The organism is Vibrio cincinnatiensis, from assembly GCF_022113815.1.
GTDB lineage: Bacteria > Pseudomonadota > Gammaproteobacteria > Enterobacterales > Vibrionaceae > Vibrio > Vibrio cincinnatiensis_A.
Genome location: NZ_SGOM01000016.1, coordinates 1 through 46,731 on the forward strand (window position 1 = coordinate 1; position 46,731 = coordinate 46,731).

The 46,731-nt window shown below is 44.2% G+C and carries 46 protein-coding genes, 4 tRNA genes and 1 pseudogene; 25 read left to right on the forward strand and 26 right to left on the reverse strand.

Features of this window, described 5'->3' with window-relative positions; all coding sequences use genetic code 11:
• Positions 1 to 123: 123 nt before the first annotated feature.
• The 9 genes from EXA13_RS15185 to lolB form a co-directional block, all read right to left on the reverse strand.
• Positions 124 to 200: transfer RNA gene (locus tag EXA13_RS15185), tRNA-Met, on the reverse strand.
• Between the two features lie 79 nt (positions 201 to 279).
• Positions 280 to 354 (reverse strand) — tRNA-Gln (locus EXA13_RS15190).
• A 38-nt stretch (positions 355 to 392) separates the two neighbouring features.
• Positions 393 to 477, reverse strand: a tRNA-Leu gene (locus EXA13_RS15195).
• A gap of 38 nt (positions 478 to 515) precedes the next feature.
• Positions 516 to 592: transfer RNA gene (locus EXA13_RS15200), tRNA-Met, on the reverse strand.
• A 291-nt stretch (positions 593 to 883) separates the two neighbouring features.
• On the reverse strand, positions 884 to 1,975 hold the full coding sequence (gene ychF / locus EXA13_RS15205) for a redox-regulated ATPase YchF (protein ID WP_238133910.1): 1,092 nt from the start codon (positions 1,973 to 1,975) through the stop codon (positions 884 to 886).
• Between the two features lie 11 nt (positions 1,976 to 1,986).
• Complete coding sequence (gene pth / locus EXA13_RS15210) at positions 1,987 to 2,577, reverse strand: aminoacyl-tRNA hydrolase (RefSeq protein WP_238133911.1); 591 nt, start codon at positions 2,575 to 2,577, stop codon at positions 1,987 to 1,989.
• A 148-nt stretch (positions 2,578 to 2,725) separates the two neighbouring features.
• On the reverse strand, positions 2,726 to 3,670 hold the full coding sequence (locus tag EXA13_RS15215; RefSeq protein WP_238133912.1) for a ribose-phosphate pyrophosphokinase: 945 nt from the start codon (positions 3,668 to 3,670) through the stop codon (positions 2,726 to 2,728).
• 29 nt (positions 3,671 to 3,699) lie between these two features.
• Positions 3,700 to 4,587 carry a 4-(cytidine 5'-diphospho)-2-C-methyl-D-erythritol kinase gene (gene ispE, locus EXA13_RS15220; RefSeq protein WP_430794496.1) on the reverse strand — a complete coding sequence of 296 codons (888 nt, stop codon included), beginning with the start codon at positions 4,585 to 4,587 and terminating at the stop codon, positions 3,700 to 3,702.
• Positions 4,569 to 5,180, reverse strand: coding sequence for a lipoprotein insertase outer membrane protein LolB (gene lolB / locus EXA13_RS15225; protein ID WP_238133913.1), 612 nt, complete (start codon positions 5,178 to 5,180; stop codon positions 4,569 to 4,571). The genes ispE and lolB overlap by 19 nt, the downstream gene beginning before the upstream one ends.
• Before the next feature lie 291 nt (positions 5,181 to 5,471).
• Between lolB and hemA the strand changes: the two genes are divergently transcribed.
• From hemA to ybaK, 7 genes are all read left to right on the forward strand, one after another.
• Positions 5,472 to 6,731 carry a glutamyl-tRNA reductase gene (hemA, locus tag EXA13_RS15230; RefSeq protein ID WP_238133914.1) on the forward strand — a complete coding sequence of 420 codons (1,260 nt, stop codon included), beginning with the start codon at positions 5,472 to 5,474 and terminating at the stop codon, positions 6,729 to 6,731.
• A 38-nt stretch (positions 6,732 to 6,769) separates the two neighbouring features.
• Positions 6,770 to 7,858, forward strand: coding sequence for a peptide chain release factor 1 (gene prfA / locus EXA13_RS15235; RefSeq protein WP_238133915.1), 1,089 nt, complete (start codon positions 6,770 to 6,772; stop codon positions 7,856 to 7,858).
• Positions 7,859 to 7,861: 3 nt separating this feature from the next.
• Positions 7,862 to 8,704 carry a peptide chain release factor N(5)-glutamine methyltransferase gene (gene prmC / locus EXA13_RS15240; protein ID WP_238133916.1) on the forward strand — a complete coding sequence of 281 codons (843 nt, stop codon included), beginning with the start codon at positions 7,862 to 7,864 and terminating at the stop codon, positions 8,702 to 8,704.
• A 15-nt stretch (positions 8,705 to 8,719) separates the two neighbouring features.
• Positions 8,720 to 9,103 (forward strand): SirB2 family protein, encoded by a 384-nt coding sequence (locus tag EXA13_RS15245; RefSeq protein WP_238133917.1) that lies wholly within the window; start codon positions 8,720 to 8,722, stop codon positions 9,101 to 9,103.
• 22 nt (positions 9,104 to 9,125) lie between these two features.
• The gene (locus EXA13_RS15250; RefSeq protein WP_238133918.1) at positions 9,126 to 9,935 is read left to right on the forward strand and encodes a SirB1 family protein; all 810 of its coding nucleotides are present in this window, start codon (positions 9,126 to 9,128) and stop codon (positions 9,933 to 9,935) included.
• 22 nt (positions 9,936 to 9,957) lie between these two features.
• On the forward strand, positions 9,958 to 10,809 hold the full coding sequence (kdsA, locus tag EXA13_RS15255; RefSeq protein WP_238133919.1) for a 3-deoxy-8-phosphooctulonate synthase: 852 nt from the start codon (positions 9,958 to 9,960) through the stop codon (positions 10,807 to 10,809).
• A 76-nt stretch (positions 10,810 to 10,885) separates the two neighbouring features.
• On the forward strand, positions 10,886 to 11,365 hold the full coding sequence (gene ybaK, locus EXA13_RS15260) for a Cys-tRNA(Pro) deacylase (RefSeq protein WP_238133920.1): 480 nt from the start codon (positions 10,886 to 10,888) through the stop codon (positions 11,363 to 11,365).
• A 43-nt stretch (positions 11,366 to 11,408) separates the two neighbouring features.
• Here the strand turns inward: ybaK and EXA13_RS15265 are convergent, their stop codons facing one another.
• Entirely contained in the window at positions 11,409 to 12,656 is a 1,248-nt protein-coding gene (locus tag EXA13_RS15265) for a uracil-xanthine permease family protein (RefSeq protein ID WP_238133921.1), read from the reverse strand.
• A 212-nt stretch (positions 12,657 to 12,868) separates the two neighbouring features.
• Between EXA13_RS15265 and EXA13_RS15270 the strand changes: the two genes are divergently transcribed.
• Together EXA13_RS15270 and EXA13_RS15275 are read left to right on the forward strand one after the other, a co-directional pair.
• Positions 12,869 to 14,017 carry a DUF2066 domain-containing protein gene (locus tag EXA13_RS15270; protein WP_238133922.1) on the forward strand — a complete coding sequence of 383 codons (1,149 nt, stop codon included), beginning with the start codon at positions 12,869 to 12,871 and terminating at the stop codon, positions 14,015 to 14,017.
• A 34-nt stretch (positions 14,018 to 14,051) separates the two neighbouring features.
• Positions 14,052 to 15,452 carry a metal-dependent hydrolase family protein gene (locus EXA13_RS15275; RefSeq protein ID WP_238133923.1) on the forward strand — a complete coding sequence of 467 codons (1,401 nt, stop codon included), beginning with the start codon at positions 14,052 to 14,054 and terminating at the stop codon, positions 15,450 to 15,452.
• A 64-nt stretch (positions 15,453 to 15,516) separates the two neighbouring features.
• Here EXA13_RS15275 and EXA13_RS15280 read toward each other — a convergent pair whose 3' ends face one another.
• Genes EXA13_RS15280 through EXA13_RS15295 form a run of 4 tightly spaced genes read right to left on the reverse strand, consistent with a single transcriptional unit; the run spans position 15,517 to position 18,394 of the window.
• Positions 15,517 to 15,948, reverse strand: coding sequence for a DUF2069 domain-containing protein (locus EXA13_RS15280; RefSeq protein ID WP_238133924.1), 432 nt, complete (start codon positions 15,946 to 15,948; stop codon positions 15,517 to 15,519).
• Positions 15,948 to 16,517, reverse strand: a complete 570-nt coding sequence (wrbA, locus tag EXA13_RS15285) for an NAD(P)H:quinone oxidoreductase (RefSeq protein ID WP_238133925.1) — start codon at positions 16,515 to 16,517, stop codon at positions 15,948 to 15,950. The genes EXA13_RS15280 and wrbA overlap by 1 nt, the downstream gene beginning before the upstream one ends.
• Entirely contained in the window at positions 16,514 to 16,864 is a 351-nt protein-coding gene (arsC, locus tag EXA13_RS15290; protein ID WP_238133926.1) for an arsenate reductase (glutaredoxin), read from the reverse strand. Before arsC ends, wrbA begins: the two co-directional genes overlap by 4 nt.
• Positions 16,865 to 16,921: 57 nt before the next feature.
• Positions 16,922 to 18,394, reverse strand: a complete 1,473-nt coding sequence (locus EXA13_RS15295; protein WP_430794497.1) for a beta-barrel assembly-enhancing protease — start codon at positions 18,392 to 18,394, stop codon at positions 16,922 to 16,924.
• Positions 18,395 to 18,636: 242 nt separating this feature from the next.
• On the opposite strand from EXA13_RS15295, the gene EXA13_RS15300 reads away from it, so the two are divergent.
• The 3 genes from EXA13_RS15300 to EXA13_RS15310 all read left to right on the forward strand — a co-directional run bounded on the left by EXA13_RS15300 (position 18,637) and on the right by EXA13_RS15310 (position 21,928).
• A complete protein-coding gene (locus EXA13_RS15300; RefSeq protein WP_238133927.1) occupies positions 18,637 to 18,873 on the forward strand; it encodes a sulfurtransferase TusA family protein in 237 nt (78 codons plus the stop codon).
• Positions 18,866 to 19,936 carry an AI-2E family transporter gene (locus tag EXA13_RS15305; protein WP_238133928.1) on the forward strand — a complete coding sequence of 357 codons (1,071 nt, stop codon included), beginning with the start codon at positions 18,866 to 18,868 and terminating at the stop codon, positions 19,934 to 19,936. The genes EXA13_RS15300 and EXA13_RS15305 overlap by 8 nt, the downstream gene beginning before the upstream one ends.
• 120 nt (positions 19,937 to 20,056) lie before the next feature.
• Positions 20,057 to 21,928 (forward strand): methyl-accepting chemotaxis protein, encoded by a 1,872-nt coding sequence (locus tag EXA13_RS15310; protein ID WP_238133929.1) that lies wholly within the window; start codon positions 20,057 to 20,059, stop codon positions 21,926 to 21,928.
• A gap of 134 nt (positions 21,929 to 22,062) precedes the next feature.
• Here the strand turns inward: EXA13_RS15310 and bcp are convergent, their stop codons facing one another.
• On the reverse strand, positions 22,063 to 22,533 hold the full coding sequence (bcp, locus tag EXA13_RS15315; protein ID WP_238133930.1) for a thioredoxin-dependent thiol peroxidase: 471 nt from the start codon (positions 22,531 to 22,533) through the stop codon (positions 22,063 to 22,065).
• 16 nt (positions 22,534 to 22,549) lie between these two features.
• Positions 22,550 to 23,092, reverse strand: coding sequence for a glycine cleavage system protein R (locus EXA13_RS15320; protein ID WP_238133931.1), 543 nt, complete (start codon positions 23,090 to 23,092; stop codon positions 22,550 to 22,552).
• A gap of 335 nt (positions 23,093 to 23,427) precedes the next feature.
• On the opposite strand from EXA13_RS15320, the gene dapA reads away from it, so the two are divergent.
• Positions 23,428 to 24,306, forward strand: a complete 879-nt coding sequence (dapA, locus tag EXA13_RS15325; protein ID WP_238133932.1) for a 4-hydroxy-tetrahydrodipicolinate synthase — start codon at positions 23,428 to 23,430, stop codon at positions 24,304 to 24,306.
• A gap of 52 nt (positions 24,307 to 24,358) precedes the next feature.
• Complete coding sequence (gene bamC / locus EXA13_RS15330; RefSeq protein ID WP_238133933.1) at positions 24,359 to 25,381, forward strand: outer membrane protein assembly factor BamC; 1,023 nt, start codon at positions 24,359 to 24,361, stop codon at positions 25,379 to 25,381.
• A gap of 46 nt (positions 25,382 to 25,427) precedes the next feature.
• Here the strand turns inward: bamC and EXA13_RS15335 are convergent, their stop codons facing one another.
• From EXA13_RS15335 to EXA13_RS15350, 4 genes are read right to left on the reverse strand one after another with little or no spacing between them, the layout of a single operon-like run.
• Positions 25,428 to 25,661 carry a DUF2897 family protein gene (locus tag EXA13_RS15335; RefSeq protein WP_238133934.1) on the reverse strand — a complete coding sequence of 78 codons (234 nt, stop codon included), beginning with the start codon at positions 25,659 to 25,661 and terminating at the stop codon, positions 25,428 to 25,430.
• 1 nt (position 25,662) lies between these two features.
• Positions 25,663 to 26,343: a M15 family metallopeptidase gene (locus tag EXA13_RS15340; RefSeq protein ID WP_238133951.1), complete on the reverse strand. Its 681-nt coding sequence runs from the start codon at positions 26,341 to 26,343 to the stop codon at positions 25,663 to 25,665.
• Positions 26,343 to 27,479 carry a succinyl-diaminopimelate desuccinylase gene (gene dapE / locus EXA13_RS15345; RefSeq protein ID WP_238133935.1) on the reverse strand — a complete coding sequence of 379 codons (1,137 nt, stop codon included), beginning with the start codon at positions 27,477 to 27,479 and terminating at the stop codon, positions 26,343 to 26,345. Before dapE ends, EXA13_RS15340 begins: the two co-directional genes overlap by 1 nt.
• 17 nt (positions 27,480 to 27,496) lie before the next feature.
• Complete coding sequence (locus EXA13_RS15350; protein WP_238133936.1) at positions 27,497 to 27,844, reverse strand: ArsC family reductase; 348 nt, start codon at positions 27,842 to 27,844, stop codon at positions 27,497 to 27,499.
• Positions 27,845 to 28,111: 267 nt separating this feature from the next.
• On the opposite strand from EXA13_RS15350, the gene EXA13_RS15355 reads away from it, so the two are divergent.
• From EXA13_RS15355 to galM, 5 genes are all read left to right on the forward strand, one after another.
• The gene (locus EXA13_RS15355; RefSeq protein ID WP_238133937.1) at positions 28,112 to 28,399 is read left to right on the forward strand and encodes a winged helix-turn-helix domain-containing protein; all 288 of its coding nucleotides are present in this window, start codon (positions 28,112 to 28,114) and stop codon (positions 28,397 to 28,399) included.
• A 355-nt stretch (positions 28,400 to 28,754) separates the two neighbouring features.
• Positions 28,755 to 29,774, forward strand: a complete 1,020-nt coding sequence (gene galE, locus EXA13_RS15360) for a UDP-glucose 4-epimerase GalE (protein WP_238133938.1) — start codon at positions 28,755 to 28,757, stop codon at positions 29,772 to 29,774.
• 81 nt (positions 29,775 to 29,855) lie between these two features.
• Positions 29,856 to 30,908: a UDP-glucose--hexose-1-phosphate uridylyltransferase gene (locus tag EXA13_RS15365; RefSeq protein WP_238133939.1), complete on the forward strand. Its 1,053-nt coding sequence runs from the start codon at positions 29,856 to 29,858 to the stop codon at positions 30,906 to 30,908.
• Positions 30,909 to 31,095: 187 nt separating this feature from the next.
• A complete protein-coding gene (gene galK / locus EXA13_RS15370; protein ID WP_238133940.1) occupies positions 31,096 to 32,256 on the forward strand; it encodes a galactokinase in 1,161 nt (386 codons plus the stop codon).
• 12 nt (positions 32,257 to 32,268) lie between these two features.
• Positions 32,269 to 33,330, forward strand: a complete 1,062-nt coding sequence (gene galM / locus EXA13_RS15375; protein ID WP_238133941.1) for a galactose-1-epimerase — start codon at positions 32,269 to 32,271, stop codon at positions 33,328 to 33,330.
• A gap of 75 nt (positions 33,331 to 33,405) precedes the next feature.
• Here the strand turns inward: galM and EXA13_RS15380 are convergent, their stop codons facing one another.
• Positions 33,406 to 34,431, reverse strand: coding sequence for a LacI family DNA-binding transcriptional regulator (locus tag EXA13_RS15380; protein ID WP_238133942.1), 1,026 nt, complete (start codon positions 34,429 to 34,431; stop codon positions 33,406 to 33,408).
• A 212-nt stretch (positions 34,432 to 34,643) separates the two neighbouring features.
• Between EXA13_RS15380 and EXA13_RS15385 the strand changes: the two genes are divergently transcribed.
• Both EXA13_RS15385 and EXA13_RS15390 read left to right on the forward strand, forming a co-directional pair.
• Complete coding sequence (locus EXA13_RS15385) at positions 34,644 to 35,714, forward strand: cellulase family glycosylhydrolase (protein WP_238104487.1); 1,071 nt, start codon at positions 34,644 to 34,646, stop codon at positions 35,712 to 35,714.
• 70 nt (positions 35,715 to 35,784) lie between these two features.
• A complete protein-coding gene (locus tag EXA13_RS15390) occupies positions 35,785 to 37,173 on the forward strand; it encodes an MFS transporter (RefSeq protein WP_238133943.1) in 1,389 nt (462 codons plus the stop codon).
• A gap of 91 nt (positions 37,174 to 37,264) precedes the next feature.
• Here the strand turns inward: EXA13_RS15390 and EXA13_RS15395 are convergent, their stop codons facing one another.
• The 5 genes from EXA13_RS15395 to EXA13_RS15415 form a co-directional block, all read right to left on the reverse strand.
• Positions 37,265 to 38,263, reverse strand: a complete 999-nt coding sequence (locus EXA13_RS15395; RefSeq protein WP_238104492.1) for a substrate-binding domain-containing protein — start codon at positions 38,261 to 38,263, stop codon at positions 37,265 to 37,267.
• A gap of 73 nt (positions 38,264 to 38,336) precedes the next feature.
• Entirely contained in the window at positions 38,337 to 39,053 is a 717-nt protein-coding gene (locus tag EXA13_RS15400; RefSeq protein ID WP_238104494.1) for an exonuclease domain-containing protein, read from the reverse strand.
• Between the two features lie 4 nt (positions 39,054 to 39,057).
• Positions 39,058 to 40,920, reverse strand: coding sequence for a DUF294 nucleotidyltransferase-like domain-containing protein (locus tag EXA13_RS15405; RefSeq protein WP_238133944.1), 1,863 nt, complete (start codon positions 40,918 to 40,920; stop codon positions 39,058 to 39,060).
• A gap of 69 nt (positions 40,921 to 40,989) precedes the next feature.
• Positions 40,990 to 42,621: a sodium/sugar symporter gene (locus EXA13_RS15410; RefSeq protein WP_238104498.1), complete on the reverse strand. Its 1,632-nt coding sequence runs from the start codon at positions 42,619 to 42,621 to the stop codon at positions 40,990 to 40,992.
• A 434-nt stretch (positions 42,622 to 43,055) separates the two neighbouring features.
• Positions 43,056 to 43,397 carry a DUF2956 domain-containing protein gene (locus EXA13_RS15415; RefSeq protein WP_238133945.1) on the reverse strand — a complete coding sequence of 114 codons (342 nt, stop codon included), beginning with the start codon at positions 43,395 to 43,397 and terminating at the stop codon, positions 43,056 to 43,058.
• A 188-nt stretch (positions 43,398 to 43,585) separates the two neighbouring features.
• Between EXA13_RS15415 and EXA13_RS15420 the strand changes: the two genes are divergently transcribed.
• The 4 genes and pseudogenes from EXA13_RS15420 to EXA13_RS15435 form a co-directional block, all read left to right on the forward strand.
• Positions 43,586 to 44,086 carry a DUF2919 domain-containing protein gene (locus tag EXA13_RS15420; RefSeq protein WP_238133946.1) on the forward strand — a complete coding sequence of 167 codons (501 nt, stop codon included), beginning with the start codon at positions 43,586 to 43,588 and terminating at the stop codon, positions 44,084 to 44,086.
• Positions 44,087 to 44,151: 65 nt separating this feature from the next.
• The gene (locus EXA13_RS15425; RefSeq protein WP_238133947.1) at positions 44,152 to 45,054 is read left to right on the forward strand and encodes a Dyp-type peroxidase; all 903 of its coding nucleotides are present in this window, start codon (positions 44,152 to 44,154) and stop codon (positions 45,052 to 45,054) included.
• A gap of 121 nt (positions 45,055 to 45,175) precedes the next feature.
• Positions 45,176 to 46,312, forward strand: coding sequence for a flagellin (locus EXA13_RS15430; RefSeq protein ID WP_238133948.1), 1,137 nt, complete (start codon positions 45,176 to 45,178; stop codon positions 46,310 to 46,312).
• A 237-nt stretch (positions 46,313 to 46,549) separates the two neighbouring features.
• Positions 46,550 to 46,731: pseudogene (locus EXA13_RS15435) on the forward strand (flagellin); the annotation flags it as partial.

The window sequence follows — 46,731 nt, forward strand, 5'->3', positions numbered from 1 at the left end:
AAGGAGAGACTTGAACTCTCACACCTTGCGGCGCCAGAACCTAAATCTGGTGCGTCTACCAATTTCGCCACTTCCGCGTCTCGGTATCAAACGTCATTTATCAAATAAATAACGTTAAATAAATGGTGGCTACGACGGGATTTGAACCTGTGACCCCATCATTATGAGTGATGTGCTCTAACCAGCTGAGCTACGTAGCCATCTTTTCAGAGCGAGAAACTATAATACAATCTCGCTTTGAGTTCCAATAGTTTTTACACATTGAAACTTAAGGAATAATGGCAGGTCTACCTGGATTCGAACCAGGGAATGGCGGCATCAAAAGCCGCTGCCTTACCGCTTGGCGATAGACCTACAGCAGTCATACTTTAACAAAAAGTTTGACCTAATTATGGTGCGGAAGGAGAGACTTGAACTCTCACACCTTGCGGCGCCAGAACCTAAATCTGGTGCGTCTACCAATTTCGCCACTTCCGCATTTTTCCTAAAAACTCTAAAAAAGAGCGCTTAGGAAATGGTGGCTACGACGGGATTTGAACCTGTGACCCCATCATTATGAGTGATGTGCTCTAACCAGCTGAGCTACGTAGCCAAGACAATAGTGTTTTATTTGCTATTGTTATTCCCAGTGATGAATTGCCTTATCGCTGAGAACGGTGCGCATTATGCGGATATGGCCTCAGAGCGTCAATAGTTTTTTTGAATAAATTCTCTGAAATCAGCCGTTCGAGTTTTTTTTAAACAAAGAGCGCCGTTTCTGATCAAAAACGGGTGTTAAAGCGACAACTTTATTACTTTTAACTCGATACTATTTTTCAATCTTTGCGCAATATATAAACGATAAAAGCCAACACAAGGTTGGCTTTGTTATTCGGAGATAAGTTTAGACGTTAAAACGGAAGTGGATCACATCGCCATCTTTGACAATATAATCTTTTCCTTCTAGACGCCATTTACCCGCTTCTTTAGCGCCACTTTCTCCATTGTATTGGATAAAGTCATCGTAACCGACCACTTCAGCGCGAATGAAGCCACGTTCAAAGTCGGTATGGATTTTACCCGCCGCTTGCGGAGCGGTTGCACCAACAGGAATCGTCCAAGCACGAACTTCTTTGACACCTGCGGTAAAGTAAGTTTGTAAGTCCAGCAGTTCGTAACCAGAGCGAATGACTCGGTTTAATCCAGGTTCTTCAATACCTAAATCGGCTAAGAATTCATCACGTTCTGCATCTTCTAATTCAGACAATTCTGATTCAATTGCTGCACAGACAGCCACGACGGAGGCTTGTTCTTTTGCTGCGTGCTCACGAACCGCGTCGAGATAAGGGTTGTTTTCAAATCCCTCTTCATTGACGTTAGCAATATACATGGTGGGCTTAAGGGTTAGGAAGTTTAGGTAACCCACTGCCGCGAGTTCTTCTTTTGTCAGTGGTACTGAACGAGCTGAACCCCCTTCAGTCAGAACCGGTAATAGTTTTTCTAACACGGTCAGTTCGAACTTCGCGTCTTTATCTCCGCCTTTAGCACGTTTCGCTTGACGCTGAATTGCACGTTCGCAACTGTCTAGGTCGGCGAGAGCTAGCTCTAAGTTGATGACTTCAATGTCTTCAAGTGGTGATACTTTACCGGCTACGTGTACGATATTTTCATTCTCGAAACAACGTACGACATGGCCAATGGCATCGGTTTCTCTGATGTTGGCTAAGAATTTATTTCCTAAGCCTTCGCCTTTGGAAGCTCCAGCCACAAGGCCTGCAATATCCACAAATTCCATTGTCGTTGGTAGAACGCGTTGTGGATTAACAATTTTTGAAAGCGCATCAAGGCGCAGATCAGGAACCGGAACCACACCTGTGTTTGGTTCGATAGTACAAAACGGAAAGTTTGCCGCTTCAATACCTGCTTTTGTTAGTGCATTAAAAAGAGTGGATTTACCAACGTTAGGTAAACCGACAATGCCACATTTAAAACCCATGCTTTGTAACCTTATTCAGCTTTGAACGTGTGTAAGCGATTTTGCGCTTTTGTTAGGCCATCTTTGAGTAAAATATCTAGGCTGCGAACCGATTCATCGACCGCAGCTAGTATGCACTCTTGCTCTTTGCTGGGAGCTTTGCCTAGCACATAGCCTGCTACTTTATCTTTATGTCCCGGATGACCGATGCCAATTCGAAGACGGTAAAATTCTTTATTGTTGCCTAGTTTACTGATGGTGTCTTTTAAGCCATTGTGACCCCCATGTCCACCACCTTGCTTAAACTTGGCAATACCTGGAGGAAGATCAAGTTCATCATGCGCGATCATGATCTGCTCTGGATTGATTTGATAAAACTTCGCCATAGCGGCAACGGCTTTACCGGATAAGTTCATAAAAGTGGTGGGGATCAGTAAACGTAGATCTTCACCATTAACCATGATTCGACCCGTTAAACCAAAAAACTTTGGCTCATTTTTTAGTACGCAGTGGTGGACTCGAGCCAGCTCTTCTACCACCCATGCTCCGGCATTGTGCCGAGTATTTGCGTACTCTGGTCCCGGGTTGGCCAGTCCGACAAGTAATTTAATTGGTTGACTCAAGGCTAGGATCCCTTCGGAAACGAAAAAGCGCGGTATGATAGCATAGAAAAGCGCAATAGGGCGAGATAGCTCCCTATGTGGTCAGTGATGAAATAAAACGCCCCATCATTGATGAGGCGTTTTCACAGTAGTGAGTGTTATCGGACTGTTAGTTAAACATTGCCGAGATAGACTCTTCGTTGCTGATGCGACGAATCGCTTCCGCTAACATGCTAGAAAGCGTCAACTGAGAAACTTTTCCTGTTGCGGCCATTTCTTTTGATAAAGTGATGGAGTCAGTCACAATGACTTGATCAAGAACGGAGTTTTTGATGTTCTTAGCGGCATTACCAGAGAATACAGCATGCGTTGCATAAGCAAATACTCGCTTAGCTCCTCTTTCTTTAAGTGCTTCAGCCGCTTTACATAAAGTCCCACCAGTGTCGATCATGTCGTCGACAATCACACAGTCACGACCTTCTACATCACCGATTAAATTCATCACCTCAGACACGTTGGCACGAGGACGGCGCTTATCAACGATAGCAATATCAATGTCACCCAGTGCTTTTGCTGTTGCGCGAGCGCGAACGACGCCACCCAAATCTGGAGAAACGACAACAGGATCTTCTAAGCTACGCGCTTTCATATCTTCTAGTAGTACCGGGGTACCGAAAATATTGTCAACAGGGACATCGAAGAAGCCTTGTATTTGTTCTGCGTGTAGGTCAATGGTTAACACTCGGTCAACCCCAACGTTAGAAAGGAAATCTGCAACAACTTTTGCAGTAATCGGTACACGAGCAGAGCGCACTCGGCGATCTTGGCGGGCATAACCAAAATAAGGAATAACGGCAGTAATACGGCCTGCTGAAGCGCGGCGCATTGCGTCAATCATTACCACCAATTCCATTAGGTTGTCATTGGTTGGCGCACAGGTAGATTGAATAATAAATACATCGCTACCACGAACATTTTCGTTGATCTGCACTGCCACTTCTCCATCAGAGAAACGTGAAACAGTAGCATCACCAAGGGAGATGTATAGACGATCAGCAATACGTTGGGCTAGTTCAGGTGTGGCGTTACCAGCAAATAGCTTCATATCAGGCACGGTGGAAACCTCAGGGTTGCGTCCAGTTTTTAATTAGGTTGGGTGTGGGCTGATTGGTAGTCAGCCAGTGTCTCTTTTAGCGGTGATGTATTGCGCCCTTGGGCCACAAACGCTGAGACGTCGTCAGGGAGTCTGGCAAGGACAGCTTCTGCATCTTTCTTGCTCACAAACTCAGCAAAAACGCAAGACCCCGTCCCGGTCAATCTTGACGGCGCGTATTGTAGCAGCCATGAAAGTTGCTTATCAACCTCTGGGTAAAGCATTCGGACAATTTTTTCGCAATCGTTTTCGTATTCGGTGGCGAGAAGTGTCGTAAAATCACGCTTTGGCGTGTTTCTTGGCAAATTGGGATGAGTAAAAATATCTTTAGTGGCAATACTGACATTTGGACGGATGATCAAAAACCACTTCTCATCGAGCGCAACCGGATGCAGTTGTTCACCAATACCTTGAGCAAAGGCTGCGTTTCCATGAATGAATACTGGAACGTCAGCTCCTAGTGCCAATCCAATCTTGGCTAATTGTTCATCAGTTAAATTGGTTTTCCATAATGCGTTTAGAGCGACCAATACGGTTGCAGCGTTTGATGACCCACCACCAATACCTCCGCCCATCGGTAATCGTTTGGTGAGATGAATATGAGCGCCCTGTAAGCACCCAGTTTGTTTCTGGAGAGCTTTTGCTGCTTTCCAAATGAGGTTGTCTTGCTCAGCAACGCCAGGCAACTCTGGGGTGAGATGAATTATTCCATCGGAAGTGGGGGTAATGGTGAGCTCATCACCGTAGTCGATAAATTGAAACAGAGTTTGTAATTCGTGGTAACCATCGGGTCGTTGTCCGGTGATATAGAGAAAAAGATTCAGTTTAGCCGGAGAGGGCCAAGTTGTGGAGTGCGGGTTCATGGGGTTAACGTCCATTGCGAAATCACTAAATTGATGGAGGTCGTCTCTTGCGATAGCGTGAGTTTATCCGGTAAAGGTAGGCTCATTTGTTGCCATGGGTATTCACGATAATGTTGATAATTTACTCGCCAAGTCCGATGTTCAGCCGTTTTATCTAGCCAAGCCAGTGTATTATGGCGATTGAGTTCAAATTGATCGGCTTGGGACGGTAGCCCTAATATCCAATCTTGTAATAATTCAATGGGAATATCTAAGCCCGTCAACTGCTGAACCAATTGCTGAGCACTGGCTGCTCGATAGCGGCGATCATGAGTTTGAACCTCAGCTCCGTGTTCATTGATCGATAAGTTCAAGACGGTTTGTCCAAGAAAGGTGGTGAGCCTTAATTGGGTCCCTGTGAGGCTTTTTTGCCACTGAAAATTGAGTGACTGGCGCTGATCGGGTGAACGATAACCTAATTTACCCACCAACTGGAACTGTCTGATTTGCTCTAGCTGAGCCAGATGCGTTTGCCATTGGACATCACCGATCGGCTGCGAAATGGTGCTACAGCCAGTTAAGACAGCAATGAAAAAAAACAGCAGGAAAATACGTGGCTTAGTAGTCATGGTGTGCTCGTTATTTATCCATTCAATAGAGGTTAACTCGCCCGATTTTTAGCAACACTCTCGTTGGTTCTGCGAACGTTTATTCTCATCACAGCCATTCCATTATGTACATAGCGGCTTTTATTCGGATTGTTATCTGTCACTTTACGTGTTTTGAGTCTGAAAGTCGCGTTTACTATATCACTGATATCACGAACTCGGGAAAACAAATCCTGCTGGCTCTTTCAATAACTAGGTGCATCAAGTAAAATTCGTCGCTTAATCCATTTCTTACCTGAGAATCCTCGATAGATGTCCTTGCTTGCTATTGGTATCAATCACAATACGGCTTCGGTTGAGTTACGAGAAAAAGTGGCCTTTGGACCGGATAAGTTGTCTGAAGCGTTACGTGATCTCTCAAACCACCCTTATGTAAACGGGAGTGTGATCCTGTCTACTTGCAACCGTACCGAGCTTTACTGTGATGTAAAAGCGGCAAGTAAGAATAAATTAGTTGAATGGTTATCGCAGTTTCATCAGGTACACCCTGAAGAATTAAAACCCAGCTTATATATTCATGAAGAGCAAGCGGCGATTCGCCATTTAATGCGAGTGTCGTGTGGATTGGATTCACTGGTCTTGGGTGAGCCTCAGATACTGGGGCAGGTTAAGCAAGCTTATGCGGACTCTAAAGAGAGCCGCATGGTCGATTCAGCGTTAGAAAAGCTATTCCAAAAAGCGTTTTCCGTTGCGAAGCGTGTTCGTACTGAAACAGAAATTGGTGGGAGTGCCGTTTCTGTAGCCTATGCCGCGTGCACTTTAGCTAAACACATTTTTGAATCGCTTGCCGAGGCGACGGTGTTACTGGTTGGTGCTGGAGAGACAATTGAGCTGGTGGCAAAGCATTTGGCCAGTCATCGCTGTAAACGAATGATTGTTGCTAACCGAACCCTTGAGAGAGCAAAGGTGTTAGCGCAGGATTTTAATGCCGAAGTCATTACTCTTAATGAGATTCCTGACTACTTGGTCCATGCGGATATTGTCATCAGTTCAACAGCAAGCCCATTGCCCATTATCGGGAAAGGGATGGTAGAAAGCGCTCTTAAAGTTCGTCGTCACCAACCGATTTTGTTGATTGATATTGCGGTTCCTCGTGATATTGAACCTCAAGTTGGAGATTTGGATGATGCATATCTCTATTCAGTCGATGATTTGCAGTCGATCGTGGATAGCAATATACAGCAGCGGAAAATCGAGGCGATTCAAGCTGAAGTGATTGTGAGCGAAGAAAGCGCGGACTTTATGAGCTGGTTACGCTCCTTACAGGCCGTCGATAGCATTCGAGATTATCGCAAGGCTGCAAATGAGATTCGCGAAGATCTACTCGGCAAGAGTTTACAAGCGCTGGCGGCAGGGGGGGATCCTGAGAAGCTGCTGATCGAACTCAGTAATAAATTGACTAATAAACTCATTCACACTCCGACTCGGGCGTTGCAAATGGCCGCCGAGCAGGGGGAGCCAGCGAAACTGGCTATTATCAGACAAAGTTTGGGTCTTGATGACCCGCAATAATTCGTCATTCCTTACCTATTTTTATTAAAGAAGACACTATGAAAGCATCGATTTTAGTTAAGCTTGAATCTCTGGTGGAGCGCTATGAAGAAGTGCAACACTTATTGGGTGATCCAACCGTAATCGGTGATCAAGACAAGTTCCGTGCACTCTCTAAAGAGTATTCACAACTTGAAGAAATCACCCAATGTTTCCAAGCTTATCAGCAAGCTCAAGAAGACTTAGTCGCCGCCGAAGAGATGGCCAATGAAGACGATGCTGAAATGCGTGAAATGGCGCAAGAAGAAATTAAAGCAGCCAAAGCGGCGATTGAACGCTTAAGTGAGGATCTGCAAGTTCTTCTATTACCTAAAGATCCGAATGATGATCGGAACTGTTTCTTAGAAATTCGAGCTGGTGCTGGTGGTGATGAAGCCGGGATTTTTGCCGGCGATCTATTCCGTATGTATAGCCGATTTGCCGAGAAGAAAGGATGGCGAATTGAAGTGATGTCGGCCAGTGAAGCGGAGCATGGTGGTTATAAAGAGATGATTGCCAAAGTCAGTGGCGATGGTGCCTATGGTATTTTGAAATTTGAATCAGGCGGTCATCGCGTGCAACGGGTTCCGGCGACAGAATCTCAGGGGCGAGTACATACTTCAGCATGTACGGTTGCCGTGATGGCGGAAATTCCTGAAGCTGAAATTCCAGAAATTCGTTCAGTTGATCTTAAAATTGATACTTTCCGTTCATCGGGCGCGGGCGGTCAGCACGTTAACACGACCGATTCTGCCATTCGTATTACCCACTTACCAACCGGAATTGTGGTGGAATGTCAGGATGAACGTTCTCAGCATAAGAATAAAGCCAAAGCGATGTCTGTTTTGGCGGCTCGTATTGCTAAAGCAGAAGAAGAAAAGCGAGCGGCGGAAATTTCGGATACCCGACGTAACCTTTTAGGTTCAGGGGATCGCAGTGACCGCATTCGTACCTATAATTATCCACAAGGGCGAGTTTCAGATCATCGTATTAACTTAACCGTTTATCGATTAAGTGAAGTGATGGAAGGCGATCTACAAGCCTTGGTTGATCCGGTTATACAAGAGCATCAGGCCGATTTATTAGCGGCCTTGGCAGAGCAAAATTAACGGATGTCGATGAGTATTGAGGCGTTAGTCGCCTTAGCAAAAACACGCTTAGCCGAGAGCGGCAGCGACTCGCCGTCGCTTGATGCCACCGTATTACTTTGCCATGTGTTGCAAAAACCACGCTCTTATTTATTAACTTGGCCCGAAAAAATGCTCACACCTGAGCAGCGAGCCGAGTTTGATGCACTATTAACCCGACGCCTTAGCGGTGAGCCAGTGGCTTATATCATTGGTGAGCGAGAGTTTTGGTCATTGCCGCTCAAAGTGGCACCGTCTACGCTAATACCTCGCCCTGATACTGAACGTTTAGTGGAATTGGCTCTAGAAAAAGCAGAACAAATACCGGGTGACATCCTTGATCTTGGGACGGGAACCGGTGCCATAGCATTAGCATTGGCGTCTGAATTACCTTCTCGTCAAGTTATGGGGATCGATCTACGCCATGAAGCACACCAGTTGGCGATAGAAAATAGCCAACGTTTGCAGATTACCAATGTCACATTTTTGCAAGGTAGTTGGTTCTCCCCACTGGCAGACGGTATAAAGTTTGCTTTGATTGTCTCAAACCCACCCTATATTGAAGAACATGATCCCCATTTAATTCAGGGCGATGTTCGGTTTGAACCGAAAAGTGCATTAGTTGCTGCGGACAATGGGCTGGCTGATATCAAATATATCGCTAAAACTGCGAGAGAGTATTTATTAGCAGATGGATGGCTGCTTTTTGAACATGGTTATGACCAAGCTATCGCTGTTCAAGCGATTCTAAGAGAGTTAGGTTATCAATCTATTACAACAGAGCAAGACTATGCGGGTAATGATCGAGTGACCATCGCTCGATTTTGATTTTAAGAGGAAAATATGTACGAAGGACTCAAACATCTCCATTTATTGACGATTGCGCTCAGTGCTTTTTTATTGACGGTTCGTTATTTGCTTATGATGATGGACTCACCATGGTTACAGCATAAATTCCTCAAGGTTTTCCCTCATATCAATGATAGTTTACTCCTTGGTACAGGGATTGGTCTGATTGTGATCACCGGGTTTATTCCTTATACCTCGGCCGCGCCTTGGATGACAGACAAAGTAACCTGTGTCCTTGCTTATATCACTCTGGGCTTTTTTGCGCTCAAGTTTGGTCGAAATAAATTACTGCGCACCTTTGCTTTTCTTGGAGCGATGGGCTGGTTAGTGATGGCTGGGAAAGTGGCCATGAGTAAAGCCCCGATGTTTTTTAGTTAATTCCATAAGCTAGAGTAATACTATGTTGAACCTATTTGATGAAGATTTTGATGCGATGGAGCTGGTGGAAGGGGCTCTCGCTTTAAATAAAGCCATCAATCCAGAGACAAAAGTAGAATGGGCTCTGGCTGAGTTACGGACATTATTGCATCAGGCAAAAGAAACATTACCTACAGCTCTTGAACCGAAACAACGTTTTGCGGCGTTATTAGCACTGTTTTATCGTCAGTGGGGGTTTTGTGGTGATAAAGATGCTTATTTTGATTCACGAAATGGTTTTATGGATAAAGTGTTAGAGCGTCGCCAAGGGATTCCCGTCAGTTTGGGCGCTTTATTACTTTATTTTGCTCGACAGTTTGATTTTCCTGTTCGTGGTATTACCTTCCCAACTCAGTTTTTACTGGAAGTGTGCTGGCCCGAAGAAGAGCCTTTGTATCTTAATCCTTTTTCTGGAGAATATGTGTCTGCTCATATTCTTAATGCTTGGCTTGTGGGGCATCGGGGGCCATTAGCCCAGTTACAGCCAGAACATCTTACTCCAGCCGACCACCCAACGATTATTGGTCGCTGGTTAGCGTTGCTGAAAAGTGCGTTACTGCGGGAAGAGCGTTATACTTTGGCGTTGCGATGTACCAATTTAGCGTTAACGTTTGTGCCTGACGATCCGTATGAAATCCGCGATCGTGGCTTTATTTACCAACAGTTGGATTGCCATCAGGTTGCTCTCTCGGATTATCAATATTTTATTCAGCATTGCCCTGAAGATCCGGCGGCCGAACTGTTAAAGAATCAAATGAATGCACTCACTCATAACCCAGTGACGCTGCATTAATCACAACGAAGAGAAATTAAACATGGAACAAAAAATTGTTCACATCGGTGATATTCCGGTTGCTAACGATAAACCTTTCACACTATTTGCAGGGATGAACGTTTTGGAATCGCGCGATCTTGCGATGCAGATCTGCGAACACTATGTAAAAGTGACGGAAAAACTGGGTATCCCGTATGTCTTTAAAGCTTCGTTTGACAAAGCGAATCGCAGTTCAGTGCATTCCTATCGTGGCCCAGGTTTGGAAGAAGGTATGCGTATCTTCCAAGAATTAAAAGAGACGTTTGGTGTGAAAATCATTACTGATGTTCATACTGAAGCTCAAGCTCAGCCTGTTGCTGATGTGGTTGATGTTATCCAATTACCGGCGTTTCTTGCGCGTCAAACTGATTTAGTGGAAGCCATGGCAAAAACTGGGGCAGTAATTAATGTCAAGAAGCCTCAATTTATGAGCCCAGGTCAGGTGGGGAATATTGTTGAGAAGTTTGCCGAATGTGGCAATGATAAGATTATTCTCTGCGAACGAGGTTCGTGCCATGGCTACGATAACTTAGTGGTTGATATGCTGGGTTTCGGGGTCATGAAAAAAGCGTCAAAGGGCAGCCCTATTATTTTTGATGTCACTCATTCGCTACAAATGCGTGACCCATCAGGGGCGGCATCGGGTGGCCGCCGTGAGCAAACGGTTGAACTGGCTAAAGCTGGTCTCGCAACCGGTATTGCCGGGTTGTTTATTGAAGCGCACCCCAATCCAGATCAAGCACGATGCGATGGCCCTTCTGCATTACCACTCGATAAGTTAGAGCCTTTCTTGGCGCAGATGAAAAATTTAGATGACTTAATTAAGAGTTTTGCCCCGATCGATATTCGTTAATTGGGCATTACGAGGTAAAAACGAGTGAGGCTTCCTTACTCGTTTTTTATTTTTGGGTGATAAGGAGCGATGGATTATGACCCCTGCAATTAATTTGGCTAAGAAAAAGAAAGTGGCTCACACCATCCACCAATATGAGCACGATCCTAGCCATCCTAGCTATGGTTTAGAAGCCGCAGAAGCGCTTGGGCAAGATCCCAATACGGTATTTAAAACGCTCCTTTTTTGTTTGAATGGAGAAGAAAAAAATTTAGCGGTCGCGGTAATTCCTGTTGCGCAAAAGTTAAATTTAAAACTAGCTGCAAAAGCAGCCAAGGCAAAAAAAGCAGAAATGGCGAACCCTGAAATTGCGCAAAAAACGACGGGTTATGTGGTGGGGGGGATCAGCCCACTAGGGCAAAAAAAATTATTGCCGACGTTTATTCACAGCAGTGCTAAAAATTTACCAACCATTTGTGTCAGTGCGGGTAAACGAGGGTTAGAAATTGAATTGGCCCCCAATGAGTTAGCACTGCTCACCAGAGGCAATTTTGCCGATTTGTGCCAAGAATCTTAAAGGGAATACAAGGCGCAACTAGCAGCCGTCAGAACATTAATTATTATTGATGTTCTTCAATCTGAGTGTTATCCACCACCTGATTCTCACCAAGGTCATTAGGTAGAATCAGGTTTAAGATAATAGCAACAATACCGCATAGGCTGACCCCTTGCAGGCTAAAGTCGCCAATACCAAAGGCCATACCCCCAATACCAAATACGAGCGTAACGGCAACAATGACTAAGTTTCGAGATTTATGCAGGTCCACCTGATTTTTGATCAGGGTATTAAGCCCCACGGTTGCAATAGAACCAAACAGCAAAATCATAATCCCGCCCATAACAGGAATCGGAATGGTCTGTAGCAAGGCCCCTAGCTTACCAACTAGCGCTAAAATGATCGCCGTGATCGCAGCCCAAGTCATAATGACGGGGTTAAACGCTTTAGTCAGCATAACCGCGCCAGTGACTTCACTATAAGTGGTATTCGGTGGCGCTCCGACAAAGCTGGCTGCCATGGTTGCAATTCCGTCACCAGCAATCGTGCGATGTAGGCCCGGTTTTTTCAGGTAATCTTTTCCGGTGACATTGGAAATGGCGAGCATATCGCCCACATGCTCTACCGCAGGAGCAATGGCGACCGGAATCATAAATAAGATGGCATTAATATTAAACTCAGGGAAAGTGAAGTTAGGTAAAGCAAACCATGCCGCTTGTTGAACGGGGGCAAAACTGACCACACCAAAATAAAGCGAAGCGCTGTAACCTGCGGCAATACCTGCACAGATAGGAATCAGCTTTAAAAAGCCACGAGCAAAAACACTCATCCCTACGGTGACTAATAAGGAAATCGCAGAAATCCATAGGGCGGCTTGCGCATCGACCAACTGCACAGAACCATCACCAGTTCTTCCCAACGCCATATTGACAGCCGTAGGCGCAAGGCCTAAACCAATCACCATAATGACTGGGCCGACCACAACAGGGGGCAGTAATTTATGCACAATAGCAACGCCACGCACTTTGATGATTGCGCCCAGTAGAACATAAACCACACCGGCGGCCATTAGTCCTCCCATGGTTGCAGCAATTCCCCATGCTTGAACACCGTACATAATAGGAGCAATAAAAGCGAAGGAAGAGGCGAGGAAGATAGGGACTGAACGGCGGGTGATAAGTTGGAATAAAAGAGTACCGATACCGGCACCGAACAGTGCTACGTTAGGGTCGAGCCCAGTAAGCAATGGAACCAGAACCAACGCTCCAAATGCAACAAATAACATTTGTGCGCCTTGAATGGCATTTTTCATCGTATTTTCCCTGATGCTGAACAAAATTCGCGGGATTTTATCACTTTTGCAAACGATTGCCATGGAAAACAGATCAAACTTTTGCCATTCCGGTTTTCTTTGTAAGTAATCAAAAGTTGGAGAAAATTTGACAAGGGCGTGAGTGGGGTGCCTTGCTCGAAGGGGGATAGTTGCTTATCATCAATGCTTACTCGTGAGGAGATGGGAATACTATGCGCTATTTACTGTTGTTGGTTATGGGATTAATGAGCCTACCTGGGCTTGCTTCTTCTAAAGTTAACCTATATCAAGCTGAAGTTGTGATTGATGAGCAACAAAGTGATGCAGAAACCAACGCCAGAATGAGAGGTTTACAGGAAGTCATTATTCGTGCTTCCGGTGATAAGGACTCGGTTAATAATGAGGTTGTCCAAAAAGCATTACGGCAAAGCGCTCAATATTTAAATCAAATGAGTTATGGTCAGCAAGGAGGCAATAAAACCCTTAAAATGGCTTTCAGTGCTCCTCATGTCCGCACTTTATTGACTCAGGCTCAATTACCGTTTTGGCCAGAGACTCGAACCAACCTCTTAGTGTGGTTGATAGAAGAGTCAAACTATGACCGCCATATCAGTTGGGAACATTCAAATAGCGAATTAATGCAGCAACTGAAAAGTCGAGCTCAGCAGCGTGGGTTGCCATTAACCATGCCTGTTGGCGATTTTGATGATATTACTGGGATTCAAACCTCGGATTTATGGGGAGGTTTTACGCAACCTATCAGTTTTGCTAGTCAACGTTATCCGACCGATGCTGTTTTAGTGATACGAGTACAAGGAACACAGCTGCGTTGGACGCTGTATGATCAACCTGCTGAACAGATGTTAGCATCGCCGAAAAAACCATTGGTTGGCCAAGCCAGTGGTGCGCAAGCCATCACTACCTTGATTGATGAGATTAGCGACTATTATGCGCAGAAAGGAGGGGTATTGGTCAGCAGTGAATCTTCTCAAAAATTGTTGGCTGAATTTAAACCCGTTCGTAGTGCTCAAGCTTTCTTTGCCTTAGAAAGGGCACTGATGCGTTTAAGTTCTGTCGCTTCATTAGATGTCGTTAAAATTAAAGGGGATGAAGTCACCTTTAATGTACATTTATTGGCCGATGAAGATGGGTTTGTACAAGAAGTGTTACGAATGAAACAGATTACTCAACGAGCAGCCCCCGTGATGGAAAGCCCATTCACGTCGCCTTCTCAGCAAGAGGTATCAAGACCATCCCATTCATCAGAAACGGATGAGTCATCATCAGAGTGGGTTGAGCCCGATCTGCCCACAACGGCGCAGCCACAAGAGACAATGCTTTATTTTTCTTGGAAAGATTAGCCACGGATGACAGCGACTTGTAGAGGAAAAGGTAATGAACGAACACAGTGAGCAGACATGTTCATGTTGCAGTGACACGATGAGTAAAATTAATGAGCGCTTAACCATTAGCCCTCAAGAGTCACAAGCTATCTATCAGCACTTATCTCAATCGCTGACCTCAACGTCTTCATTGATGAGTGAAACACAATATTGGCTGATTAATGCCAAATTATTTGATGGTGAAACGTTAACGATCAAAGATAATGTGAGCCTGTTTATCGATGGAGATAAAATTGGCCAGATAGTCGTCGGGCAAGAAGCAAAGATTGAAGGGTATAAAACCTTAGACTGTCAAGGGTATACGCTAATGCCGGGTTTGATCGATGCGCATTGGCATTCTCTGTTATGTGCCATTACTAAGCCTCAAGCGATGATGGAAGAAATGACATATATTCATCTAGTGGCGGCGAAAGAGGCAAATAATACTTTAATGAGAGGGTTTACCACCATCAGAGATGCGGGGGGGCCTTGTTTTTCCTTGAAAAAAGCGATTGATCAACAGATATTTAATGGACCTCGGATTTACCCCTCGGGAGCGATGATCTCTCAAACCTCTGGTCATGCTGATTTTCGAATGGCTTCAGAATTATTTGCCTGCCACTCATTGAGCCGTATCGAACGTGAAGGCATCGCTTCAATTGCTGATGGAAATGATGCTGTTCTGAAGTCAGTTCGTGAACAGTTAATGCAAGGTGCTTCACAAATTAAGCTGATGGCAGGGGGCGGTGTCGCTTCACCTCATGATCATTTATTTACCAATCAATATACGGCGAATGAGCTTAAAACAGCAGTCGATGCCGCAAATGACTGGGGCACGTATGTCATGGTTCATGCTTATACAACACAAAGTATTCAGCGTGCGATCGAATGTGGTGTGCGTTGTATTGAGCATGGTCAGCTTTGTGATGAAGAAACTGCGCAGTTAATGGCCGAGCGCGATATTTGGTGGAGTTTACAGTCTTTCCTCGCGGATGAAGATGCCAATGTTTATCATGATGCAAATAACATTAATAAACAGCGGCTCGTTTCAGAGGGAACGGTACGAGCCTATGAGCTGGCAAAGAAATATAAGGTGAAGCTCGCTTGGGGAACGGATATTTTATTTACCCCTAGTAATCTGACTAAGCAAGGGAAAATGTTATCTAAGCTGACGCGTTTCTTTAAACCGTTAGAAGTATTGAGAATGGCAACCAGCAGTAATGGGCAATTGCTGAAACTATCTGGCCCCTGTGATCCTTACCCGGGGGAACTTGGAGTAATTAAAGAAAAGGCGCTGGCTGATTTGCTATTGGTTTCTGGTAATCTAAATAATGATATTAGTTTTTTAGAGGATCCTGAGAATAAGATTGCGGTGATTATTCAAGGTGGAAAAATTAAGAAACTGACTCTGTAAAATAGAAGATGGTTTAATAGTAAAACAGCCCCAGTTTTTGAACACTGGGGCTGTTTTATTTTGGTTACTTATCTCGATTAAATTGAGTTTTTTCTGCCCTTTCTACTTCGGAAAGTTTGGTTAATTTTAATCCCAGTTCTTTACCTCGCAGGCGCGCATAGAGCGTATTGCCAACAAAGGCACAACTGGTAAAAAGTAATTCTATCGCAGCCAACCAGCGTTCACCGTTATCGATATATAAAAGGGTAAACGCATGCAGAAAATACAGCATGAGCACAAAGTTTGCCCAAGCATGAGTGTAGGGTTTTCCTTTTATGATACCTGGCAACGGCAGTAATAAAGGCACAAGCCAACCAATGGTGATCGCCACTGGCGAAATATGTGGGTGTGGAGACCAAATTAATTGCCAAAGTGCAATCCAAACTATTAGCGAGAGTATTCCCCCAAGTGCCAGCCAGCGTACCAAACGAGTTTGAGGGAGTTGGTGGGTTGTCATTATCTTTCCTTGAGTTGACGTGCAATCTGAGCAAGCCGTTGCCCAAGTTTTCGGGCTAATTCATTTTCATCACGAGTTAATTGTCCTGATGATGAAACATAGCTTGCTCCGTAAGGCGTTCCGCCAGAACGCGTTGTATGAAGTTTAGGCTCTGAATAGGGAATACCGACAATCAACATACCGTGATGGAGTAAAGGGAGCATCATGGTGTGTTGGGTTGTTTCTTGCCCACCATGTAAACTTGCCGAGCTGGTAAAAAGACAAGCGGGTTTATCGATGAGGTCTCCATTGAGCCATAACGGCGTCGTTTGATCCCAAAAATGCTTCAAGGGGGCGGCCATATTGCCAAACCACACCGGGCTACCAAGGGCTAAACCGTCACATTGTTGGAGTTCTTCCATCCTAATAATAGGATCACATGTTTGAACGAGGGTTTCATCTAGCGGTGCGACTGTGCGTAGTAAGGCCTCACAACCAGCAATTGACTCAATCCCTCTGGCTATCTGCCGAGCCAGAGCGAGTGTTCCTCCGTGGCGGCTATAATAGAGAACAACTAAACGTATACTCATAAAATTTCAAGAATTTGCTCTGGTGGCCGTCCATGTCTTGCTTGACCATTAGCGACAACGATTGGGCGCTCAATAAGTTTAGGATTTTCAGCCATAGCTTGAAAGAGAGCATCATCAGAGAGCGTTTCATCGGCAAGGTTAAGCGTTTGGTAAAGGGCTTCTTTGGTGCGCATCATACTACGGACATTGGGCAGACCAAGCTGACTATATAATTGCTTTAATTGGTCAACATTAGGTGGGGTTTCTAAGTATTTAATAATGGTTGGCTGTATTTGTTGAGCTTCAAGCAATGCTAGTGTTTCTCTACTTTTAGAGCATTTAGGATTGTGATAAATGATGACAGACATAACTTTTCCTTTACGTGATTATTATAGTAATCGTGGTTAACATCCGATTATCGCGGATTATTTAAGTGATAAAAAGCGTTCTCTTTGTACCATGAGTTGATCAATTCTTGCATCATAACGGGCTTGCTCTAAGCTTCCTAATGAAGCCAATTGGCTGGCCTGAGTATAATATTGAATGGCTTTATTCCAGTTTGCCCCCAGGGCGAGAAGTTCGGCGCGAGCCGCCAACTCTTCGGGTTCATTGCCTTGATGATGATTAGCTTCAGCGAGCAAGTTCCACCCATTGCTATCATTGGGGTTGTCGTGGGTATAGCGTTGCAATAACCGGATTGCCTCAACATATTTCTCCCCTTTAAAAAGGGCATTGGCATTGTTAATGACTAACACTGGGTTATTCGGCTTTTGTTGAAGCGCCTGCGCCAGAAGTTGCAGCGCTTCATTGACTCGCTCCGTTTCGATGAGTAAATCGGTCATCGTATCAAGGTAGAAATTGTTGTCAGGATGGCTTTTTAATAGCGTTTGTAATAGCGGCTCCGCTTTTTTGTACTGTTTCGTATCGAGATAAACCAAAGCTTTACCATAATCAAAAGCATCATTAATGCTTTCTTGCGATTTTTTCTGGGTGCGGGTAAACCAATCTAAGGCGGCATCACTGCTGATTCCAGCATAACGGGCAACGACTCGGGAGCGAGCTAGATGATAATTGAGTGAGGGTGAGACTCGAACATCCGGATATTGTTGAGCTCTTGCTCGGCTATCGGTGATGCGATCTTCGGGCAATGGGTGAGTGAGAAGCATGGGTGGGGGCGTGCTAGCATAACGGTATTCATCGGCTAGGCGACCAAAAAAACGAGGCATAGCCTGAACATCAAACCCAGCTTTGGCTAAGGTTGCAATACCAAAGCGATCCGCCTCTTTTTCATTACTTCGAGTGTAGTTGATTTGGCTTTGCATACTGCCTGCGGTTGTCGCAGTGATCGCCGCAATACCGGCTTGTGGAGCGGCAATGGCCAGTAATAGTGACCCCGCTAATGCCGCGATGGTGGCTGGTGAGCGGCGCGCTTGCTCTTCCATACTTCGTGCTAAATGACGCTGTGTCACATGCGCGATTTCATGCGCCATAACAGAAGCCAACTCACTTTCTGATTGAGCATGGAGCAGTAAACCGGAATGCAGAGCAATATAACCGCCAAAAAAGGCAAACGCATTGATGTTTCGATCTCGGATCATAAAAAAGGTGAACGGAGTTTTAACATCATCCGCATTAGCGACTAACCGGTGGCCTAGTGTATCGATGTACTCATTGATGACAGGATCGTTAATGATGGGCTTACTGCTTCTTAGCATTCGCATATAAGCATCACCATAAATGCGTTCTTGATCTATGGTTAATGTTGAACCTGCAACCGTGCCAATATCCGGTAATTCAATACTATCGACTCTTGACACATCCGCATAAGAGAGCGATGGAAGGCTTAGCGTTGCCACTAAGCAAAGGCTAATTAGTGAACGTGACCGTTTTATTATCATAACTGTGTGGGAAACTCCGAACTCATCTTTCACTAAGACCATGCCTTGTTCGATAGGTTTCGCTCGTTGTTTTTCAAAGTAAACACAACGAATCGTTACCACGAGAAAATAATGGCACCCAGAGCAAAAGCCGATACAATGTGGCATTCCCAAGTGACCTCAATACATTGAGTTGCGTAAGATGTTTCGTTCGATATGTTGAGATGACTCGGATATGCCTATATTAAGGATTGAGCTGAAGAATGGAACCCAATATTCTCGATTTACGCCAACATCGATGCCCAATGACACTTTTGCTTGCGAAACGTCACATCTTAATACTTGATCACACGCAAAGTACCATTATTCTAATCAGCGACATCAGCTCGGTTCGTGATATTCAATCTTATATACAGCAACAGGGGTTCATCAGTAAGTGCCAACCTGTGGCTGATTATTTCTCGCTTTATGTTTCAAAGGAGACTCCTCTCGATGTTTGAAATGCTGAATCGTTGGTATCAACGACGTTTCTCCGATCCCCATGCCGTCAGTTTGGTGGCGATTCTTTTCTTTGGTTTCATTACCATCTATTTCTTCGGCCACTTAATTGCCCCTTTATTGGTCGCATTGGTGCTGGCTTATCTGTTGGAGTGGCCCGTTGTTCAATTATGCCGATTAACCATTCCTCGTACCGCCTCGGTTGTGCTGGTTATTTTACTGTTTATCGGGCTCATGTTTTTGGCGATATTTGGATTGGTTCCAACAATTTGGCAGCAAGTTGTTAACTTAATCAATGACATACCAAACATGTACAATGGGCTTCAACTCTTTATTGCTAGCCTTCCTGAACGTTATCCTGAATTAGCCAACTTACAGATTGTCGAATCATTGATTAATAACGCTAAAAATCAAGCGCTTAGCGTGGGTGAGTCGGTAGTAAAAGGTTCTCTGGCTTCACTGGTGAGTTTAGCAACCTTAGCGGTGTATTTGATTTTGGTGCCTATGTTGGTGTTTTTCTTACTCAAAGATAAGCAGGAAATGCTGAATGTTGCCAGTGGACTTTTGCCAAGAAATCGCAAACTAGCCACCAAAGTATGGGTGGAGATGAACCAACAAATCTCGAATTATATTCGTGGTAAGGTACTAGAAATTCTTATCGTGGGTGGGGTAAGTTACGTCACGTTTGCTATTTTAGAACTGCGCTATTCCGCTTTGCTTGCCGTTGCGGTTGGCTTTTCTGTACTCATTCCTTACATCGGTGCGGCAGCTGTCACTATTCCTGTTGCGATTGTGGGCTTGTTCCAATGGGGAATGACCCCGCCTTTTTACACATTACTGATCGCTTATACGATCATCCAAGTGCTGGACGGTAATGTTTTGGTTCCTGTTCTTTTCTCTGAAGCTGTGAATTTGCATCCTATGTCGATCATCGTTGCTGTGTTGGTTTTTGGTGGCTTGTGGGGGTTTTGGGGCGTCTTTTTTGCTATTCCGCTTGCGACACTGGTTAAAGCGGTTTGGCACGCCTTGCCTAGCAATGATGAAAATGTTTCCCCTACGGAATAATGTGAGGAAGAGGGCGTAATCATCAACTAAAGTATTTAAGACGATCACTGAAGTTTTCATTTGGCTTGTCGATATAGAAATCATAACAATAAAAATATGGAATAAAAGTCGAGGGAAATTATGAAATTTAGTCAAAAAATTGTAGCCGCTTCATCTGCGCTTTTACTGGTTATTGTGGTGCTTTTGTCTTTACAACAATTAGCAACGGTACGTTCTGAAGTTCAATCTTTAGTTCAAAATAGCTTAAAAGAGATGGTATTAGGGGTTAAAAATACCATCTCATCAGAAATGAGCAGTAAAAAAGGCTTAGCCAAAGCGATGACCGAAAGTCTGGAGTTGGATCCGACCAATCGACAATATGTACAGGATGTTTTAGAAAAACCGACCCTTAAAGGCAGTTTTTTATCGATCGGGCTTGGCTATGAAGCCGATGGTTCGATGATTGAAAATGATGATAATTGGAGCCCAGACAGCAGTTATGATCCACGACAGCGCCCATGGTATACCGGAGCGAAAAATCAGCAATCGCTAATCGTGACCGCTCCATATGTTGATGCGGCAACAAAAAACATGATCATCTCAATTGGTACCCCTGTACGCTCTGGGGGACAGTTTATTGGTTCAATGTTTTATGATCTCGAGCTGACAAAACTTGCCACATTGGTCAACGGTATTAACTTATTTGATGCTGGGTATCTATTTATTGTCACCGCGGAAGGGACGACGATAGCTCATCCTGATGTGAATAATAATGGGCAGCCCCTTTCTAGCTATCTTCCACAAATTACGCTCAGTGAAGGGATTCAACAGATTGAATTAGAGGGGCAACCTCACCTTGCTTACTTTAGTCAAGTTCCTAATGAAAATTGGTATGTTGGGGCGGTCATCGATGAGTCTTTAGCGTTTTCTACGCTGTCTACGTTACGAAACAGCTCGATTATCTACACCTTAATTGGCGTGATTTTAAGTGTGATTGGCCTGAGCGTGTTGATTAAAGTTCTTATGCGTCCGCTTGGGTTATTAAATGATGCGATTCAGGATATGGCTTCAGGGCAAGGGGATTTGACGAAACGTTTAAACACCAATACTGATAAAGAGTTTGCTGAGCTTGCATACGGATTTAACGCATTTACCGAAACTTTGCAAAAACAGATTCAGCAATCTAAAGCGATTGGTGAAGAAATTATGCGAGGAGCGGAGCAAACCATGTCTAGTGTTGGGGGCTCTTCGGCGGCAATGCGCGATCAACTGCAAGAGTTAGAGCAACTGGCAACAGCGATGCATGAAATGTCAGTAACCGCAACGGAGGTTGCCAATAATGCTCAAGGTGCCGCTTCGGCAGCAAAAGAGGCCGATGAGGCGACACAAGAAGGTTCATTAGTCGTTAGTGATACTACGCAGTCGATTGACCGTTTATCAGCACACATTGAAATGGCCGTTGAAGAAGTACGAGGCCTAGAATCGGCAACTGCGAATATCGAAACCATTTTGAAAGTGATTAATGATATTGCTGACCAAACGAACTTACTTGCGCTTAATGCGGCGATTGAAGCGGCTCGAGCGGGAGAGTCTGGGAGAGGTTTTGCGGTAGTGGCCGATGAGGTCAGAACGTTGGCTCAACGAACTCAGCAATCGACAACCGAAATTCGTACCATGATTGAGCAGCTACAGGTTGGCTCCAACTCTGTATCGGTGGCGATGAATGAAAGTAAAACCACGGCGGAAGATGCCGTCGCTAAAGCTCAGTTGGCAGATGCCGCATTGCAGCGTATTCGCAATGCGATTCAGCAGATCAGCGATATGAACTTACAGATAGCCTCTGCTGCTGAACAGCAAAGCTTGGTTGCGGAAGAAATCAATAACAATACGGTTAAGATTAAAGATCTATCGACTCAAGTATCAGAATCGGCAGAAGAAGCGAATATTGCGATGCAGGTTCAGGCTGAAAATGTTCGTGAACAAGATGCCATTCTCAGTAAATTTACGGTTTAATAATGTGATGGTGAGCAGGCCCTAGATGCTTCACTGAGCATGCTAATCTAAAAAGCCATCCTCACTAGTGGGATGGCTTTTCTGAATAGGGGGAAACCTTATCCATCAGAAGGCGAATTCATGGAGACCACTGGTTATGAATGTTGGGCAAGGTAGTCTAAAACGACTTGGTGGTGATCTTTTGTTTTAAATTTGTCAAATACCTGCTCAATGATACCTTGTTCATTGATTAAAAAACTGATGCGATGTAAACCATCATAGGTTTTTCCCATAAATTTTTTCTCTCCCCATACGCCGAATTGTTCGGCGACGTGGTGATCTTCATCTGACAATAGCGTGAAGTTAAGGTTGTCGCGTGCGATAAATTTACCAAGTCGTGCAACTGGGTCGATACTGACACCTAAGACGACAATATTATAGTTATCTAATTCAGCTTTGCTGTCTCGTAACCCTTGAGCTTGTACGGTGCAGCCAGGAGTCATGGCTTTAGGATAAAAATAGAGCAGCACTTTTTTATCGCTAAAGTCGGCAAGAGAAACGGTTTTTCCATCTTGATCTTGAAGTGAAAAGGTGGGTGCCGGCGAACCTGCTTTTAATGTATTCATGGTCATTCCTTTCCTTTTATTGGCTGTTTTTTATAAAGTTTAATGCACCTCGAACGTCTAAGTGCAGACACAGAGTGTCGAAGTCTTCTTGCAACTGCATTAAATTACACTCACCATTAACTTGAGCGGTGATCGCAATATGAAAGTGATCCGTTTCCGTGCCTAATTTGGATTTGTGGATGGTTTGTGCACTGAGCGATGCCATCCCTATGTGGCGTTCGGCAAAAAACTGGGTAAATTTTTCGGTCAACCCCAGTTTGTCATCAGATTCCACATACACTTCAACGGTGTAAGTACTTGCTTGCTGGTTATGTGGTGAGGTGCGTTTCATCATAGTGATTAACTCCTGCTCTTGGCCCAACAATGGCAGGGTTGTTTCAACTCGGGTAATACTGTTAGCTTTTCCCGATACCAGCATTATTAATGTGAATTCATTGCCAAACAGTGCAATGCGGCTGTCAACAATATTACAGCCTGCCTGAGTAACCAGTTGGACGACTTGGTTACAGATTCCGGCTCTATCTGAGCCGATGGCGGTGATCACAAGATGTTGAGTCATAAGGTCGCTTCACTTGATGTTTTCGTGCATGTTAACACAGTTATGAAATGATAGAGAAACCGTTGTGAAATGTCAGGATGTAAAGCAATCAAGGTCATTTTTTGCGAGAAAAAGCGGCGTATTTGTCTTTGGGATGGGTAATTATCCTCAAAATGACCGGTTATTGACATGAGTGAATGGTATCGGAGTATAAATTTTGTTGCCTTGAGAGTTGGTGGAATCTCAAACATCTGATAAATATTCACGGATATGCGCGGTTTAAGCGGATTTCCCCCCTTGTCTTTTTTAAGTGCCATGCAGTACCATGCAAAAGTTATCAATCTAGGGAGATAGACATGTTTTCAGGAAGTATGGTTGCGTTAATAACCCCCTTTCACCAAGACGGTGAAGTTGACTATTCCAGTTTGCAAAAATTAGTAGATTACCATATCGCAGCCGGTACTGACGCGATCGTTTCGGTAGGGACCACCGGTGAGTCAGCGACACTCTCGGTTGAAGAGCATGTCAAAGTTGTCGAGAAAACCGTTGAGTTTTCAGCTGGGCGTATTCCTGTGATTGCCGGCACAGGAGCAAATGCCACTCATGAATCCATCACCTTTAGCCGTTTATTGCATAATACGGGCATTCAGGGATTTTTGAGTGTGACTCCTTATTACAATAAGCCGACCCAAGAAGGTTTATTCCAGCACTATAAAGCCATCAGCCAAGAAACCGATGTCCCGGTGATTTTATATAACGTACCAGGACGTACTGCTGTAGATTTACGCCCTGAAACGGTGGCTCGTCTCGCGGAACTAAATAACATTGTTGCACTCAAAGATGCTACGGGTGATTTAAGCCGTGTTGCATTGCATCGGGAATTATGTGGCGATGACTTCATTTTGCTTAGTGGTGATGACGCAACCGGGCTTGAATTTGTCAAACTCGGTGGACGAGGCGTGATTTCTGTCACGAATAATATTGCGGCGGCTGATATGGCAACAATGATGAAGTTAGCTCTGGCGGGTAAATTTGAAGAAGCTGAAATCATTAATCAACGTTTAATGCCGTTGCACAAAGACCTGTTTGTTGAATCAAGCCCAATTCCTGTGAAATGGGCCGCCCAAAAACTGGGGTTAATTGCCGAGGGGCATTTACGTCTGCCGCTTACTGAGCTTTCAGAACATGCTCGTCCAGTCGTTGCTCAAGCAATGACCGAAGCTTGTATTTTATAAAGAGTTACAACGATAGTGCTGAGCCTTTCGTTTCGGCCATTTAGGAGTTTCAATGAAGTTATCCCGCCAGCTGGTTGTTGGTTCACTGGCTGTTTTGGTTTTAAGTGCCTGTTCAAGTAGTCCGGCGCAGCGTCGTCAAGCGAAGAATGATTTTACTTACTTAGAAACAAAACCTTTTACACCTTGGGTTTTGCCCGAAGGAGCGACCCCTCAGTATTATCCGAATTATGAGATGCCTGAAGGTGAGTATGTAGGGGGTGTTGGACGTGACGTTGATGTTCGCCCTCCTCAGCAGATCCTTGAGTTGATTCCTGGCGCACGTGCTGAGCGGCACGATGGAGAAGCGACATTGTGGATGATTCGCCAAGATGAAGTGGATACCGTCTGGCAGACCGCATTGACGATGTTGCAAGAACGTGGTGTGAAGATCAGAAAGCAGACTGATAACTCTCTAGAAACGGATTGGATTAATTGGCGTTCGGAAGACGAAGATACCACGCTAGGTAGCCGGTATGAATTTTCACGGGTGGCGTCAAATAATCGATTTGGCTTTAAAGTATCACTGATTGATTGGCGTGAAAATGGCAAAGTTATGCCTGTAAGTACGACCAATAAAGAGCGTTATAATACCTTTATGACTAACTTGGTGACGAGTCGTTACGATCAATACCGACGTGAAGAAGCTGCACGCCGAGCCGAGGAATTGGTTAAACAGATTCCGATTACCATGGGAGCGGATCGCAGCGGTTTCCCGGTTATTATTGCTCGTACTCCTTATGAAGTGCTGTGGCAACGTATACCAACTTTGATGCCAAGCATGGGCTTTACGATTGAAGAACGTAACCAGTCGCAAGGAACTGTGAAAGCGAAATATGCTTCTCCTGATGATGAATTTTGGCATCAGATTGGGGTGAAACCGATGAATTTAAAATCGGGGACTTACACCTTCCTATTAGGAGATCTTGGTAATCGTACATCGATCAACGTGACTAACTCTGCGGGTAAACCGGTAGAACAGGAACTGTTACAAGAAATGGTTCCTGTATTGGCTGCCATGGTTCAGTCAGAACAGTAGAACATTGGCTTTATCAAACATACTTAGAGGACGCGAATGGCGTCCTCTATTTTTTGGTTTCGCCCGATTTTTTGGTATGCGTTGCGGGTATTTTTTTATCCTCTGATTGTTTAGACAAATGAGGGTAAAGTTTTTTATCCAGCTCATTGAGCTTATCTAAATCACTTTTTTCTTTCCGTTGAAAGCGAATTTTAGAAAGATACTTTAATGCTGCTAAATTACCGATAATTACGCTCATCGCTATGATAGATATCACCCAAGGGTTGAGTAAAAAATCCATATTAATTCGCCTTTGCGATATTAATGATGTACTGATTGTAGATCATCTCTAGGTTTTGCAATACGGTTTGTTTTCCTTCAATCAATGCTTTTGTCAGCTCGGTTTGTAGTGTTTCTTGTGTAAGAGCCGATAAGCAGTCGTCAGCCGTATGTTTATGACTAATATGCCAAGGTTCGAAAGCGACACCACTGCTATTTGCTTGATAAGGAAAGAAAAAGCCAAACTCGGTGAGATGAGTTTTTAACCAAGCATAAAAAGGGGCTTGATGAGCTTGTAAATATTCCCAAGGTTCCAGTTGTAGTGACGTTCCTTCCGGTAATGCCTGTCTATCAAAAATATCAAAATCAGTGCCCCAATGGTGGCGACTGGCACCGGGTAAGGCAGACCAACGCAAAATGGCCAATATTTTCTCTTTTTCTGAGCATGTTGATATGGCTAATGGTTGGCCACTATCATCTAAAATGGCCATTTCTCCTTTCATTTTTCGATCCCAGATACTCTGCTGGCGAGTAAAAGAGCGAAAACCGCTGGCAATATTGAGATTAAAGCCAGCGAGATCGGCGGCCTGCTTTAACGCCAGCAAATCCTGGCTTACTTGGGGATGAACCCAAAAGGCTTTTTGCCCGATGATCACCGCGGTAAGGTGATCATCGGCTTTGCCCGTCAACTGTTCTGGTGACATCATTCGACGAATAGCTTCTCTAAGATTTTTGTATACATATCCGTAAGTTTCTCTAGATCAGCAATGCTGACACACTCATTCACTTTATGAATCGTGGCATTGACAGGACCAAGTTCAACCACTTGAGCCCCCATTTTGGCAATGAAACGCCCGTCAGAGGTCCCTCCCGTAGTTAATAGTTGTGGTGCTTGATGATTGACCTCTGTCACGCCATGAATTACTGCGCCTAATAGATCACCCGTGTCGGTTAAAAAAGGATGACCACTCAAGGTCCATGTGAGCTCGTAATCAAGTCCATGAGCATCAAGTATGGAGTGTACTCGGCGTTTGATCTCTTCATCGGTGAGTTCGGTACTAAAACGGAAATTAAACTGGACATCAAATTCCCCCGGAATGACGTTGGATGCCCCTGTTCCTGCCTGTAAATTTGGAATTTGGAAGCTGGTTGGTGGGAAATAAGCATTCCCTTCATCCCAGGTGGTCGCGGCTAATTCTGCCAGAGCAGGAAGAGCATGGTGAACCGGGTTATTGGCTAAGTGAGGGTAGGCAACGTGGCCTTGAACCCCTTTAATTTTTAAATCACCCGTGATAGAGCCTCTACGACCATTCTTGACCACATCACCCACTTTTAAGGTGCTGGATGGCTCACCCACAATACACATATCAATGAACTCATTACGGGCCATTAAGGTATCGACAACTCGAGTGGTGCCATTAATAAACGGACCTTCTTCATCTGAAGTAATTAAGAAACCGATGGAGCCTTTATAAGTTGGGTTCTGTGCCAAAAAGCGTTCTATTGCGACAACCATACAAGCCAGTGAACCTTTCATATCTGCGGCCCCCCGTCCATGTAAATAACCATCAATGACGGTTGGTTCAAAGGGAGGAGTATGCCACTGAAAAAGTGGCCCTGCTGGAACGACATCGGTATGTCCGGCAAACACAAAGAGTGGGGCTTCTGTTCCTTTTCTAGCCCAAAAGTTGGTGGTGTCATCAAAGATCATTTCCTCAATGGTAAATCCCAACGCTTTTAACCTCGCGATCATGACTTGTTGGCACCCTGCATCATTGGGAGTGACCGATTCACGGCGAATTAAATCTTTTGCTAGAGCCAATACTGGGCTATCTGTCATCCTTGAAATCCTTATAGTTAAGAAAAAAGTTCACTGTATTGCTGGGCGCTAAAGCCAAGATAGAGTGTATCTTGCACACGCAAAATGGGCCGTTTGATCATCGCTGGCTGTTCAAGGAGAAGTGCGAGGGCATGGGTTTCATTCAAGCTCTCTTTCTGTTCTTGGCTTAGCTGGCGGTAGGTGGTTCCCCGTTTATTCAGTACATTTTCCCAACCTAACGACTGAAAAAACTCGTTCACTAATTCGGGAGTAATACCATTTTTTCGGTAATCATGAAATTGATATTCGATCGCTTGTGCTTCTAGCCATTTGCGAGCTTTTTTTATGGTGTCACAGTTAGGGATACCGTAAAGCGTGATGAGCATATTATTCCTTTGACATTGATGGTTATTGGCCTTATCAACCCTTGTTTTATGAGGAGATCCTAACAGGAAGTGAGGGGGGTGACAAAATCAATACTGTGAGTTTTTATGCGGCGAGTTCATCGGCCAATGGATAAGGTCTAAAGCGTGGGTAACAAAAGAGGTAGAAAAGTGCTTGATAGACTGGCCGATTAGCAAGTTCTTGATCAATCTCAACAAACTTACTGGTAAAACAGAAATAATGTGCTTTGCACTATTTAGGAGGTATCAATGGAACTGAGTCCTGTTTTTGCGAGGCGATTATATTTAGCCTTATTAGTGGAAAGCCTTGAGCGACCCAACGTCCCGAAATTAATTGAGAAAACGGGATGGCCTCGTCGCACGATTCAAGATGTGATTAAGGCTATGCCGGGGATCGGTATTGAGCTCAATTTTGTACAAGACGGTCGACGACATAATGATGGGTACTATCGTCTGTCTGACTGGGGGCCTTTTGATAGCCAATGGGTGATTGAGCGTAAGCGAGACATTGCAGCTAGCCTTGGGTTTCATGCTTAATTTATAGCGTTACTTCCCATTTTAGTTAGGCCGTGTAACAGGGGGAGCTCTGTGCTAACTCTTGTTCTCCATCCTTTTGAAGCCAGCATTGCTGGCTTTTTTGCTTTTATCATGCGCCGTTTCTTCCTTTTTTCTATGATGACTATTCCCTTTGTTCTCGTTTGATTTGTTATGTAAACGTTGAACATTTTTTCTGGTATTTTTTATTCTTTCCTGATCGTCTGTCGGTGTAATATTCGATGAATGGCTTTATGTAAACGTTTCCACTTTTGGGGTTTTTATCACAGAAATACCTCAACGTCTGCTGATAGACTTATTGCCACTGGATTCAAGTTGGAAGAGTAAGGGGGGACGTGTGAGTGTTTTAATTACAGGAGGGATGGGCTATATCGGTAGTCACACTTGTGTGCAGATGATTGAAGCCGGTCTTGAACCCATCATCATTGATAATTTATGCAATGCAAAAACGGAAGTATTGAACCGAATTGAAGCATTAACGGGTAAGAAACCGACCTTTTATCAAGGTGATGTGCGTGATGAGGCGTTGTTAGATTCCATTTTTTCGGCACATACCATTCAAGCCGTTATTCATTTTGCTGGGCTAAAAGCCGTAGGCGAATCCGTCAGTAAACCGCTCGAATATTACGATAACAATGTTAATGGGTCATTAGTTCTGCTGCGCAGTATGCGTAAAGCTGGAGTGAAAACCATCGTCTTTAGTTCATCTGCCACGGTTTATGGTGACCCTAAAGTGGTGCCTATCACGGAATCGTCCCCGACAGGGGCAACGACAAACCCTTACGGCAGCAGTAAACACATGGTTGAGCAATGCTTAAGTGATCTGTTTGTTGCTGAAAAGGACTGGAGTATCACTTTGCTGCGCTACTTTAACCCTGTTGGGGCTCATCCATCCGGTTCGATGGGCGAAGACCCGCAAGGTATACCGAATAATTTGATGCCGTTTATCGCCCAAGTTGCGGTAGGGCGGCGAGAAAAACTGTCGGTATTTGGTGATGACTACGCCACTCCTGACGGAACGGGGGTGCGAGATTATATCCACGTCATGGATCTAGCGGATGGTCATATTGCTGCGCTTAATACGGTGGGGGAAAAAGCGGGATTACACGTTTATAACTTGGGAACAGGAAAAGGTTCCAGCGTATTGGAGATGGTTGCCGCCTTTAGTGATGCTTGTGGTAAACCCGTTCCTTATGAAGTGTGTCCACGTCGTCCTGGGGATATCGCTCAGTGTTGGGCGAGCACCGAAAAAGCAGAGCGAGAACTGGGATGGAAGGCCCAATATACCCTTGCCCAAATGACCGCAGATACTTGGCATTGGCAGGTTAAAAATCCGAATGGGTACTCCCCTGTGTAATTGCAGCCATAGCATTGTTGCCGAATAGCCATTCCCACTTTATTGGAAGGCAGAGAAAAATTTAAAAGTTGAGTAAGTAAGATGTCGAATGTTGAATTTAACCCAGTGGATCATCCTCATCGCCGTTATAACCCATTAACGGGACAGTGGATTCTGGTTTCTCCGCACCGAGCCAAACGACCTTGGAGTGGGGCAGATGAAAAGCCATCCATGGATGTGCTTCCCAGTTATGACGAAACGTGCTTCTTATGTCCGACGAATAAGCGCATCTCTGGTGATATAAACCCTGATTATCAAGGAACGTACGTATTTAACAACGACTTTGCTGCATTGATGACGGATTCTCCGGATGCGCCGGAATCAAAGAATCCCCTTTTTAAAATCCAAGGGGTTCGTGGTTTGAGTCGGGTTATCTGCTTTTCTCCGGATCACAATAAAACCTTGCCTGAACTGCCCGTTGAAAAAATTCGCGGTGTGATTGATACCTGGAATGAGCAAATTGAAGCGCTAGGTAAAGAGTATATTTGGGTTCAAGCCTTTGAGAATAAAGGCGAAACGATGGGCTGCTCTCAGCCTCATCCGCACGGACAAATTTGGGCAAATAGCTTTTTACCCAATGAAATTGAACGTAAAGAGCACCACCTAAAAGCCTACTACCAAGAAAATAGCAGCAATTTGCTGGTGGATTACGTGCAAGCGGAGTTAAGAGATGGCTCTCGCATCGTCGTTGAAACCGAACATTGGGTTGCACTTGTCCCATATTGGGCGGCGTGGCCATTTGAAACCCTGTTATTGCCGAAAACACATATTCGCCGAATGAGTGAACTTTCCAATGAACAGCGGGATGACTTAGCCGTGGCGATCAAAAAATTGACCAGCCGTTATGACAATTTGTTCCAATGCTCTTTTCCTTACTCAATGGGCTGGCACTACGCGCCGTTCTTTGAAGAGGGGACCAACATTGATCATTGGCAGCTTCACGCGCTGTTCTACCCGCCACTACTACGCAGTGCAACCGTTCGTAAGTTTATGGTGGGCTATGAAATGTTGGCTGAAAGCCAACGCGATTTAACCGCCGAGCAAGCCGCACAGCGTCTGCGTGACGTCAGTGATGTTCATTACAAAGAACAATAACCTCTGTCATATTTGAAGCTGTAGTGTTGTTGACGGCACCAATTCCCCCTGACCACATAGAGAATCTATGTTCATAGGACTGAAGGCGTTTGTCGCCTAGCTGCAACTCCAACTATTTAAGAGGCGTCATAATAGTGGCTTGAGATTCAAGCTGGTCTTAAAGAATTAAACCGTTTGAGAATTTACAATGTCTGATCTAATCCAAAATGTGAAAGCCTCTTTTGAGCAAGTATGGGGCTATACGCCAAGCCACATTATTCAGGCTCCGGGGCGTGTCAATTTGATTGGTGAACACACCGATTACAATGATGGTTTTGTCCTACCCTGTGCCATTAACTATCAAACCGTGGTTGCAGCCGCAAAACGTGAAGACAGCCTCGTGCGGGTGGTCTCTGTGGATTATGGCAACGCATTAGATGAGTTTGATATTACCCAAGAAATTCAGTTTCAAGAAGATAAAATGTGGGCAAACTACATTCGTGGTGTCGTGAAATGTCTTCTTGCTCGCGGCTACCCATTTACCGGTGCGGATATTTCAGTCAGTGGTAACGTGCCTCAAGGGGCGGGTTTAAGCTCATCTGCCGCTCTTGAAGTGGTGATTGGTCAAACGTTCAAAGCCCTGTTCAATCTTGAAATCAGCCAAGCAGAAATCGCGCTAAACGGTCAACAAGCAGAGAACGAATTCGTTGGTTGTAACTGCGGCATTATGGATCAAATGATCTCTGCTGAAGGCTGTGAAAACCACGCCATGCTTTTAGACTGTCGCAGTCTAGCCACTCAAGCGGTCCCTATGCCGGAAGAGATGGCGGTTGTGATCATCAATTCGAACAAAAAACGCGGTTTGGTCGACAGCGAATACAACACTCGTCGTCAGCAGTGCGAAGAAGCCGCTCGAATCTTTGGCGTGAAGGCGCTTCGTGATGTGACGATTGAGCAGTTCAACGAGAAAATGTCTGAACTGGATGAAATGGTCGCAAAACGTGCACGTCACGTGATCACCGAAAACGACCGTACCATGGAAGCGGCACAGGCACTGAGAACACACGATATGAAGCGCATGGGCGAGCTTATGGCCGACTCTCATGCGTCCATGAGAGATGATTTTGAAATCACCGTGAAAGAGATCGATATTTTGGTTGAAATGGTTAAAGAAGTGATTGGCGAACAAGGCGGTGTTCGAATGACCGGCGGTGGTTTTGGAGGGTGTGTGGTTGCGTTGGTGCCACTTCTATTGGTAGATAAAGTGAAAGCGACAGTCGAGGCGCATTACCAAGCTGCGACAGGCTTACAAGCGTCGATTTATGTTTGCCAAGCCACACAAGGGGCTGGCTTGGTTAATGAGTGGTAAGGAAAATTGAGCATGTCAAACTTTGAACAACTTGAGCAATCTATGGGCCAAACTCCATCATTTGATGGTCATCCAGCTAAATTAGTCCATTTAACGAATGCTCAGGGAATGACCGTATCCTTTATGGATATAGGAGCCACTTGGCTCAGTTGTACACTGCCAGTCAATGGTGAACGCCGGGAAGTACTATTACGTTCACCCAACATGGCAGAGCATATAAAGCAGAACGCTTATTTTGGGGCAATTGTCGGTCGTTTTGCTAATCGCATTGGCAAGGGACAATTTATCCTTGATGGGCAAACTTACCAAGTGGGTATCAATAACGGTGAAAACTCACTACACGGTGGATTGGAAGGGTTTGATAAACGCCGCTGGAAGGTTGAAGCGCAAAATGATCAACAGGTCACTTTTTCACTTCGCTCCCCGGACGGTGACCAAGGCTATCCGGGAAATCTCGATGTGAAGGTGACGTACACGCTCACTGACGAGAATGAATTAGCTATCGCCTATGATGCTAAGACCGACAAAATATCACCAGTGAATTTAACTAATCACGCCTACTTTAACTTGGCTGGTGAGGCGAGCTGTGCGAAAAGTTTGGATCATACTTTACAGCTCAATGCTGGGCATTACTTGCCAACGGATGCGGGGTTAATTCCTACCGGTGAACAAAAGCCAGTTTCGGACACCAGTTTCGACTTTACCGAGCCAAAATCAATTGGCCAAGAATTTCTTACCGATAAAGATCAGAAAGCTGCTGGTGGCTACGATCACGCCTTTGTGTTCATGCCTGAAGTGACCGATGGTGTGTCTGTCGTTGCAGTTTTAATTGCACCAAAAGAAGATGTGGTGATGAAGGTGAAAACCACCAAACCTGCCATCCAGTTTTATTCAGGGAATTTCTTAGCCGGTACGCCAGGTGCAAGTAAAACTTACGAACGCTATGACGGCCTAGCATTGGAAACACAATACTTTCCAGACGGGCCAAACAAACCAGAATGGGGACTCAACAATGGGGTGTTGAGCTCTGGGGATTGCTATCAGCATCAAACTACTTATCAGTTTGAATTTTAGATAGCATATCTGCCCTTTGAACTTGCAGCGGCAGCGATGTGCTGCAACTCCAACGACTTTGGGTGTTATGGTGGGCTACATGCCCACCTTTTTTGTTTTTGTCGAAGAGGTTCGGACGATGAGCTCACCCTCTACTTTGCGTTTGTTAGAAAGCAACGGTTGCCCTTCAATCAGTGCCATTAACGATTCGATTGCGAGTTTACCCATGTCTGAGTAGGGCAGTTCAACCGACGTTAATGCTGGAAAGCTTTCAGAGGCGATTTGCTGATTATCGTAACCAACTACGGCAACATCGTGAGGAATCTTCAACCCCAACTCTGCTATCGCTTGATAGCACCCCATCGCCATATAGTCGCTACCGCAGAAAATGGCTTCTGGTGGTTGTTCCATGTTCAGTAGTTTTAGTGTTTGCTGATGAGCTTCTTTTAGCGACCAGTTCGCGTCGACTAAATAACTAGAATTAGGAATGATGTCTGAATCGATCAAGGCCTGACGATAGCCATCTGCACGTTGTTTACTGGCTAGCATCCAACTTTCACCGGACAGCATGGCAATACGACGATAACCTTGCACCGTGAGGTGTGAAACCGCTTTGTAAGCTCCAATCATATCGGCCGGTAAAATACTTGGCGTTTCGGTGTGTTCTTCGTTGGTGCAGTTCAGCAGCACAGTCGGTAAGGAAGTTGTGACGCGTTGCTGCTCCAACTCTCGCGTCATGCTGGATGCGTAAATCAAACCTGCGTAATCACCGCCGTTGATCTCCGACTCAATCTTGCTTGCCAACACTTCATCATGGCTGTAATTGAACGTTACCAATATGTAGTCGTTCGACCACGCCTCTTCTCTCGCTGCATTGATGGCATCGATAAATGGGTCATAACTGGTTAAGCCGTTGATCACTAATGCGATCTTTTTAGGGCGTCCCAAAGCATGGGCAACCTTTTTGTTTTTGTAGCCAAGTGATTCTGCGGCTTCGAACACTTTACGTTTGGTCGCTTCCGCGATTTTTACGGAAGTTGAGCCATTCAATACCAGCGATACGGTCGACTGAGAGACGCCAGCCGCCGCCGCAATGTCACTCATGGTGATTTTTTTAGCCATTCTGATCTTTTATTTAATTTCGTTAGCTAAAGATATTAGCTAAAGATTAAGTTCGGATCATCCATTAAAGATTAAGATCACAAAAGTAAGTCAGAACAACTTAAAAGTTGTGATTCTCACCACGTTTATTCTTTGAGCACCTAGCTATTAAACTATTAATTAATATATTAGCTAATATTATTAGTTAATAATTTAGTTTTAAGGTGAGTAAGATGAAAAGATGGTCGGAAGAGAAAGCGTGGCAATGGCAAAAAGAGCATGGCTGGCTACGTGGCTTTAACTATTTACCGCGCACAGCGGTTAACTGGAATGAGATGTGGCAAGCGGAATCTTTTGCACCTGAGGTGATGGAACAAGAGTTAGCTTGGGCACATGACGTGGGTTACAACACTTTACGCACCAACCTACCATTTATTGTTTGGCAAGCGGATCGCGACGGTTTACATGCGCGAATTGAGTGTTTTCTGGATATCTGTAAACGCAATCAAATCAAAGTGATGCTCACGCCGATGGATGACTGCGGTTTCTCGGGCGATCATCCTTATCTTGGTGAACAAAAAGCGCCTGTACCGGATTTGCACAACAGCCAAGCGGCAGCAAGCCCTGGTCGCAATGTGGTGATGGACAAATCTATGTGGCTTGACGTCGAAGCGTATATTCGCGACATCATCTCTACCTACAAAAATGATCCTCGAATTGCTATTTGGGATCTCTATAACGAGCCAACCAACCGCATGATTTTCACCACCACGGGTGAGATCGCTTATGACGAAGAAATGGAAACCTTCAGTCATGAGCTCATGGAAAAAGCGTTTGAGTGGGCTCGTGAAGAAAACCCAACTCAGCCACTCACCGTCGGCGCTTGGCATGCGCCAAGTATTCTTGACCGAAGCCTACCAATTTATGAACACCCAACTGATCGCAAAGCGATGGAGCTGTCGGACATCATTACGTTTCATGCTTACTTACCACTCGATCTATTCCATAAAGCCGTTGAAATTGTAGAAAACTACAACCGACCAATGATGTGCACTGAGTGGCTTGCTCGTCATGCGCAATCGTACATGCACGAACAGCTTCCGATCTTTAAACAGAAAAATATTGGCTGTTACCAGTGGGGATTGGTGAAAGGAAAAACACAAACGCATCTGCCGTGGCCAGAAATAAAACGTAACGATGCAAATTATGCGAGTCAATGGTTCCACGATCTGCTTGATGAGCAAGGACAGCCGTATGACGCAAGCGAAGTGCAACTAATCAAAACACTCGCAGAAGTGGATTAATTGCCTGTGAACCGACCCTGAGAAATGGGGCGGTTTCTTATTTACAATAAAATCAATTGAGGCGTGAACAATGACTACTCTACAAAACAAACTCACCAATAAGGAGCTGATGTCTTACTTCGGCTACGGGGTAGGCCAGTGCTTTAGCTTTGGTCTAGTCGGCTCTTTTATTCTCTATTTCTATACCGATATTCTGGGCATTTCACCGATTGCGGCGAGTACGATCTTTTTGATTGCTCGCGTATGGGATGCAGTCAATGATCCGCTCATTGCAGGATATATGGACACCCTAGAATCTCGTTTCGGTAAATTCCGTCCTTATATGTTGTTTACCCCAATTTTGATTGTTCTGGTCACGGTTGCCGCGTTCTACAACATCGATGCTGATACTTCGACAAAAGTGATGTACGCCGCTATCACTTACATTCTTTGGGGGACGCTTTACACCATTTCTGACGTGCCATTTTGGTCCATGTCTTCTGTTATGACGGATGAACCGCAAGAGCGATCAAAAGCGGCAACGTGTGCCATGTTAGGGGTAAATGCGGGGATCGGCGCGACCTTGGTCGTATTTCCTAAACTGAGCGCTTACTTCGCTGAAGGCCGAGCAGATCAGGGATACTTACCAGCGGTGATCGTGTTGATGATCGCCGGTTTATTCTTCATGTTGAATGGTTTTTATCATACCAAAGAACGTATCTCGACAAAAAACTGCGAAAAAGTTACGTTAAAACAAACGTTCCAAGCTGTTCGTAAAAATAAGCCGCTATTTTTTATTTTGGCTGCTTTCTTCATGAATGTGTTCTTCAACTTAGTCAACGGCCTGTATATTTTCTTCTTCACTTACAACATGGGGGATGCGGGTTTAGTCTCTTTAATAGGTACCATCACTTTGGTTAGTGCGATTGCGTGTTTGGCCACGCCTGTACTGACAAAGCGTTTCAAAAAGCGTGACATCTTTATTGCGTTGTGTGTTTTAGAGATCATCGCTCGTATTGGATTCTATTTTACAGGCTATGATAACCCGACGGTTGTGATGGCATGGTTAGCAGTGATCACGGGCATCTTTATGATGACCAACCCTTTGATCTCAGCCATGATTGCAGACACGGTAGAATATTCGTACTACCACAGTGGTAAACGTACTGCTGCAATTACTTTTTCTGGACAGACTTTTACTGGCAAGTTTTCTGTTGCGGTGGCGGGGGGATTAACAGGGGTTATTCTAACGATGATTGGTTACGTACCAAATGCAGAGCAAACAGAAACGGTGCTCAGTGGTATGTTCTTTTGCGTTGCGTTGCTTCCAGCACTAGGGGCACTGGTGCGTATCTTCATTATGTCTCGCTACACGTTTACCGAAGATCAACACACGATTTTACGAGAAAAATTACAGCGTGGTGAGTTTGCAGAAGGTGTAGAGGTTAAGTCTGTCAATCCACATGAAGCGTTGAACTAGATAGGCTATCGCCAAACTAAATATACGTATAGAAAAAGCCCGTTCAATACCTGAGCGGGCTTGGGTTTTCGACTCAACGAAATATTGACTATCAACAACGTTCAACAGAGTTTCTACGGACTAGCGTTGGGGTAAATATAGCTGTTTCTTCTTCAATTATTTCATCACGTGATAGTGCCAAGGCTAAACGAGCAGCACGTTCAGCCATCATCTCGATTGGGTAGCGAATTGTAGTCAGGCTTGGATGAACAAAGCGAGCAATTAAGCCATCATCAAAGCCAACGATAGAAACCTTACTTGGAACGTCAATACTATTTTGATCTAATGTTGCTAATGCCCCTGCCGCCATATGATCGTTATACGCAACAACGCCCGTTATCTCTAATGACTTTGTTAACAAGTTCGTCATGGCGAGTTCACCTCCATCACTATTGGGGTCTCCATATTCAATATAGCTTTTGGGGAGTTCAATGCCATATTCTTTTAGAGCCGCTTGATAACCTTGCAGACGTTCATCGGTATCTTCAATCTCATGAGAGGAAGCAATACAAGCAATTTTATGGTGACCATGACGAATCAAATATTCTGTTGCTAAGAATGCACCCTTACGGTTATCGAGTGAAATACAGCGTTCAGCCAGTTCAGGAATGTGGCGGTTGATAAGTACCATTCCTTTGACTTCTTTGGCGTAACTTATCAACTCTTCATCGGATAAGCCTTTAGAGTGAATAACAAGGGCGCCACAACGATTGTTGATTAACAATTCTAATGCTTGACGTTCATCTTCTGGGTTGTGATACCCATTACCGATCAAAATATGCTTACCATTTTCTCGGGCAATCGTATCTACGGCTTTGACTAAAGTACCAAAAAAAGGATCAGAAACATCAGAAACTAATACTCCCATCGTATTTGTGCTCTGGCTAACAAGAGCACGAGCTGCTGCATTTGGACGATAACCAAGTGCTTTCATTGCCTTCGTTACTGAATCAATCGACGATTTGCTGGCTTTTGGTGAGTTATTGATTACGCGAGAAACGGTAGCAACTGATACTCCTGCAGCCTTTGCGACATCCTTAATTGTAGCCATGGATTATAGAACCTTTATCTAAATGGTGATGGGCTACTCATCCGACTATCGGTGAGTAGGCCAAATTAGTCGTCTAAAGAGAAGCTCTCATTAGCGTCTCTAAAGGAACGAATTCTTTAGCAAATAGCCGTTTCAACTGGGCAAGATAAAGCTCAGCGGTTGCTATTGCATCGGAGAGTGCATGATGTGCCTGATATTCAGGTAACTGGTAACTTTTACGTAGGTTACTTAATCGCCAATCTTTGCTTGCTCTCGAAGAGATAAACGACGAATGCAGGCTGTATTTTTGTTCAATTTTTAGTGTATCTAACCAGATTAATGGTAGCTCTGGCCAACCTCGTTGTTGTGTATAATGAGCAAGAAATTGACGTTCGATAACACTACCGTGAGCTAATAATATTTTTCCGGCTAATTGGTCGAATAATATATCAATTACTTGTTCAAGTGGCATCCCTTGTTGCTGCATTTCAGGGAGAATATGGTGAATAACGGCTTGTTGCGTGTTTTTTTGTGATAACGATTTCACTAAAAAATATTGAGCTCCAGATAATTGGATGACATTTTGGGTTATGGGGACCCAACCTACACTGATGATTTGATCTTGCTTGGGGTTTAATCCGCTGGTTTCAAAGTCTAAGGATATCAGAGTGTTCTGGCGTAAATCATAATCTGGACCTGGGAGTGGTGCTGTGAGTAACTGGTATATTTGAGGTGGTAGGTCGCCTTGTTCTTTAATACTTTGCAGGCGTTGTTTTGCCAATAGTTTTAAGGGAGAGTGAGACAGTAACATAACATTATTGACCAAATTTCATGCGCATTGCATCTTGCAGCCCAGAAATAATGCGAAAGGCATCTTTAAAATGTTGTCTTTCAAAGCTTCCAAATTGGTTAGGGAGAAGTTTGTTGTTTATTGCTTGACCATTTTGCAACGCTTGTACCTGATGTTGATGGCGTAAATTTGTTAAATATTGATAAATACCCAAACAGTCTTGATAGGAGCTATGGCTGAGTTGTGATTTCTGGTATGCAAATTCTAATCTGGTTTCGGTACTTAACATGTTCCCTCCCTCATTGAGGGCATAGATCCTTGCCATATCAACTAAGCAATTGATGGCTGAATGTTTTATATCCAGTGTTTTTTCACCGCTATTTCCATCTTTTTGTAATACGAGATTATTAAAAATGCCCAGAGGAGGGCGTGTTCTCAATGCGTTGCTGACTAAAGCTGCCATCAATTTACTATTATGAGTCACTTGTTCATGTCGATAGGTATTGAGTTGTTCAAATAACCTCCTATTGCCAGCCACGTATCGAATTTCAATAAAAACATTGAGATTAAGTAACTGATCATATTCTGGTGTTCTTGCCCATTTTCGATAGTACTCTTGCCAGACTTTTAATGGCTGACACCACTTGCGCGTGACAGCCATAAAACGCCCAGAGCAAAGTGAATATCCGCATTCTGCTAAACCTTTGCACATATACATAGCGAGATGGCTGAAATAGATTCGATCCTTGTCAGTGGCATGATTATCTAAAACCAGTGCATTATCTTGGTCTGAACTGAGATGAATTTCATTTCGGGCGTGTGAACCTGCGACAATCCAAGAGTAAGCACAAGGGGCTAAACCTAAATGTAGTTCCCCTAGTTGTAATAATTTACAAGTAAACGCATCGTAAATGATCGACATAACCTGACCGACAATACTAGCAGATGCTCGGCTTTCAACCAGTGCTTCAAAAATAGCATCTCGTTCATGGGAAAGAGTAATAAGTGACTGAACAGAGTCAACTTGGCTGATTTTTTCAGTAAGAAAGATGGCTTGAATGCTATGTTTTTGTATTAATTGCTGAGGTGTAATGATGCCAGTAATTTCTTGGTTATTATTAATCACGGGAATATTTTGAATCTGGTATTGCATCATCAATTCAGTGGCTTTAAGAACAAGATCATTCATGTTAACGGTATGTAAGTCAGTCGTCATGATACTGGAAATAGGGCGCTGAATATCCCACCCTTGTGCGACGACTCGTTTAGTCATGTCTTTATCTGTAACTAAACCGATCAGTTTCTTCTTATTATCAACGATAGCCGCACATGAACTTCGTGATTCATTGTGCATACGGTATGCAACCTGCTGTATTGGTGTCTCTGGCGTGACGATAACGATATTTTGATTCAGTACATCAGTGACTCGTTGCAAAAAAATATCTTTTGATTGTGTTGGTACTGTTGAACTCGAAGAGTGAGATAAGCGTGTTGGAATATTGGGGGCTAGCTGAGAAACGACGTCAGGATACGAAGAAACAAGAGAAAGTAATGTATTATAGTTGACGCGGTAAAGTAACGTGTTTTCAATCGCTGTTACTTGATAAAGATTTTGGGTATTCGTTTTCCAACTGAAACCAAATATATCGTATTCGCCCAATTTCGCACGAAGGCTATTATCTGAATACCGCTGCTCAATAACTCCCGCTCGAATGATATAGAGGCTGTGATCCTCTGAACTTTGCATGGGTTCGAGGTGTTCGAATTGTCCTAGATAGAGAATATCTACCGATTTTGCTACCTGATTAAGAGTATCGGGTTTGAGCTGTTCAAAAGGTGTAATTGATTGTAGGAATGACACAATATTAGGGAGTAATTCTTGGTGCATACTCAGCTCACTTTGGTAAGGATAAAACCCCGTGGTGAACACGGGGCTTTACTGTATGACATTGACGGTTTACCAAAAAATGGTATAGAGCACCGCGAGTATAATGGTAATCGCATAGGCTGCGATGTTAAAGCCATGGGTAGTGATAAACATTGATGATGTTAGAGTGATACCCTTCGGATCATCATCATTAATTGATGTGCTCAAGCTGGTAAAGGCGATCACCACCATCGTAAAAAGTAAGGTGTATAGCATTTGATCCATAAATGGCATATTGAGAGGCATAAATTTAAGGAACAAAGCAAATGGAATAGAAAGGACAACCCCAGTGATGGCACCTTTACTGGTGGTTTTTTTCCAGAAGAGGCCCAGTAAGAATACGGCCAGAATACCAGGGCTAACTAAGCCGGTATATTCCTGAATGTATTGGAATGCTTGACCAATGCCACCGAGCATTGGAGCAACTAAACAAGCAATGAATAGTGCTACAATTGCGGTAACTCGACCCACGTTAACCAGTTTATGATCGCCCGTTTGTGGCGCAATATATGCTTTGTAAATGTCCATAGTGAAAATGGTGGCTGTTGAGTTAAGCATGGAAGCGAGTGAGGAAACAATCGCTGCTGCAAGCGCCGCAAAGACCACGCCTTTTAAACCAACAGGCAAGAACTGTGTTAACCAAGGATAGGCTTTATCCGCGTGTGCTGCGGTAGGAATATTATTCATCGCGAGTTCACCCATATTAGCCATTAATTCTGGCGAATTGGTGATGACATAAGCGGCAATACCAGGAATCACAACTAAAAATGGAACAATCAATTTTAGAAAAGCAGCAAATAAAATCCCTTTTTGTGCTTCTTGAATTGATTTTGCTGCCAAAGTGCGTTGAATGATGTATTGGTTAAATCCCCAGTAGTATAGGTTTGCGACCCATAAACCCCCGATGAGTACTGCAATGCCTGGTAAGTTCATATATTGAGGATTACTTTGATCGAGAATCATCTCAAAATGGTTTGGTGCAGCTTCTACCATGAGTGATAACCCGCTAAACCAACCGTCATCTCCCCCAATAAAACCGACGGCCATATATGTGGTAAGTAGGCCACCTAACACAAGGAAGAATACCTGAATAACATCTGTCCATACAACGGCTGACAGACCACCATAAATCGAATAGACCAGTGCAAAGAGTGCAAGTCCTGCAATCGAATACATCAATGGAATACCGAGGATGGTTTCTAAAGCTAAGCCACCGAGATAAAGGACAGAGGTGAGGTTAACAAACACATAAAGGGCAATCCAAAAAACCGCTAAAATAGTTTTAAGGTTTTTATTGAAGCGTTTTTCAACAAACTCAGGAATAGTATAAATACCTTTATCAATAAAAATGGGTAAGAAATATTTACCCACGATAATTAAGGTAATGGCTGCCATCCATTCATAAGAAGCAATCGCAAGGCCAATAGAGAAGCCTGAACCTGACATGCCAATAAACTGTTCTGCAGAAATGTTGGCAGCGATCAACGAAGCACCGACTGCCCACCAGGGAAGAGACTTACCCGCTAAGAAATAGTCTTCGGTACTTTTCTCTATTCCTTTTTTATCACGGGATACCCAAAGACCAACACCAATGATGATGGCAACATAGATTGCAAACACCATTATGTCGATAAAACTCAAACCATTTTGTATGTGGGACATCGTTTTTTCCTAAAGCGAAGAATGTATTATGCGGAAAAGTGTAAACGATAACACTTGTTGTGAAAGTAATATTCATCACACTTTTATTAATGAAAAATCCTGAGATGTAGGTGTTTATTTTAAAATTCGTTTATTTTCATTTGGTTATATTTGTGTTTTTTGGACTATTCCTCTGTTGTTGCTTTCTGTTTCTGCGGGATTACAGTTTAAATGGTATCGTTTACAATTTGTGGGTGCTTAATAAAAAAGAAAATGGGAGCCTGAATGTAACAATGAGAGGGGAAATGATGGCTTTGATGAAGCTACAGTATAATTAACGTGAACAACCTAGCATCCTGTTTTAACCCGGCAGGATGCTATTGAGACTTGTAAAAGCAATATTTGTAGAGTTTCTCAACGTATTCTGTGCCTAGTTTGCCCATTGTACTTGGTTGTTACCGCAGCCAAAATGCGGCAAACCCGAGCCAACTGGCCAGCAGCAGTGCCCAGGGTAATAAAATCAGATAACGTGATGTTGCCGTAACGGAGTGGTTGGTGAGGTGGGTGTTATCATCTTCGTTAGCTGAAGGAGACTTATCTTTCAATAACTTTTTACGTGCTTTATCTGCCTGTCGGTTTTTCTCCTTTTGCTGCTTCTTATAGAGTGCAATCCCTTTCTCTATTCCTTGCGCAATCAGTTTTGTCTGTTCTTTGGTTTGGCCTGGTTTTTGAGTGGCTTTAGCTATCGACATGGCTTCTTGTTGAGTTTGTGGTGAGGGTATGACGTTTTTTTTCATGGGAGCTCCTTTTGCCTTGTCGACAGGTTAGCATGCTGCAACGTTTTTCCTCAAACGGCAAGGTATTCAATCATTCAGTGATCAAAAGAGGATGATGCACTTTGCGGTGCTCTTTCTCGTGTTGGAGTAGGTTATTTCTGATGATTGCGTTAAAGTATTGGCAGTGATTTTATCAACCATCTAAGACAGTGCGCTATTCTTTCGAACAGTATGATTCTCATGGTTACTTAAAAGCTTCCTTATGGCTTTGGCTTGGGTGGTTATTTTTAGCTCGAGCTTGGGTGGTGTTTGTGGTGGCTGGGGTGAGCCGAGAAAACGGTCCAACGATTCTTCGTTTTGTTTACCCTGATACACAAATGCTTTACTTAGGATTAGTGGCTGGGCTACCGAGCCTGATCTTGATGTGGCTGATCCATTTACGACATATCAAACGTTGGTATGTTGGGTGTTGGGTTGGCTGGGGCCGAACGTTAACCTTGTTAACGCTAGTCATTCAATGGCTGCAAACGCTCTACCATGTTTATCTGCAACACGGCGCTTTTCAGTGGGCCCATGCTTTAACATTATTAATTTTATTGTGGTTTTTCTTGTATCTTACTCGTAGTCAACGAGTGAAAGACTGCTTTGATTCTTTCTCCTCTTCTGCACATTTGTCTCGAGAGGTATGTCGAGCGACAGAGAAGCCATGATCGGTATCAAAACCATAGAATCTCTTTTTATTACACTGTGTAAAACAGCAAAGTGAGGACACATTATGTCAACGCCACAGTCGGCCATTTTACCGGATGCAGAGCCCTTTGCTCTGTACAGCATTTTGAAAATCAAGCATAACCATGCGCAAGTACTGGCTCAATTACAAACGCTTCCCGCGTTCGTTGAAGAAATTAACCGCACACAAATGGGGGCAGACTTGACGCTATCGCTTGCCTTTACTCAAGCTTTTTGGCAGCGAGTGAATGCCCCGATGCCGGAAGCTCTGATCGATTTTCCAGTCCTTGGTGAAGGGGAAACCGAAGCGCCAAGTACAGACGTAGATGTGCTTATCCATTGCCATTCAAAACGGCATGATCTGCTGTTTTACGTGATGCGAAAATGCTTAAGCGAGATTGCAGAATCTGTGGATGTGGTAGACGAAACCTATGGTTTTCGTTATTTAGATGCGCGGGATATGACGGGGTTTATTGATGGGACCGAGAATCCAAAAGATGAACAGCGCCGTGAAGTTGCGATTGTCCCTGAGGGCGAATTTGCTGGTGGCAGTTATGTAATGGTGCAACGTTTTGTGCATAACTTACCCGCGTGGAATCGGTTGAACATGGCGGCGCAGGAAAAAGTGATCGGCCGTACTAAACCCGATTCCGTTGAATTGGATAAGGTTCCCGCCGCTTCTCATGTCGGTCGGGTGGACATTAAAGAAGAAGGCAAAGGGTTGAAAATTGTTCGTCATAGTTTGCCTTATGGCAGTGCCAGTGGTGAGCATGGCTTATTATTCATTGCTTACTGTCAAACCCTGCATAACTTTAAGGTGATGCTGGAAAGTATGTATGGTGTTACCGATGGTAAAACGGACCAGTTGCTACGCTTTACTCATGCGGTGACGGGAGCATATTTTTTTGCGCCATCACAAGAGATGCTAGCAGCATTAACGATTCAGTAGTTTAAGTGTTTTCCTTCCTTTCAGCCGGGCATTCGTCCGGCATTTTATTTCAAGTTTTTTCATGAGTGGTCGATAACGGAGTTATGTCAAAGTAACCGTTAAGTGGGAGTGGTAATACCGAATGTCAATGACGGTGAATACCAATGTTTCTGCGTTAATGACTCAGCGTCATCTCAATAACGCCACGGAAAGGTTAAATCAATCGCTAGAACGGCTATCTTCCGGTTCTCGAATCAATCGAGCTAAGGATGATGCGGCAGGGCTGCAAATTTCTAATCGTTTAGTGACACAAATGCGAGGGTTAGATGTGGCTGTACGTAATGCCAATGATGGGATTTCAATCATGCAGACCGCAGAAGGGGCCATGCAAGAAACCACCGCATTATTACAACGAATGAGAGACTTGTCTTTGCAATCGGCAAATGGTTCAAACAGCCATGCAGAGCGTCGAGCACTGCAAGAAGAGATGAGCGCTTTAGATGATGAAATTAATCGAATAGCAGAAACGACCTCTTTTGCGGGAAGAAAGTTACTTAATGGTTCGTTTGGGCAGTCATCTTTTCAAATTGGTGCCGCATCTGGTGAGGCGGTTTCCCTTTCTCTAAAAAATATGCGCTCAGATACGCTGGATATGGGGGGATTTAGCTATGTCTCAGCCCGATCAGCTAACGCTCAGTGGGTCGTGAGCCAAGAACGTCGAGATTTGACGATCGACTATCTTGATGCCTCAGGAAATAACCAGCAAATAACCGTGCAAGCCAAGGCGGGAGACAATATTGAACAACTTGCCACTTATATCAATGGCCAAACAGAAAGCCTTACTGCTTCGGTAAATGAGTCTGGGCAGTTACAACTTTATATGCCCGGAAAAGAAACGGCTGGTACCTTATCATTGAGTGGGGGGTTGGCTGATGAGCTACAACTTAGGCTTGATCGCTATGATTCTGTGCATGATCTCGATATTACATCGGTGGGCGGGGCTCAAAGAGCGGTATCGGTGTTAGATACCGCACTACAGTATGTTGATAGCCATAGAGCGGAGCTTGGCGCACTACAAAATCGCTTTAGTCACGCGGTGAATAACCTAGATAACACACATGAAAACTTAGCAGCCTCCAATAGCCGGATTAAAGATACCGACTACGCAAAAGAAACCACTCAAATGCTTAAACAGCAGATTCTTCAACAAGTCAGTACTTCGATTCTTGCCCAAGCAAAAAAACAACCGAACTTGGCCCTCTCGTTACTTAATTCATAGAAAAATTGGGATGTATCGGCATTTATAGGCAGAGCTTGAATGAAAAGAGAGACATGATTGAATTTTTTCATCGCTTTGCTCATTTTTTACAGCTAAAGGGATTTTTTTTAAAAAAAGACATTTTTTTTCTAAAGCTTTTTTCCCCTACGCCGTTAAGAGAATAACTTTGAGAGAACTACTTGGTTTTACGAGACGTCGGAAACCGGAAACATCGGAAAATCAATTGGAGAAACCACCATGGCAGTGAATGTAAATACCAACGTATCAGCAATGACCGCACAACGTTACCTAAACAGTGCGAACAATGCGCAACAAACTTCAATGGAACGTCTATCATCAGGTTTTAAAATTAACAGTGCAAAAGATGATGCAGCCGGCCTACAAATTTCTAACCGTTTGAATGTTCAAAGCCGTGGTTT

Excerpts from the sequence above, each read along its gene's own strand:
- ychF (WP_238133910.1), bottom strand. The coding sequence starts at position 1,975 with ATGGGTTTTAAATGTGGCATTGTCGGTTTACCTAACGTTGGTAAATCC.
- ispE (WP_430794496.1), bottom strand. The coding sequence starts at position 4,587 with ATGGACGTTAACCCCATGAACCCGCACTCCACAACTTGGCCCTCTCCG.
- lolB (WP_238133913.1), bottom strand. The coding sequence starts at position 5,180 with ATGACTACTAAGCCACGTATTTTCCTGCTGTTTTTTTTCATTGCTGTC.
- hemA (WP_238133914.1), top strand. The coding sequence starts at position 5,472 with ATGTCCTTGCTTGCTATTGGTATCAATCACAATACGGCTTCGGTTGAG.
- prfA (WP_238133915.1), top strand. The coding sequence starts at position 6,770 with ATGAAAGCATCGATTTTAGTTAAGCTTGAATCTCTGGTGGAGCGCTAT.
- prmC (WP_238133916.1), top strand. The coding sequence starts at position 7,862 with ATGTCGATGAGTATTGAGGCGTTAGTCGCCTTAGCAAAAACACGCTTA.
- EXA13_RS15245 (WP_238133917.1), top strand. The coding sequence starts at position 8,720 with ATGTACGAAGGACTCAAACATCTCCATTTATTGACGATTGCGCTCAGT.
- EXA13_RS15250 (WP_238133918.1), top strand. The coding sequence starts at position 9,126 with ATGTTGAACCTATTTGATGAAGATTTTGATGCGATGGAGCTGGTGGAA.
- kdsA (WP_238133919.1), top strand. The coding sequence starts at position 9,958 with ATGGAACAAAAAATTGTTCACATCGGTGATATTCCGGTTGCTAACGAT.
- ybaK (WP_238133920.1), top strand. The coding sequence starts at position 10,886 with ATGACCCCTGCAATTAATTTGGCTAAGAAAAAGAAAGTGGCTCACACC.
- EXA13_RS15265 (WP_238133921.1), bottom strand. The coding sequence starts at position 12,656 with ATGAAAAATGCCATTCAAGGCGCACAAATGTTATTTGTTGCATTTGGA.
- EXA13_RS15270 (WP_238133922.1), top strand. The coding sequence starts at position 12,869 with ATGCGCTATTTACTGTTGTTGGTTATGGGATTAATGAGCCTACCTGGG.
- EXA13_RS15275 (WP_238133923.1), top strand. The coding sequence starts at position 14,052 with ATGAACGAACACAGTGAGCAGACATGTTCATGTTGCAGTGACACGATG.
- EXA13_RS15280 (WP_238133924.1), bottom strand. The coding sequence starts at position 15,948 with ATGACAACCCACCAACTCCCTCAAACTCGTTTGGTACGCTGGCTGGCA.
- wrbA (WP_238133925.1), bottom strand. The coding sequence starts at position 16,517 with ATGAGTATACGTTTAGTTGTTCTCTATTATAGCCGCCACGGAGGAACA.
- arsC (WP_238133926.1), bottom strand. The coding sequence starts at position 16,864 with ATGTCTGTCATCATTTATCACAATCCTAAATGCTCTAAAAGTAGAGAA.
- EXA13_RS15295 (WP_430794497.1), bottom strand. The coding sequence starts at position 18,394 with ATGATAATAAAACGGTCACGTTCACTAATTAGCCTTTGCTTAGTGGCA.
- EXA13_RS15300 (WP_238133927.1), top strand. The coding sequence starts at position 18,637 with ATGGAACCCAATATTCTCGATTTACGCCAACATCGATGCCCAATGACA.
- EXA13_RS15305 (WP_238133928.1), top strand. The coding sequence starts at position 18,866 with ATGTTTGAAATGCTGAATCGTTGGTATCAACGACGTTTCTCCGATCCC.
- EXA13_RS15310 (WP_238133929.1), top strand. The coding sequence starts at position 20,057 with ATGAAATTTAGTCAAAAAATTGTAGCCGCTTCATCTGCGCTTTTACTG.
- bcp (WP_238133930.1), bottom strand. The coding sequence starts at position 22,533 with ATGAATACATTAAAAGCAGGTTCGCCGGCACCCACCTTTTCACTTCAA.
- EXA13_RS15320 (WP_238133931.1), bottom strand. The coding sequence starts at position 23,092 with ATGACTCAACATCTTGTGATCACCGCCATCGGCTCAGATAGAGCCGGA.
- dapA (WP_238133932.1), top strand. The coding sequence starts at position 23,428 with ATGTTTTCAGGAAGTATGGTTGCGTTAATAACCCCCTTTCACCAAGAC.
- bamC (WP_238133933.1), top strand. The coding sequence starts at position 24,359 with ATGAAGTTATCCCGCCAGCTGGTTGTTGGTTCACTGGCTGTTTTGGTT.
- EXA13_RS15335 (WP_238133934.1), bottom strand. The coding sequence starts at position 25,661 with ATGGATTTTTTACTCAACCCTTGGGTGATATCTATCATAGCGATGAGC.
- EXA13_RS15340 (WP_238133951.1), bottom strand. The coding sequence starts at position 26,343 with ATGTCACCAGAACAGTTGACGGGCAAAGCCGATGATCACCTTACCGCG.
- dapE (WP_238133935.1), bottom strand. The coding sequence starts at position 27,479 with ATGACAGATAGCCCAGTATTGGCTCTAGCAAAAGATTTAATTCGCCGT.
- EXA13_RS15350 (WP_238133936.1), bottom strand. The coding sequence starts at position 27,844 with ATGCTCATCACGCTTTACGGTATCCCTAACTGTGACACCATAAAAAAA.
- EXA13_RS15355 (WP_238133937.1), top strand. The coding sequence starts at position 28,112 with ATGGAACTGAGTCCTGTTTTTGCGAGGCGATTATATTTAGCCTTATTA.
- EXA13_RS15365 (WP_238133939.1), top strand. The coding sequence starts at position 29,856 with ATGTCGAATGTTGAATTTAACCCAGTGGATCATCCTCATCGCCGTTAT.
- galK (WP_238133940.1), top strand. The coding sequence starts at position 31,096 with ATGTCTGATCTAATCCAAAATGTGAAAGCCTCTTTTGAGCAAGTATGG.
- galM (WP_238133941.1), top strand. The coding sequence starts at position 32,269 with ATGTCAAACTTTGAACAACTTGAGCAATCTATGGGCCAAACTCCATCA.
- EXA13_RS15380 (WP_238133942.1), bottom strand. The coding sequence starts at position 34,431 with ATGGCTAAAAAAATCACCATGAGTGACATTGCGGCGGCGGCTGGCGTC.
- EXA13_RS15385 (WP_238104487.1), top strand. The coding sequence starts at position 34,644 with ATGAAAAGATGGTCGGAAGAGAAAGCGTGGCAATGGCAAAAAGAGCAT.
- EXA13_RS15390 (WP_238133943.1), top strand. The coding sequence starts at position 35,785 with ATGACTACTCTACAAAACAAACTCACCAATAAGGAGCTGATGTCTTAC.
- EXA13_RS15395 (WP_238104492.1), bottom strand. The coding sequence starts at position 38,263 with ATGGCTACAATTAAGGATGTCGCAAAGGCTGCAGGAGTATCAGTTGCT.
- EXA13_RS15400 (WP_238104494.1), bottom strand. The coding sequence starts at position 39,053 with ATGTTACTGTCTCACTCTCCCTTAAAACTATTGGCAAAACAACGCCTG.
- EXA13_RS15405 (WP_238133944.1), bottom strand. The coding sequence starts at position 40,920 with ATGCACCAAGAATTACTCCCTAATATTGTGTCATTCCTACAATCAATT.
- EXA13_RS15410 (WP_238104498.1), bottom strand. The coding sequence starts at position 42,621 with ATGTCCCACATACAAAATGGTTTGAGTTTTATCGACATAATGGTGTTT.
- EXA13_RS15415 (WP_238133945.1), bottom strand. The coding sequence starts at position 43,397 with ATGAAAAAAAACGTCATACCCTCACCACAAACTCAACAAGAAGCCATG.
- EXA13_RS15425 (WP_238133947.1), top strand. The coding sequence starts at position 44,152 with ATGTCAACGCCACAGTCGGCCATTTTACCGGATGCAGAGCCCTTTGCT.
- EXA13_RS15430 (WP_238133948.1), top strand. The coding sequence starts at position 45,176 with ATGTCAATGACGGTGAATACCAATGTTTCTGCGTTAATGACTCAGCGT.